Below are 56,028 nucleotides of genomic sequence, written 5' to 3'. Positions count from 1 at the left end.
GTAGACGCCGTTATCGTCTTCTTCACGCAGCAGCGTATGACCGGCCAGCCGGGCGAAGGTGCGAAAATCCCGCTGCGAGCCCGCGTCCGTTGCGGTCACCTTGAGCACAGCGCCGCTGGCCAGGCGATTGAGCTCCAACTTGGCCTTGAGCAACGGCAACGGACAATTCAAACCGCTGGCGTCCAATTCGGCGTCGTGGGCTTCAGCATCGGTCATCGGTTCACTCCACAGCAGGTCGTTGAGCGGCTTAGAATATCTGGTCCCAGGCCTTGTGTCCGGCTACAGTAAGCTCTTTGTCGACTAAGGCTTAGTGCATGACATTTCTGCGCCCCACTCTGCTGACGCTCGCTTGCCTGCTCGCCTCACCGGGCTTCGCCGACGACCTGCCGTCACTTGGCGATGCCAGTTCTGCCATCGTCTCGCCGGAACAGGAACATCAGCTGGGCCGAGCCTGGCTAGCCCTGCTGCGCAGCCAGGTTGAGCAGCTCAACGATCCGCAACTCAAAGACTACGTCGAATCCAGCGTCTACAAGCTGGTGGAAACCAGCCAGGTCAACGACCGTCGCCTGGAGTTCATCCTGATCAACAGTCCACAGCTCAACGCTTTCGCCGCACCAGGCGGGATCGTCGGGGTCAACGGCGGCCTGTTTCTCAATGCCCAGACCGAAGGCGAATATGCCTCGGTCATGGCCCACGAACTGGCGCACTTGTCGCAACGCCACTTTGCCCGCGGCGTCGAAGCCCAACAACGCATGCAGGTACCGATGATGGCGGCGCTGCTGGCCGGCATCGTGATTGCCGCCGCCGGTGGCGGTGACGCCGGGATCGCGGCCATTGCCGGGACCCAGGCGGCAGCCATCCAGGAACAACGGCGCTTCTCCCGCCAGAACGAACAGGAAGCCGACCGCATCGGCATCCAGAACCTGGAAAAGGCCGGCTACGATCCGCGGTCCATGCCGACCATGTTCGAACGCCTGATGCGCCAGTACCGTTTCGACGCCAAGCCACCAGAATTCCTGTTGACTCACCCGGTGACGGAATCCCGGATCGCCGACACCCGTAACCGCGCCGAACAGGCCAAGCCGGGCGGCATTGAAGACAGCATGCGCTATCAACTGATTCGCGCACGGGTCCAGTTGATCTATGAAGAAACCCCGGGCCTGGGCGCCAAGCGCTTTCGCGCGCAACTGGACGAGAACCCGAAGAACGACGTGGCCCGCTATGGCCTGGCAATCGCGCAGATCAAGGGCGGCCAGTTGAATGAAGCCCGAGAAAACCTCAAGCCGCTGCTGGCCAAATCGCCCAACGAGATCATCTACAACCTGGCCCAGGTGGATCTGGACATCACCAGCAATAAGCTGCCGGACGCTCAGTCGCGCGTCGACCGAATGCTGACCCAATACCCGGGCAACTATCCGCTCAATCAGGTGCGCGTCGACCTGCTACTCAAGCAGAACCGCCCCGCCGACGCCGAGAAGTCCCTGGAGAACCTCCTCAAGACCCGCCCGGACGATCCGGACGTCTGGTACATGGTGGCCGAGACTCGCGGGCTGTCGGGCAATATCATCGGCTTGCACCAGGCGCGTGCCGAATACTTCGCATTGGTAGGCGACTATCGCCAGGCTATCCAGCAGCTGGACTTCGCCAAACGGCGCGCCGGTAGCAACTTCCCGCTGTCTTCACGCATTGATGCCCGGCAACGGGAACTCATGGAGCAGGAGCGCATGACCAAAGACATGATGGGTTGAGTATTCTCCAGCCACAAAAAAACCGCCTCTTTCGAGGCGGTTTTTTATTTGCCGCTAACCGGTCATTCGGCCAGCTTGAAGGTAATGAAGCTCGCACGCCCCTGACGCAGAACCCGCATCGAGACCGAACGATTCTTCGGCAGTGCCTTGGCGATATCGGTGAACTCCTTGGCGGAACCGATAGCCTGGTTGTTCAAGTGCGTGATGATGTCGCCTGGCTGCAGGCCGATCAGGGCAGCAGGACCATCCTGCACCTCCTTGATCACTACACCGCCCTGCAGTTCCAGGGTCCGCTTCTGCTCTTCAGTCAGCTCGGCCACAGCTACACCCAGGCGGTTGCTACTGCGCTCGACGCCCGACTTGGTTGAATCCAGCTCCTTGCCTTCTTCAGGGATGGCGCCGACGGTCAACTCGACATTTTTGCGCTTGCCTTCGCGAATCACTTCCAGATCAGCCTTGGCACCGGCCTTGAGGGCCCCCACAAGGTGCGGCAGGTCTGCGGACATGACGATCGGTTGACCGTTCATGCTCAGAATCACATCACCCACTTGCAGGCCACCCTTGGCAGCCGGACCACCTTCCTGAATCTGCGCCACCAACGCACCGGCCGGTTTCTCCAGCCCGAACGACTCAGCCAGGTCCTTGTTCACTTCCTGGATGACCACGCCCAACCAGCCACGGCTGACTTTGCCTTCGCTTTTCAGCTGGTTGGACACGTCCATGGCAACGTCGATCGGAATCGCGAAGGACACGCCCATGAAGCCACCCGAACGGGTGTAGATCTGGGAGTTGATGCCCACCACCTCACCGGCGAGGTTGAACAGCGGACCACCAGAGTTACCCGGGTTGATCGGCACGTCGGTCTGGATGAACGGCACGTAGTTTTCGTTCGGCAGACTGCGACCGATGGCACTGACGATGCCCTGGGTCACGGTATGGTCAAAGCCGAACGGCGAACCGATCGCCACCACCCATTGACCCGCTTTCAGGTCCTGGGATTTGCCCAGCTTGAGCACTGGCAAATCCTTGCCTTCGATTTTCAGCAGCGCCACGTCGGAACGCGGGTCAGTACCCACCAATTTGGCCTTGAGCTCACTGCGATCGGCCAGGCGCACCAGGATTTCATCGGCATCGGCGATCACATGGTTATTGGTCAGGATGTAACCGTCGGGAGAAATAATGAAGCCCGAGCCCAGGGACTGTGCTTCACGCTGGCGGCCACCGCCGGGCGAACGCGGCTGCTGCTGCGGCATCCCGCGCTCGAAGAACTCGCGCAACATCGGTGGCAAACCTTCCAGGTCCGGCATCTGCTGCTCCGATACGCGGCGTTCCGGCAGCTTCTGGGTCGTACTGATGTTCACCACCGCCGGCGAAGCCTGCTCGACCAGTTGAGTAAAGTCAGGCAACTCGACCGCCACCGCGGGAACGGCCTGACCGAGCACAAGCACGGTGGCAAAAATGGAGAGATAGGTTTTCAAGCGTGGTATCGACATACGGCTCCCGTTACGACGAGCATGGTTAAGCGATATGGAGCAAGAAATACCAGGGAAAGATACGCCGGTATTTTTGTTCCGGGAACAAACAAGGCCAGGGCCGAGCGGCTCTGACCTATAGAAAAAAACCTAAAATTTTGCAAATGAAAATGCTGACAGAAAGTTTCGGCATGTCGATCAAGCCCCGGCGTTATCAGCCTCTTGCGCAATCGAACCCTAGTGTCCTGTCTCACAAATACGCTCCTCTTCTGATGAGTGGCCGTTGTCGTCAGGCAAGGTGCCGCGACGAGTCATAGCCCCCACAGCATGACGGCAACAGACGCCGTCAAAAAGGAGCAGTATTTGTGAGCCCGGACACTAGCATCTTATTGAGTCGCCGCGACGTCGGAGCGCATGGAGAGCGCGATCCGTTCGGCTGTGCCGATAGGAATTTCGCCGACCACCGTGACCATCATTTCGCCCTGAGGGGTTGTGAGTCGACGAGAGACGGCAGCTGTCGGGCCAAGCTGCGTGCGAGTATCGGTGGCGTCAGCGCCGTTCAACGGCTCCAGGAACACCGAAAAGCGAGCCAGGCCGTCGTCGTACATCAAGCTGTTGACTTGGACGTTGGTGTCCGGATCCTTGCGCGCAGCGCTGCTGGTGAGCTCGAAGCCGGGCGGAAGCCAGTCCGAGTGCCAGGCGGTTTTCACTGCGACGGCTTTGGGCTCCTGTACTACCGCCTTGCATTCGGCACTGGCTTGCAGATCGCCCTCTGACGGTTCGGCAATGTTCAAGCGAGTGAACTGAAAGCGTTCGAGGAGTTGGCCCTTGTCATTGAGCAACAAGGACTTGAGCGGCAGGCCGGTCTCTTTGTCCAGATGCAGCTCGAAACCATAACGATGCTGGTCCTTGGGCGTCAAAGCAATAATGACCGCTTGGCGCCCAGCCACGCGCGAATTGCCAATGACGGCAAGGTCATACCAATTCTTGAGTTTTTGCGGATCGAACGCGCGTGCGGTGCCGTCGGGAGTATTCCCCAGCCCTGCGATCAGGGAGCCACTGACGCATTGAGTATACCCATCAATGCGTAGGACTTCCTGGGCCGAGCCGTCGAGCTGGAGTAACCGCTCGCGGACTTTACCACCCTGGACACGATGCCAGATGTTATGGGTAGAAAAACTACCGTTGCGCTCGTAAACGAAAGTGCCCTGAAAGCTTTGCTGTTGCTCGGCTTGGCTCAGACGATTCAACCAGTCTTGAGCCTCATCGGCGTAGGCTGGAACAACACACCAGCCACTAAGCAGAAGCGTGAATAGAGGTATGGCGCGCAATGGTCCTTCCTTAACGGTTTTCCAGACTGGCTGCACGGGCGTAAGGCAGCGCGCTCTCGGTTCCCTTCAAGGCAGCCTGCTGAGCATGCTGACGCAGGTAGTTGGGCAGACGCTGGTCATGCCAACCTGGCTGGCCTTGCAGAACACCGTTGACCATCGGGCCGGCGGCTTCCGAACTTTCGCTGTAGCCAGCGAGTACGGCTGGGCCCTTGACCTGTGGAGCGGCCAGACCTGGCTGATTGGACTGCTGCGCCATTTGCACGCCAGCAATTTCATCCTGGTTGTACAGACGCACGCCAGCCAGAACGGCGACGGTGACCGATGCGGCAACTGCCAGACGACCCAGGCTGCGCCATGGTCCGCGGGAAGCTTTTGCCGGGACGGCTTCGTCAGCCAAGGCAGCAGAAACGGCCGCAGCGATGTCCAGACGCGGAAGCAGCAAGTCCTTGTGCATGACAGCCCGGGCGATCTGGTAACGAGCCCAGGTCTCACGGGTTTCAACATCGTCAAAGGCATTCAATACCCGACGCAATTCCAGTTCGTCCGCTTCGTTATCCATCACTGCGGACAGCGATTCCTGCAGGGCTTCACGACTCATGGCGTTCCTCTCTTGGCTGTCGCCGCTGTCTCAGTTTTCCTGCAACAACGGTTGCAGGGCTTTATCGATGGCCTCCCGAGCGCGGAAAATCCGGGAGCGCACGGTACCCACCGGACATTGCATGACACTGGCAATGTCCTCGTAACTCAGACCGTCGAATTCACGTAAAGTTAAAGCCGTACGCAAATCTTCGGGCAATTGCTGGATGGTTCGATGGACGGTGCCTTCGATCTCATCCCGCAGCAACGCTCGTTCCGGTGACTCGAGATCCTTGAGGCCATGATCGCCATCATAGAACTCTGCATCTTCAGAACTTACATCGCTATCCGGCGGCCGGCGGCCGCGTGAAACCAGATAGTTTTTCGCCGTGTTAATGGCGATGCGGTAAAGCCACGTATAAAACGCGCTATCCCCGCGGAAATTACCAAGTGCACGGTAAGCCTTGATGAAGGCTTCCTGAGCGACATCCTGGGCTTCATGGGTGTCGTGCACGAAACGCACGATCAACCCGAGAATTTTGTGCTGGTATTTCAGCACTAGCAGATCGAAAGCCCGCTTGTCGCCGCGTTGGACGCGCTCGACCAGCTGCTGATCCTCTTCCTGGGTTAGCATGAACACTCCTCGATAAGCTCGAAGGAGGCTTGCATTACTAATTGACCGGGCTTGCAAACATAGACTCGGGCTTTTCGCAAAAGTTCTCCCCCTTCCAAGCAAGTTTCCGGCGTGCTCTGATCCGGCACGCACGAAAAACGCAGCACGAGATTCCCCGGCTGCGCGAATAATCTGTCGCCGGGTCTGTCGGCAGAGACTCGAATCGAAGTCTTGCACCAACCCGACGCTGTTCCCTTTTGCAGACAACCGTCTATTGAACGTAGAGGCCTGGCAAAAGTTCCCGCTGTTATAGCCCTTTGAACCGAACATTCAGCAACCATGACGAGATAAACAGCGTTCTATCCTCGAAACGGCTGCCTTGTCGCCGATCCACGAAAACCTTGATCCGACGAAGCGCCTAGCTTTTGTGTCACCTTGGTTCCACATTGCCATGAATGCCCGGCTATTGTGCCGATCCCCCCCTCTATATACTAGTGGGCTGCGTGGCTGCCTGACCCGTTAAAGCGGATGTCTTGCGCCAACCCCGACCCGGGTCGCCTTGAGCGGAAACCTTTCAAATGAGCCAACAGTTCCAACACGATGTTCTGGTAATCGGCAGCGGTGCCGCTGGATTGAGCCTCGCACTGACGTTGCCTGCGAATCTGCGCATTGCAGTCCTGAGCAAAGGCGATCTGGCCAATGGCTCGACATTCTGGGCCCAGGGCGGCGTCGCGGCCGTACTGGATGACACCGACACGATTGAATCCCACGTCGAAGACACCCTCAACGCCGGCGGCGGCCTGTGCAATCCGGCAGCGGTGCGTTTCACCGTCGCGCACAGCAGGGAAGCCATTCAGTGGCTGATCGACCAGGGCGTCCCTTTCACCCGTGACGAGCAGTCCGGCACCGAAGACGGTGGTTTCGAGTTTCATTTGACTCGCGAAGGCGGTCACAGTCATCGGCGCATCATTCATGCGGCCGATGCCACCGGCGCGGCGATTTTCAAGACGCTGCTGGCCCAGGCACGGCAGCGACCGAACATCGAATTGCTGGAACAGCGCGTCGCAGTCGACCTGATTACCGAAAAACGCCTGGGCCTGGAAGGTGATCGCTGCCTGGGTGCCTACGTGCTCAATCGCAGTACCGGCGAAGTCGACACCTATGGCGCACGCTTCGTGATCCTGGCTTCCGGTGGCGCAGCGAAGGTCTATCTTTATACCAGCAACCCCGACGGCGCCTGCGGTGACGGCATCGCCATGGCCTGGCGTTCGGGTTGCCGGGTGGCGAACCTGGAATTCAATCAGTTCCACCCCACCTGCCTTTATCACCCATTGGCCAAGAGTTTCCTGGTCACCGAAGCCCTGCGTGGCGAAGGTGCCCACCTGAAGCTTCCCAATGGCGAGCGCTTCATGCAGCGCTTCGATCCCCGCGCCGAACTGGCGCCACGGGACATCGTCGCCCGGGCCATCGACCATGAAATGAAGCGCCTGGGCATCGACTGCGTTTACCTGGACATCAGTCACAAGCCCGAAGCGTTCATCAAGAGCCATTTCCCGACGGTGTACGAGCGCTGCCTGGAGTTTTCCATCGACATCACCAAGCAACCCATTCCGGTGGTGCCGGCGGCGCATTACACCTGCGGTGGCGTGATGGTCGACCAGCAGGGCCGCACCGACGTACCCGGCCTGTACGCCATTGGCGAAACCAGCTTCACCGGCCTGCACGGCGCCAATCGCATGGCCAGCAACTCACTGCTGGAATGTTTCGTCTACGCCCGCTCGGCAGCGGCGGACATTCTGGAGCAGTTGCCGCAGATCGCCATTCCAGCCGCCCTGCCCTCGTGGGACGCCAGTCAGGTCACCGACTCGGACGAGGACGTGATCATTGCTCACAACTGGGACGAATTGCGGCGCTTCATGTGGGACTACGTTGGCATCGTTCGCACCAACAAACGCCTGCAAAGGGCGCAGCATCGGGTGCGCTTGTTGCTGGATGAAATCGATGAGTTCTACAGCAACTATAAAGTCAGCCGCGACCTGATCGAGTTGCGCAACCTGGCCCAGGTGGCCGAACTGATGATTCGCTCGGCCATGGAGCGCAAGGAAAGCCGAGGACTGCATTACACCCTCGACTACCCGAACCTGTTGCCCGAGGCGCTGGACACTATTCTGGTGCCGCCCACCTACGCCGGCTGAACCTGAGCTGCACCCGCAGGCGCCGATGTACATCCGGCGCCAGCGCGTCGCGGGGCACGCACAGCGATCGGACCCGCCGCTCACCCTGCAAACGAAAACGCAGCACGACGATCATCGGCAGTGCCAGGCTGTCGGGGCGCAACTGCGCCGGCTGCCAGCCACCGCCCCTGCTCCAGAGCTGCCAACCATCGACATCACGACGCAACCCGCAAAAAGCCTGACGATGGGTCAGCAATAGATGTCGCGGTATCACCCAGGCGCCATGGGCCAGGCACAGCGCGACGCCAAATGCTGCGAACCCGAATGGGACAGACAACACAAACACCGAACCCAGGGCGAACACCTGGGCCAGGAGATAGGCCGCCAGCAGTTGCCTGGAGGCCTGCCAGCGGCATTCGAAGCGGTTACTTGGGCTGGACACGGTCCAGAATCATCCGAACCATGCGTTGCAGTTCCGGGTCTTCGGATTCGTTGCGCTCCATGAACCAACCGAACATGTCCTGATCCTCGCACTCGAGCAGACGGACGTAGCACGCACGATCCACTTCATTAAGATGGGGGTAGACCTCTTTCACGAACGGTACCAGCAACACGTCCAGCTCAAGCATGCCGCGGCGGCTGTGCCAGTAGAGGCGATTCAGTTCAACATCTTCGACCATGGAGCGCTCCTCAAATAGAGCGCAAGTATACAGGCCCCGCCGCGGTGGAACAGACAGCTTTGGTCGGCCACTACCGTTCCTTTGTGAACTACCCATTTCAAGGGCGCCCCCTTATGATGTCCACCAGACTTTTTACCCTGCGATGACCCATGGCTGATTCCGCTTTTTTCTGCACCCTGTCCCACGAAGGCGTTCTCGCGGTCCGCGGCGTGGATGCCGGCAAATTCCTGCAAGGCCAATTGACCTGCAACCTCAATTACCTAAGCGACAGCCGGGCCAGCCTCGGCGCCCGGTGCACCCAGAAAGGCCGGATGCAATCGAGTTTTCGCATCCTGCTCGAAGGCGACGGTGTATTGATGGCAATGGCCACTCAATTGCTCGAGCCGCAACTGGCAGACCTGAAAAAATATGCCGTGTTCTCCAAATCCAAGCTCACCGATGAAAGCGCAGCCTGGGTTCGCTTCGGCCTGGAACACGCCGAGACGGCCCTCGCCGGCCTGGGCCTCGAGCTACCCGCCGATACCGATAGCGTGGTTCGCCATGAAGCCTTGATCGCCATCCGCGTCTCACCTGGCCGCGCCGAGCTGTGGGCCCCCGCCGCACAGGTGGACACACTGAAATCCCGACTGCGCGCAGAAGTGACCGAAGTGGACCTGAATCAGTGGCTGCTGGGCCAGATCCGAGCTGGGATCGGCCAGGTCATGCCGGCCACCCGCGAGCTGTTCATCCCGCAGATGCTCAACCTGCAAGCCGTCGGCGGTGTAAGCTTCAAGAAAGGTTGCTACACCGGCCAGGAAATCGTCGCTCGCATGCAGTACCTGGGCAAACTCAAGCGGCGCCTGTATCGCTTGAAACTGGACGCCAGTGAATTGCCGCAGCCCGGCACTGCACTGTTCTCCCCCACCCACGGCAGTTCCATCGGCGAAGTGGTGATGGCCGCTCGTGCCGAGCGAAACATTGAACTGCTGGCGGTATTGCAGGCCGAAGCAGCAGAGGATGGCAATCTGCACCTCGGCGCGCTGGAAGGCCCGGATCTGCAATTGCTCGACCTGCCTTACGAACTGGACCGCGACCGCGAAATCCAGCGTTGATCGCAGCATTTGTCGCAACACCCTAGAGAGTCGAAATGAGCGATTTGGCGGATAAGGTCCAACGGGATTTGGTGAAGGCCATCGATAACGATGACCTGGTTCTGCCAACATTACCGGAAGTGGCCCTGCAGATTCGCAAGGCCGCCGAAGACCCGGAAATCAGTGTCAGCAACCTGAGCAAAGTGATCGGCCGCGATACTGCGCTCTCGGCGCGCCTGATAAAAGTGGTCAACAGCCCACTGCTGCGCGCCACCCAGGAGGTCACTGACCTGCACACAGCCATCACGCGGCTAGGAGTCAACTACAGCAGCAACTTGGCCATCGGCCTGGTCATGGAACAGATTTTCCATGCCCGCTCCGAGGTGGTGGAACACAAGATGCGCGAGGTCTGGCTCAAAAGCCTGGAGATCGCCGGCGTCAGCTATGCACTGTGTCGTGGTTATACCCAACTCAAACCCGACCAGGCCGCGTTGGGGGGGCTGGTGCACCAGATCGGCGTGCTGCCGATCCTGACTTATGCGCAAGACAACAACGAACTGCTGTCGGATCCGGTCAGCCTCAACCATGTCATCGAAACGATTCACCCGATGCTGGGAGACAAATTGCTCAGCGTCTGGGAGTTTCCGGAGAGGCTGGTGAAGCTGCCGGGGTTGTATCTGGATTTCACCCGGGATTCGAAGCACATCGATTACGTCGACCTGGTGCAGATCGCTGCGTTGTATTGCTACAAGGACACCGACCACCCCCTCAGCGAAATTGATGTGTTCGGGGTTCCGGCCTTCAAAAAGCTGGGCATCGACCCGGACAACAAGGCCCGGTGCGCGGATATCGAAAACGCGCGGTCGATGTTTTATTAGAAAGACTTGAAGTCACAAAGCGCTTCTGTGGCGAGGGAGCTTGCTCCCTCGCCACAGGGGTCACCATATCCCCGGAGCAAACAGGGTTCTGCATTGCCCACTTTTTATCCTGCGATAAAACTCACCCGCACCTTCAACCCGCCTTCTTGCCCATCATGCAGAGTGATCTGCGCCAGGTGGGCGCGGCAGATTTCACCGACGATCGCCAACCCCAGGCCCGAACCGGCCACTTGCTGGTTGCGTCGATAGAAGCGCTCGAACACTCGTTCCCGTTCATGTAGCGGAATGCCTGGCCCGTCGTCCTCGACCTCCAGCACCGCCGGTGCGGTGACCCGCAGGATGACATTACCGCCCGGCGGCGTATGGGCCAGGGCATTATCCACCAGATTGCTCAACAGCTCGTTCAACAAGGTCGGCTCGCCCCGCAGCCATACCGGCTCGTCGGCTTCCAGGGCCAATGCCACGCCTCGGGCATGGGCCAGCGGGGCCATGGCCATGCCCAATTCACGGGCCAACTGGCTGAGATCAAGCAATTGCGCGCCGCCCTCGGCGATCGCCCGGGCGCCGTTTTCGACACGTGCCAGGGACAGCAACTGGTTGGCCAGGTGGGTCAGCCGGTCGGTCCCCTGGGCCGCGGTTTCCAGGGTTTCACGCCAGGTTGCCGGCTCACTGGCGCGCAAGCCCAATTCAAGGCGCGCCTTGAGTGCCGCCAGGGGCGTGCGCAGTTCATGGGCGGCGTCAGCGATGAATTGCGCCTGGCGCTCGAACTGCCCGCGCAGCCGCTCGGTGAAGTGGTTGAGGGCCCGAACCAGCGGCCATAATTCGTGCTGCACTTCCACCAACGGCAACGGCCGCAGATCGTCCGACTGGCGCTCCTCGACCGCTGTGCGCAAGCGCTCCAGCGGACGCAACGCGGCACTGACCGCGAACCACACCAACAACAGCGCGCCCACCGCCAGCATGCCCAGGCGCAACAATGTGTCGGCCATCAAGCTACGGGCCATGCGGACCCGCGCCTCTTGGGTTTCGGCCACGCGGATTTCCGCCATGCCATTCATGTTCGGCTCACTCACCGCCTTGAGCAGACTCACCACCCGCACGTTCTGGCCCTGATAACTGGCGTTGTAAAAGCGTGCCAGGGCCGGGTAATCGTCCGTGCGCGGCGTGCCGGGCGGCGGGCCGGGAAGGTTTTCGTAGCCGGAAATCAGCTTCTGATTGATGTCATTGACCTGGTAATAAATACGCCCGGCGCTGTCGTAGGCGAAAGTGTCCAGGGCCACGTAAGGCACATCCGCGCTGAGGCTGCCGTCGCGCTGCGAAAGGCCGGCGGCGATGGTCCGGGCCGAGGCCAGCAGCGTCCTGTCGTAAGCAGTATCCGCCGCCTCGCGCCCGTTCCAGTAGGCGCTCAGGCCACTGGCAAGCATCAGCACCACCAGCAACAGTGCCAGGTTCCAGAGCAGCCGCCAGCGCAGGCTGTCGGGCTTATGCATCGCGGGTTTCCAGCAGGTAGCCCAGGCCCCGGAACGTTACGATCACCACGGCATGGCCGTCGAGTTTCTTACGCAGGCGGTGGACGTAGATTTCGATCGCATCGGGGCTGGCCTCTTCGTCGAGGCCGAACACCTGGGCCGCCAGTTGTTCCTTGCTCATCACCCGCCCCGGCCGGGCGATCAGGGCTTCCAGCACGGCTTGCTCACGTGACGTCAGGGTCAGCAATTCGTCGTCGAGCGTGAAGCGGCGGGTGTCCAGGTCATAGATCAGCCCACCACAGCGCTGCTGACGCTCGCCGCCCAGCACGCTACGGCGCAACAGCGCCTTGACCCGGGCTTCAAGCTCAGTGAGTTCGAACGGCTTGGCCAGGTAATCGTCGGCGCCCAGGTTCAAGCCATGAACACGGTCCTTGACGTCGCTGCGGGCGGTCAGCATCAGCACCGGCAGGGTCTTGCCCCGGGCCCGCAGACGCGCCAGCACCTCGAAGCCGTCCATGCGTGGCAGCCCCACATCAAGGATCGCCACGGCGTATTCCTCGCTGCTCAACGCCAGGTCGGCCGCCACCCCATCGTGCAGCACATCCACGGTCAAACCGGTGCTCTTGAGCGCCTGGGCGACACTTTCGGCGAGCTGCAGATGGTCTTCGACGAGCAGAACACGCATGGAATTTTCCTCGATTCAGGGATGGTCGGCGCCATTCTTTGGCGCGGAGTTTACAGCCGCATCCGCCGCTGTGAAGCCAAAAAACATCCTGAAAGCTTTTGAAAGGTTAGCGAAAGGTTCGACCGTTAGAGTCCTCCCACGGACAGTTTCGACTGCCCGGCGCGACGCACATCGCGAACGAAAAACGCCTCGAAGCGTTTTCGCCAAATAAGAACAATAAAGCGGAGTACCCCCATGCTGTCCATGCAGCCCCAGGCCACAGCGCCTGCTCGCCTTTCCCGCTTCAACCAGACCGCCCTGGCCAGTGCCGCCGCCCTCGCCGGCTTTTCGCCGATGAGCCAGGCTGCTTTCTTCGAAGACAGTACGGCAACCTTTGAAACCCGCAACATGTATTTCAATCGCGACTTTCGCGACGGCACCAGCGCGCAGCAATCCAAGCGTGACGAATGGGCCCAGGGGTTCCTGCTCAACCTGCAATCGGGTTACACCGAAGGCACCGTAGGTTTTGGCATCGATGCATTGGGAATGCTCGGGGTCAAGCTCGACTCCAGCCCGGACCGCACCGGCACCGGCCTGTTGCCGACCCACGATGACGGCCGCGCCGCCGACGAATATTCCAAGCTCGGCCTGACGGGCAAGGTGAAGATCTCCGCCACCGAACTTAAAATCGGCAGCCTGATCCCGGAGCTGCCGACCCTCAAGCCCAACGACGGACGCATCCTGCCGCAGACCTTCGAAGGCGGCCTGCTGACCTCCAACGAGATCAAGAACCTGACCTTTACCGGCGGCCGCCTGGACAAAGCCAAGGACCGCGACGACACCAATTACGAGGACATCGCCCTCAATAACAAGAACAGCCGTTTCGCCGGCAGCGTGGCCGGTGAGCATTTCAGTTTCGGCGGCGCGGACTACAAGTTCACCGACAAGATCACCGCTCGTTATCACTTCGCCCAACTCAGCGAGGTCTACAACCAGCACTTCCTCGGCCTGGTCTCTTCCCACGCCTTCGGTCCCGGTACGCTCGGCACCGACCTGCGCCTGGCCATCAGTGACGACCAGGGCGCGGCCCGTGGCGGCAAGATCGACAACAAGGCCCTCAATGGCCTGGTGAGCTACGCGTTGAGCGGCCACAAGCTCAGCGCCGGTTATCAACGCATGTCCGGCGACAGCGCTTTCCCCTATGTCGATGGCAGCGACCCATACCTGGTGAACTTCGTCCAGATCAATGACTTTGCCGAGGCCGACGAACGCTCCTGGCAGGCCCGCTACGACTACGACTTCGGCAAGCTGGGAGTCCCGGGGCTGAGCTTCATGAGCCGCTACGTAAGCGGCGACAACATTTCGTTGCGCAACGGCGACACCGGCAAGGAATGGGAACGCAACAGCGAGATCAAGTACGTGGTGCAGAGCGGCACACTCAAAGACGTCACCGTACGCCTGCGCAACGCAACCTACCGTTCCAACTACTCGGCTCGCGACGCGGATGAAATGCGCCTGCTGGTCAGCTATAGCGTCAAGCTCTGGTAATCGATTCGTTGCCGGACCCGGAAGGTTGCGGCAACGCCCAATTTGCACCACACACAACAACAACTCCTGTGGAGACAATAATGAACCTAACACTGCGTAAAGTAGCCCTGGCCGCCGGATGCCTGATGTTCGCCGGGCAGTTGCTCGCCGAACCGAAGCGCCCCGAATGCATCGCCCCGGCCTCTCCTGGTGGCGGCTTCGACCTGACGTGCAAACTGGCGCAAAGCGCGCTGGTCAACCAAAAGCTGCTGACCAAACCGATGCGCGTCACCTATATGCCGGGCGGGGTTGGCGCGGTGGCCTACAACGCCGTGGTCGCTCAGCGCCCGGCCGACGGCGGCACGCTGGTGGCCTGGTCCAGCGGTTCGCTGTTGAACCTGGCCCAGGGCAAGTTCGGGCGTTTCGATGAAAGCGCCGTGCGCTGGCTGGCCGCCGTTGGCACCAGTTATGGCGCCATCGCCGTGAAAAGCGATTCGCCCTACAAGACCCTCGACGATCTGGTACAAGCCCTGAAGAAAGATCCAGGTTCGGTGGTGATCGGTTCCGGCGGCACCGTCGGCAGCCAGGACTGGATGCAAACCGCGCTCATCGCCAAGGCCGCCGGGATCAACCCTCGCGACCTGCGCTACGTGGCCCTGGAAGGCGGCGGCGAAATCGCCACCGCGCTACTCGGCGGCCACATTCAGGTCGGCAGTACCGACATCTCCGACTCCATGCCGCACATCCAGAGTGGCGACATGCGCCTGCTGGCCGTGTTTGCCGAGAAGCGTCTCGACGAGCCGGAAATGAAAGACATTCCGACCGCCAAGGAACAAGGCTACGACATCGTCTGGCCGGTGGTTCGCGGCTTCTACCTCGGGCCAAAGGTCAGCGACGAAGACTATGCCTGGTGGAAAGACGCCTTCGACAAGCTGCTGGCTTCCGAAGAGTTCGCCAAGCTGCGTGACCAGCGCGAGCTGTTCCCGTTCGCCATGACGGGCCCGGAACTGGACACCTATGTGAAGAAGCAAGTGGCCGATTACAAGGTGCTGGCCAAAGAGTTCGGCCTGATCCAGTAACCGTCTCTGTTCTCGCGGCGGCGCTGGCATCACCCCAGCGCCGCCCAGGAGTTAGTCATGCTCATCCAACGTATTTTTGCTTCGGTGCTGCTGCTGGCCTGCGTCGGCCTCGCGCTGATGGCCTGGCCGTATCAGGCAGCCTTTTCCTACGAACCGGTCGGTCCGCGCGCCTTTCCCTTGCTGATGCTCGGGCTGATGGGCCTGGCGCTGCTGTACATGGTGTTTCGCCCCACCCCCATCGTGCACAGCGACGAGGATCCGCAACTGGACCGTGAAACCCTGCAGAAAATCGGCATCTGCGTCGTGCTGCTGCTGATATTCGCCGGGACCTTCGAACCCCTGGGCTTCATCCTCTCCAGCATTCTGATCGGCGTGCCGATGGCGCGCCTGTATGGCGGCCGCTGGGTGCCGAGCGCGGTGATCATCAGCCTGATGGCCATCGGTCTTTATCTGTTGTTCGACAAGGTCATGGACGTGCCGCTGCCCCTGGGCCTGCTCAACGTTCTGGAGAATTGATATGGATACCCTGAATTATCTCGGCCAGGGTTTTGGCGTTGCACTGACGCCTTACAACCTCGTCACCGCACTGAGCGGCACCTTGATCGGCACCGTGGTCGGCCTGTTGCCGGGCCTGGGGCCGATCAACGGCGTGGCGCTGCTGATCCCGATTGCCTTTGCCTTGGGCCTGCCGCCGGAATCAGCACTGATCCTGCTGGCGGCGGTGTACCTGGGTTGCGAATACGGCGGACGGATCAGCTCGATCCTGCTCAACATCCCGGGTGAAGCCTCCACCGTAATGACCACCCTCGATGGTTACCCGATGGCCCGTCAGGGCCTGGCCGGCGTAGCGTTGTCGCTGTCGGCGTGGAGTTCGTTCATCGGCGCGTTCATCGCCACGTGTGGCATGGTGCTGTTTGCCCCGTTGCTGGCCAAATGGGCGATTGCCTTCGGCCCGGCGGAATATTTCGTACTGATGGTATTCGCCATCGTCTGCCTCGGCGGCATGGCCGGCGACCGACCGCTCAAGACGTTCATTGCGGCGCTGATCGGGCTGTTCTTGTCCAGCGTCGGGATCGATGCCAACAGCGGCGTGTACCGTTTTACCGGTGACAACATCCACTTGACCGACGGCATCCAGTTCGTCGTTTTGGTGCTGGGCCTGTTTTCCATCAGCGAAATTCTGTTGCTGCTGGAAAAAACCCATCGCGGCCAGGAGGCGGTGAAAGCCACCGGGCGGATGATGTTCAACTTCAAGGAAGCGGCGTCGGTCTTCACCGTGAACCTGCGTTGCGGCGTGCTCGGTTTCATCATGGGCGTATTGCCGGGTGCCGGTGCGACCCTGGCCAGTGCCGTGGCCTACATGACTGAAAAGCGTATCGCCGGTGCCAGTGGCACGTTCGGCCAGGGTGACAAGCGCGGCCTAGCCGCCCCGGAAACCGCCATCGGCGGTGCAGCCTGCGGTGCGCTGGTGCCGATGCTGACCCTCGGCGTTCCAGGCTCCGGCACCACGGCGGTGATGATCGGCGCGCTGTCGCTGTACAACATCACCCCCGGTCCCCTGCTGTTCCAGCAACAGCCAGACATCGTCTGGGGCCTGATCGCGTCGCTGTTCGTCGCCAATATCATGCTGGTGATCCTCAACATCCCGATGATCCGCATCTTCACTCGCATCCTGGCCGTACCGAACTGGGCACTGGTACCGGTCATCGCGATCATCACCGGGATCGGTGTCTACGCGGTGCACGCCACCACGTTCGACCTGTTCCTGATGATCGGCATCGGCATCTTCGGTTACATCCTGCGCAAACTGGACTTCCCACTGTCGCCGGTCCTGCTGGGCTTCATCCTCGGTGGCCTGATGGAGCAGAACCTGCGTCGTGCGCTGTCGATCTCCAACGGTGCGCTGGAAATCCTCTGGTCGAGCCCGATCACTTTCGGTTGCTGGGTGCTGACGGCGATCATGCTGTTCATGCCACTGCTGCGGATCTGGCGTCGCCGCTCGGCTCAACGTCGTGCCGTGGCCAATGTCTGAGGCAACATTCAGACATTGGTGGGGAACACCGCTGGTCGGTCTGGCCGGCGGTTATCTGGCCAGCCTGATCGGCTGGCCTTTGCCCTGGATGGTTGGCTCGCTGCTGGCGATCATCCTGGTGCGCTGCCTGACGCCGTGGCAACTGATGGAAATCCCCGGAGGCCGTAAATGCGGCCAATGGGTGGTGGGCATCGGCATCGGCCTGCACTTCACCCCGGTGGTGATGGAGCAGGTCTTGAGCCATTTCGGCCTGATCTTTTTCGGCGCGCTGATCACCAGCGCGTCCAGCGTGGTGAGTGTGTGGCTGATGCGCCGCACCGGCGAAGACCGCGCCACCGCTTTCTTCTCCAGCATGCCGGGCGGCTCCGGTGAAATGGTCAACCTCGGTGCCCGCAACGGCGCGGACCTCAGCCGCGTCGCTGCGGGCCAGAGCCTGCGGGTACTGGTGGTGGTGCTGTGCGTGCCGGCCGCTTTCAAATACCTGCTGGGCGAAGGTGCACTGGTGCAACACGCCACCACGGTGGACTGGCGGTGGCTGGCGATCCTGTTCCCGGCGGGCGCCCTGCTCGCCTGGGCCTGGGAACGCTTGCGCCAACCCAACCCGTGGTTGTTCGGGCCGTTGCTGGTGAGCGCGGCGGTGAGCATTGGTTGGGACCTGCACATCGGCCTGCCCAATGGCGGCAGTCAGATCGGCCAGTGGTTGATCGGCAGCGGATTGGGCTGCCATTTCAATCGGCAATTCTTCCGTCGGGCGCCGTCATTCATGGGGCGTACCCTGATCGGCACCTTGTTGACCATGCTGATCGCCACCCTCGCGGCCCTGGGCCTGAGCACCCTGACCCATCTGGATTTGCGCTCGCTGACCCTGGGCATGATGCCCGGTGGCATTGCGGAGATGAGCCTGACGGCCGAGACCTTGCAATTGTCGGTGCCACTGGTGACGGCGCTGCAAGTGATGCGGCTGTTGTTTGTGCTGTTTCTGGCGGAGCCGTTGTTCAGGTATTGGATTCGCAAGCCGGAGTCGGGTTTATAGACCGAGTTGCCTTCATCGCGAGCAGGCTCGCTCCCACAGGAGTTTCGGCGTACATGAGTCCCGCCGCCACCCTAAGGCCAATGTGGGAGCGAGCCTGCTCGCGATGAGGCCAGCCCGGTGAGCGCATTAAACCGGCGGCAACCGCCAATCGATCGGCGCCTCGCCCTGTTGTTCGAGAAACTTGTTGGTGCGACTGAAATGCCCGCAACCCAAAAAACCACGATAGGCCGACAGCGGCGACGGGTGGACCGAGGTCAGCACCAGATGCTTGGTGGCGTCGATCAGCTTCTGCTTGCCTTGGGCATGGGCGCCCCACAGCAGGAATACCAGGTGCGGCTGATGTTCACTGACCACTTCGATGATTCGGTCGGTGAAGTGCTGCCAGCCCTTGCCCGCATGGGCGTTAGCGTTGGCGCGTTCAACGGTCATGGTGGTGTTGAGCAGCAACACGCCCTGGTCGGCCCAGCTTTGCAGATAGCCGTGGTTGGGGATGTCGATGTTCAAATCACGCTTCAATTCCTTGAAAATATTCACCAAGGACGGCGGCGCCGGCACGCCCGGCTGTACCGAGAAACACAAACCGTGGGCCTGGCCCGGGCCGTGATACGGGTCCTGGCCGAGGATCACCACCTTGACCTTGTCCAGCGGCGTGGAATTGAGGGCATTGAAAATTAACGATGCCGGTGGATAAATCTCCTTGCCGGCTGCGTATTCCTGACGCAGGAATTCACGCAACTCTGCCATGTAAGGCTGGTCGAACTCGGCACGCAGTGCCTGCTTCCAGCTCGGTTCGAGTTTGATACGGTCGTCAGCAGTCATGGTTGCACCCGGTAAAAACAATGGGCGCACCCTAGGAAAGCCTACATGGCTTGTCAATTGATCTGACGCAGAACCGGCACTTTCCTACGCAGCGGTCATACTGAACATTCAAATTTCTGATCGAGGTCACGATGAATCTGCACTTCGAAGAACTCACAGGCACCACAGGCGCGCGCATTGGCGTCGCCACCCTGGATGCCGAAAAATCCCTGAACGCCCTTTCCTTGCCGATGATCAACGCTCTGCGTGATCGTCTCGATGCCTGGGCCAGAGAGCCGCAAATCGTTTGTGTGTTGTTGCGCGGCAATGGCGCCAAGGCATTCTGCGCCGGCGGTGAAGTGCGCAGCCTGGTGGAGGCTTGCCGTGCCCAACCCGGTGAGGTGCCGACCCTGGCTGCGCAATTCTTCGCGGCGGAATACCGGTTGGACTTCAACCTGCACACGTACCCCAAACCCTTGGTGTGCTGGGGCCACGGCTATGTCCTGGGCGGCGGCATGGGGCTGCTGCAAGGCGCAAGTACTCGGATCGTCACGCCGAGCAGCCGCTTGGCGATGCCGGAAATCAGCATCGGCCTGTACCCGGATGTCGGCGCCAGTTGGTTTCTGTCGCGCCTGCCGGGCAAGCTTGGCCTGTTTCTCGGCCTGACCGGCGCCCAAATGAACGCCCGGGACGCCATCGACCTGGGCCTGGCCGACCGCTTCCTGCTGGACGAACAACAGGACGACCTGATCGAAGGCCTGCTGCAACTCAACTGGCAGGAACAAACCGAGATGCAGCTCAACAGCTTGCTCAAGGCTTTGCAGCAGGAAGCGGTCGCCCAGTTACCCGAAGCCCAGTGGCTACCCCGTCGGCAGAAAATCGATGAATGGCTGGATGTCAGCGATGTGCGCTGCGCCTGGAAAGCCCTCAGTCTGCTGGTGGACCACCCAGACCCGCTGATCGCCCGAGCGGCCAAGACCATGACCGAAGGCTCGCCACTGACCGCTCACCTGGTCTGGGAGCAGATCGCCCGTGCCCGGCACTTGTCATTGGCCGGCGTGTTCCGGATGGAGTACACCTTGAGCCTCAACTGCTGCCGCCATCCTGAATTCAGCGAAGGCGTGCGGGCGCGGCTGATCGACAAAGACCACAAGCCCCGCTGGCACTGGCCGGACATCAACAATGTGCCCGAAGCGGCGGTCGAGGCGCATTTTCACAAGGCGTGGGAAGGTCGGCATCCGTTGGCGGACTTGTCCAATGAGTAAGAAGCACTTGGCGATCTGAATGGTGGGAGCAAGCTCGCTCCCAGAGGGTTTTATGACAGGCACAAAAAAAGCGGCGCTCAATGCGCCGCTTTTTGTTTGCCGATGGATCAGCGGTGGTTGCCCCGTCCATCACGATCGCCGCGTCCCCGATCATCACGATCCCCACGTCCCCGATGATCACGTCCGCCACGGCCACCACGGTCGTCATCCCAACCGCCCCGGTTTGGATAAGGCCGGTACGCTGCTCGCGGTGGCGCGTAATAGCGTGGGCCCGGTTGGTAATAGCGCGGCGGCGAATAATAGCGCGGCGCCGGTTGATAATACCGCGGGGCCGAGTAGTAACTCCCGCCGCCGTAATAGACCGGCGCCGGTGAGGTGTAGACCTCGGAACGGTAGTAGCTTGGGCCTCCGTCGTAATAAGGCACGCATGCCGAAAGAGTCAAACCGAGAAACGCAATGAGGAGCAGTCGTCGATACATGGCGGCCTCCTGGACCGCGAATGAGCCACATCAGCGACGCTGACAGGCGGCAGTCATCTATTGGGTGACTGACAATTAATCTGACAGCGAAATCGGAATCTGGTGCGACCTGGCAACAACTGGAAACATGTAACTCTTGCTCTATACCGGTGCGCGATGGCACCACAACTACGCACAAACCAGCGCTCGCAGAGCACTTTCCAACAGCCGTCCTCTCTGGCCCGGGCCTTTGGCGCACTTGGCACGGCTCTCGCTTTAACAAACCTTGTGCAGGAGTCATCACAGGTTCGCGGCACCACAATTTGCAATGGCTGACTAGGGTTCCGGCTCGCCTCTGGCGAGTGACTGGTCCGAGAGTTGGCGACCTCCAGTTGAGGTTACACGGCGGGACAAAAGCCCGGGAGACAAGCCACCGTTCGCGGTGCCGCGTTGCTCCTGTCCGCCCTTGATCAACTGGAGAACCACCCATGCTCAAGCTTCGTCTGTCCACCCTGCTCGTCGCTGCCTTTTCGGCCTTCGTCAGCCTCTCGTCCCCCGCCGCGCAAAAAGACCATTTCAGTGTCTGCTGGACCATTTACGCCGGCTGGATGCCCTGGGAATACGCCGGCAGCCAAGGCATCGTCGATAAATGGGCGAAAAAGTACGGCATCCAGATCGATGTCGTGCAGCTCAACGATTACGTCGAATCCATCAACCAGTACACCGCCGGTCAGTTCGATGGCTGCACCATGACTAACATGGACGCCCTGACCATTCCCGCCGCCGGTGGCGTGGACAGCACCGCGCTGATCGTCAGCGACTTTTCCAATGGCAACGACGGCATCGTCCTCAAGGGCCAAGGCAAGAAAGTTGCCGACCTCAAGGGCATGGACGTCAACCTGGTGGAGCTGTCGGTCTCCCATTACCTGCTGGCCCGCGCCCTGGACTCGGTTGGCCTCAGCGAGAAAGACCTGAAAGTCGTCAACACCTCCGACGCCGATATCTCCGCGGCCTTCAACACCGATCAGGTCAAGGCCGTCACCACCTGGAACCCGATGCTCTCGGACATCAAGGCCCAGCCCGGCGTGAGCGAAGTGTTCAACTCCAGCCAGATCCCCGGCGAGATCATGGACATGATGGTGGTCAACACCCAAACCCTTCAGGACAACCCGGCCCTGGGCAAAGCGCTGACCGGCGCCTGGTTTGAAGTGGTAGCGCTGATGAATGCGAAAAACGCAGCCAGCAAGGCAGCACTGGAGCACATGGCCAAAGCCTCGGGCACTGACCTCGCGGGCTTCCAGTCACAACTGGACACCACCAAGCTGTTCGCCACGCCCAAGCAAGCCCTCGACTTCGCCACCAGCGAGCAACTGCCCGCCACCATGCGCAAGGTAGCCGAGTTCTCGTTCCGCCATGGTTTGCTGGGCGAAGGCGCCAAGGACACCGACGCGGTCGGCATGGCGTTCGCCAATGGCGTGACCAGCGGCAACAAAGCCAACCTCAAGCTGCGCTTTGACCCGACCTACGTACAGCAGGCCGCCGACGCCAAGCTGTAAACCGGAGGAGCTGGCATGCGCCTGATCAACCGCTACCCGGATCGTCCCAGTCGCCTGTTGCTGGTGATCCTGCCCTTCGCGCTGGTGTTGTTCGCCTACTTCATGGGCTCGGCCGAACGGTTGACGGACAACCCCAACGACAAGCTACTGCCCAGCGCCGTGCAAATGGCCGATGCGGTCAAACGCCTGGCCTTCACCGCTGACGCGCGCAGCGGCGATTACCTGCTCTGGCAAGACACCGCGTCGAGCCTGCGGCGGCTGGCAATCGGCTTGGGCATCAGCGCCCTGGCCGGGCTGTGCCTGGGTATTGCCGCCGGCACGTTGCCGCTGTTCGGTGCGCCGTTATCGCCCTTGCTCACCGTGGTGTCGATGGTGCCGCCGCTGGCCATCCTGCCGATCCTGTTCATTGTCTTCGGCCTGGGGGAATTGTCGAAAGTGATGCTGATCGTCATTGGCATCACACCGTGCCTGGCCCGCGACCTGGAACACCGCGCCCGGGAAATTCCGCTCGAATTGCTGATCAAGGCCCAGACCCTCGGCGCTTCGACCTGGACCCTGATGCTGCGGGTGGTGCTGCCACAATTGCTGCCGCGGCTGCTGATTTCCCTGCGGCTGATGCTGGGTTCGGCCTGGCTGTTTCTGATCGCCGCCGAAGCCATCGCGTCCACCGATGGGCTGGGCTATCGGATTTTCCTGGTGCGTCGTTACTTGGCGATGGACGTGATTTTGCCCTACGTGGTGTGGATCACCCTGCTCGCCTGGCTGATGGACTGGGGCCTCAAGCGCCTGACCCAGCAAGCGTTCCCTTGGTATGAAGGGGCGAAGGCATGAGTTTCATTACCGTGAACAACGTCTGGCAACAGTATGGCGATCAGGTGGTGCTCGAACGTTTGAACCTGAGCGTCGCCGAGGGTGAATTCTGCACGTTGGTAGGGGCGTCGGGTTGCGGCAAGTCGACCTTCCTTCGGCTGCTGCTGGGCCAGGAGCGCGCCAGTCGCGGACAGATTCTCCTGGACGGCCAGCCGTTGGCCGGCGAGCCGGATGCCAGTCGGGGCGTGGTGTTCCAGCGTTATTCGGTGTTCCCACACCTGACCGTGCTAGACAACGTTGCCCTGGGCCTGGAACTGCCGCGATCGCCGCTGCTGGGACGGCTGTTCGGCAGCGCCAAACGCCAGGCCCGTGAACAGGCGACGCAACTGCTGGTCAAGGTCGGCCTCGGCCATGCACTGGACAAATACCCGGCGCAATTGTCCGGCGGCATGCAGCAGCGGCTGGCCATCGCCCAGGCGTTGATCATGACGCCCCGCGTCCTGCTGCTGGACGAACCCTTCGGCGCACTCGACCCGGGCATCCGCAAAGACATGCACACCCTGTTGCTGGAGCTGTGGCGCGAAACCCGGCTGACGGTGTTCATGGTCACCCATGACCTGTCCGAAGGTTTCAGCCTCGGCACGCGCCTGCTGGTGTTCGACAAGGTCCGTGTCGACCCCCACGCCCCTGGCGCCTATGGCGCGCGCATCACCTACGACATTCCACTGAACAGCGACCGCCGCACCGCCCGTGCCGCTGTCGACGCCCTGCCCGCCGCACTGGCCGGCACGTTGCGTATTGCTTGAAAGGAGTTTCCCGATGACCGATTCGACCCCATTGTTTCCCCCCTTTGCCGAAGAACTGCTTCCCGGTGGTGGTCACCGTTCCTTCGTGCTCAAGCGCGGCCAACTGCTGCGCCTGACCGACCTGCGCGGCGGAGCCAACGTCAGCCTCACGCTGCTCAATGCCAACGAGAAAACCGAACGCCTGAACCTGCCCGACAGCCTCAAATGCCAACACACCGCCAAACTCACCGCCGGGCATTGCCTGTACTCGGACATGGGTCGGGTACTGGCGGCGATCACCGCCGACACCTGCGGCTGGAGCGACAGCCTTGGCGGCGTGCTCTGCGCCGATGAGGTCGCCGAAAAATACGGTCAGGGCCGCTACCAGGAGCTGCGCAACGGCTTCTTTCGCAACGGCACCGACAACCTGTTGGTGGAGCTGGGCAAATGGGGGTTGGGCCTGTCCGATCTGCTGATGACCCTCAACCTGTTCAGCCGAGTCAATGTCGATGAGGCTGGAGGCTTTCACTTCGTCGAAGGCCATTCCAAGGCCGGCGATTACATCGAGCTGTACGCGCCGATGGACACCTTGGTGGTGCTGACCGCGCTGCAACATCCGATGGACCCGAACCCACAGTACGCCCCGCAACCGCTCAAGCTCAGTTGGATGAACGCCGACCCCAGCGTCGCCGAGCACTGCCGCCATTCGCGCCCGGAAAACCAGCGCGGTTTCATCAACACCGACCGCCTGTTCGCCTGAGGATCGCTGCCATGTCACTCGCCATCGCCACTGCACAAAAGCAGCCTGACACCGCCATCTACCGCGCCACCATTCCCGCCGGGGAACCGTGGCTGATGGAGGTCAAGGCTGGCCAGACCCTGCGCATCCTCGACTTGGAAGGCAACCAGGCGGTCGATACGCTGTTCTACAGCCTGGCCAATCCCAAGGAACGCTATGACGTGCAGCGCACCCTGCGCCGGCAGAACAGCGTCTATCTGAGCACCGGCAGCGTGCTGTATTCCAACCTCGGCCACCCGATGTTGACCATCGTTGAAGACACTTGCGGACGGCACGACACCCTCGGCGGCGCCTGCGCCCAGGAAAGCAACACCGTGCGCTACGCCCTGGAAAAACGCTACATGCACAGCTGCCGCGACAACTACTTGCGGGCCTGCGCCCACGACGGGCGACTGGGCAAAGGCGACATCGGGCCGAACATCAATTTCTTCATGAACGTGCCGGTCACCGCCGACGGTGGCCTGACCTTCGAAGACGGCATCTCGGCGCCGGGCAAATACGTCGATCTGCGGGCCGAGATGGACGTGATCGTCTTGATCTCCAACTGCCCGCAACTGAACAACCCGTGCAACGCCTACAACCCCACGCCCGCGGAGCTGCTGATATGGAACTGAAACTCACCCGCCTGCGGCGCTGGCTATTTGCGTTGTGCCAGAGCCGGTCGGGGCAGTGCATTAAATAAGCACAGTTTTTTATGAACACCCACAGGGAGAATGAGGTGTTTGGAGGTTTCGCCACCGGGGACGACCCCGGTAGCCATCGAAAACTGCGGGACGGCCCGCATCCCAGTTCAGGCTGACATTCATGCCTGAGGGGGTTATGCCATGTTCGAAAAAATCCTGATCGCTAACCGTGGCGCCATCGCCTGCCGCATCCTGCGGACCCTGCGCGAGCTGAAGGTCGAAGGCGTGGCGGTCTACTCCCAAGCCGATGCCGCCAGCCTGCATATTCTGCAGGCCGATGAAGCCCACTGCCTGGGCGAAGGCGCGGCGGCCGGTACTTATCTGGCGGTGGACAAGCTCCTGGCTATCGCCAAAAGCAGCGGCGCGACGGCGATCCATCCCGGCTACGGTTTTCTCTCGGAAAACGCTGCCTTTGCCGAAGCCTGCGAGGCCGCTGATATCGCCTTCATCGGCCCGACACCACAGCAACTGCGCGTGTTCGGCCTCAAGCACACGGCTCGCGATCTGGCTCGCCGGCACGGCGTGCCACTGCTCGAGGGCACCGAACTGCTCGACAGCCTCGACGCCGCGCTGCTGGCCGGGACACAGGTCGGTTATCCGGTGATGCTCAAAAGTACCGCCGGCGGCGGCGGCATCGGCATGCGCGTGTGTCGCAGTGCCGCCGAGTTGAGTGAGTCCTTCGAAGCGGTCAAGCGCCTGGGCCAGAACAACTTCAGCGACGCCGGGGTGTTCATCGAGAAGTACATCGAACGCGCGCGGCATCTTGAAGTTCAGGTATTTGGCGACGGCCAGGGCCAGGTGATCGCGCTGGGCGTGCGCGACTGCTCGGTGCAGCGGCGCAACCAGAAAGTCCTCGAAGAAACCCCGGCGCCAAACCTGCCCGAAGGCATGGCCGACGCGCTCTGCGCGGCGGCGATCCAACTGGCCCAGGCGGTGAACTACCGCAGTGCCGGCACCGTGGAATTCGTCTTCGACAGCGACGCCGGGCGCTTTTACTTTCTGGAAGTGAACACTCGCCTGCAAGTGGAGCACGGCGTCACCGAGCAAGTGTGGGGCGTGGACCTGGTGCGCTGGATGGTGCAATTGGCCGCCGGGGATCTGCCGCCATTGAGCGAGTTGAGCCAGGGTTTAAAAGCCTGGGGGCACGCAATCCAGGCGCGGTTGTATGCCGAAGATCCGGGCCGGGATTTCCAGCCAAGCCCGGGGCTGCTGACCGCTGTGCAATTCCCGCAGGCCGACGGCAAACAACTGCGCATCGACACCTGGGTCGAGGCCGGTTGCCAGATCCCGCCGTACTTCGACCCGATGATCGCCAAAGTCATTCGTTGGGCGCCGACCCGTGAGCAGGCACGCCTCGGCTTGCATCAAGCGTTGAATGAAAGCCTGCTGTACGGCGTGGAAACCAACCGCGAGTACCTGCAACAGATTCTCCTCGACGCACCCTTTGCCAACGGCCAACCCTGGACCCGTTGCCTGGAGGCGCTGGTCTATCGCGCCAACACCTTTGAAGTGCTCAGCCCCGGCACCCAGACCAGCATCCAGGACTATCCCGGCCGTCTCGGTTATTGGGCGGTGGGTGTGCCGCCGTCGGGGCCGATGGACAGTCGTTCACTACGCCTGGGCAATCGGCTGCTGGGTAATGAAGAAGGTGCGGCGGCGCTGGAAATCACCATGAGCGGGCCACTGCTGCGGTTCAACTGCGCTGCCCGAGTGGTCGTGACCGGCGCGGTGATTGCGCTGACCCTCGATGGCGAAGCCGTACCGATGAACACACCGCTGTCGATTTTTGCCGGCTCCACCCTCGCGATCGGCACCATCGCGGGCGCCGGGGCACGCAGTTACTTGTGCCTGCAGGGCGGCGTGCAAGTGCCGGATTACCTGGGCAGTAAAAGCACTTTCACCCTCGGCCAGTTTGGCGGTCATGGCGGGAGGGCGTTGTGCACCGGCGATGTGCTGCACCTGGCTGCGCTGGATGAACGCACCGCGCTGCCGCACACGAGCGAGGCGGTTCTGGAACTGCCGCCCGTGCGACAGATCCGCGTGATTTACGGCCCTCATGGCGCGCCGGAGTATTTCACCGAGCGCTACATCCAGACCTTCTTCGACACGTCATGGGAAGTGCATTTCAATTCCAGCCGCACCGGCGTTCGGCTGATCGGGCCGAAACCCGAGTGGGTGCGCGCCGACGGCGGCGAGGCCGGGCTGCATCCTTCCAACATCCATGACAACCCCTACGCCATCGGCGCCGTGGACTTCACCGGCGACATGCCCGTCATCCTCGGCCCCGACGGCCCAAGCCTGGGCGGGTTCGTCTGCCCGGTGACGGTGATCGAGGCGGATCTTTGGCAATTGGGGCAGCTCAAGGCCGGGGACAAGGTACGGTTTGTGCCGGTGGATGTATCGACCGCTCGATCTCTCGCCTTGAAATGGAATCCATGTGGGAGCGAGCCTGCTCGCGATGGGGCCAGGTCAGACACCGCGTCAACTTCATCGCGAGCAGGCTCGCTCCCACAGGGGGTCGGGTCGCCTGTGGTGTTGGATATCGGTCAGGACGATACCCGCCTGGTGGCAAGACTATCCGGCGACACCCATCTGCTGCTGGAAATCGGCGCCCCCGAACTGGACCTGGTGCTGCGCTTTCGCGCCCATGCCTTGATGCAGGCGCTGGAACACAAACAACTGCACGGCGTGATCGACCTCACCCCGGGCATTCGCTCGCTGCAAGTGCATTACCAACCCGAGCAAATGCCGCTGGCCGAGCTACTGGCCATCGTCGCCGGTGAATGGGACGCGGTGTGTGCCGCGCAAGATCTGCAAGTGCCGTCACGCATCGTGCACTTGCCGCTGTCCTGGGACGACCCGGCCTGCCAGCTCGCCATCGAAAAATACATGACCACGGTGCGTAAGGACGCTCCCTGGTGCCCGAGCAATCTGGAGTTCATCCGGCGCATCAACGACCTGCCCAACCTCGACGAAGTGCAACGCACGGTGTTCGACGCCAGCTACCTGGTGATGGGCCTTGGGGACGTCTACCTCGGCGCGCCGGTCGCCACGCCATTGGACCCACGGCATCGGCTGGTGACCACCAAATACAACCCAGCCCGTACCTGGACCGCGGAAAACTCAGTGGGCATCGGCGGCGCCTATATGTGCGTGTACGGCATGGAAGGCCCGGGTGGTTATCAGTTCGTCGGGCGCACGTTGCAGATGTGGAATCGCTATCGAGATGTCGCTGCATTCGACGGCAAGCCCTGGCTGCTGCGGTTCTTCGACCAGATCCGCTTCTACCCGGTCAGTGCCGATGAGCTACTGCGCATCCGGCGAGACTTCCCGTTGGGCCGCTTCGAGCTGAATATCGAACACAGCCAGCTCAACCTCGCGGATTACCAGCACTTCCTGGCGCAGGAGGCGCCGAGCATCGCCGCGTTCCGGCAGCAGCAACAAGGCGCCTTCAACGCCGAGCGCGAGCGCTGGATCACCAGTGGCCAGGCCCACTTCGACAGCGAAGAACCGGCACCCGCGCCAAGCGAAGATTCGATGCTGAGCGAGAATCAGCTGAGCGTCGACAGCCACATTGCCGGCAACCTCTGGCAGGTTCAGGTAGAGGTTGGCGCACGGGTCGCCGCCGGTGAGGTGTTGGTGATTCTGGAGTCGATGAAGATGGAAATCCCGGTGCTCGCGCCCATGGCCGGGGTGGTCCGGCAGATTCGCGTCCAACCCGGTTCGGCGGTGCGCGCCGGACAGCGCGTCGTGGTGCTGGAACGTGACTGAACTCAATCAAAGGATTAACGCCATGAACTTCTCTTTACGCTTGGACGACCTGCGCAACGCCTACCGCAGCGGCGAACTGACGCCTCGCACTTTGCTGTTGAACCTTCGGGAAAAAGCCGCATCGCTGAACCCGGACTATCACCTGTTCATCCACCTCTTGACCCTTGATGAGCTGGAACCCTACCTGGCTGCACTGGAAGGCCGCAACCTGGAAAGCCTGCCGCTGTACGGCGTGCCTTTCGCCATCAAGGACAACATCGACCTGGCAGGCATTCCCACCACTGCGGCCTGCCCGGCATTTGCCTACGTGCCGCAACGTTCGGCCACCATTGTCGAGCAGCTATTGGCCTTGGGAGCGATTCCCCTCGGCAAGACCAACCTCGACCAGTTCGCCACCGGGCTCAATGGCACCCGCTCGCCCTACGGTGCCTGCCGCAACAGCGTACTGCCCGACTATCCGGCGGGCGGTTCGAGTGCCGGCTCACCGCTGGCGGTGGCCTTGGGCGTGGCGAGTTTTGCCTTGGGCAGCGACACCGCGGGGTCGGGTCGGGTACCTGCCGCGCTGAATAATCTGGTGGGGTTGAAAGCCACCAAAGGCTTGATCTCCACGGCAGGCGTGGTCCCAGCCTGTCGCACGCTGGACTGCGTCACAACCTTCACCGCAACCGCGCACGAAGCCAGCCTGTTGTTGGCCCTGACGGCCCGTCTCGACCCACGCGATGAGTACAGCCGCAACAACCCGCAGTGGAACGACGGCTCCGCGTTCGGCGCGCCACGCCGCTTTCGCTTCGGCGTGCCTCGCCAGCAAGACCTGGAGTTTTTCGGCTGCAACGAAGGCCCGCGCTTGTTTCAAGACGCCATCGAGCGACTCGAACGCCTAGGCGGCGAAGCCGTGGAACTGGACCTGTCGCCGTTTCTGGAAGCCGCACACCTGCTTTATGAAGGACCTTGGGTAGCCGAGCGCTACAGCGTTGCCGGGGAACTGATGGAACGCGAGCCCGACGCCGTACTGCCGGTCATCCGCGCCGTATTGGCGAAAGCGCCTACCGTGAATGGCGTACAAACCTTCCGTGCCCAATACCGCTTGCAAGCGCTCAAAGCCCAATGCGACCGCGCCATGGAAGCGCTCGATTGCGTCCTCACGCCAACCATCGGCCGCCCGGTGACCCTCGCCGAGCTCGCCGCCGAACCGGTGTTGCGCAATTCGGAACTGGGTTACTACACCAACTTCATGAACCTGCTGGATTACGCTGCCGTCGCCGTTCCCTGCGCGTTCATGGCCAACGGCTTGCCGTGGGGCGTGACGCTGTTCGGCCGGGCCTTCACCGATCAATACCTGTTAAGCCTGGCCGACGCCTTGCAGCGTCAGCAGGACCCGGCCCGGCCAACGCCAGCCAACCCGGCGCGCCACGACCGGGCGCGGCTGGTGGTGTGCGGCGCGCACCTGGACGGGTTGGCGCTGAATGGGCAACTCCAGCAACGCGGTGCCCGTTTGATCGAGGCCACCCACAGTTCACCCGACTACCGCCTCTACGCCTTGGCCGGCGGCCCACCCTTACGCCCCGGCATGCTCCGGGTCAGCGAAGGCGGCGTGGCGGTTGAGGTCGAGGTCTGGGAACTGCCGAGCAGAGAGCTGGGCTCATTCCTGACCGGCATCCCCGCACCGCTCGGGCTGGGTAAGGTGCAACTGGCCGATGGTCGTTGGGAAAGCGGATTCATCTGCGAGTCGTATGGTTTGGAAGGGGCGCGGGACATCAGTCATTTGGGCGGATGGCGGGCTTATCTGCAGAGCTTGAAATAGCTGAGCGTTGCGTGGCGAGGGGAGCTTGCTCCCTCGCCACGGGTCATACAAACCTGCAAATCCGAGCACCTTTTCCTACAAGGCCACTAAACTGATTCCATTGGGTCACTGCCAAGGGAATCGCCATGTCGCTTCGCTCACCGTTGTATCCCCAACGTTCACCGGTATTAGTGCTGGCGATTTTGCTGGGTACCGGGTTCCTGCTGACCTCGTTGCTGGGTTATTACGCCGCGGGCACTTCGATGCGCGAGAACGTCGTCAAGGCGTTGTACCTGAACCTGCTGATCGGCCTGCTCGTGACGCTCGCCGTGCTGGCGCTCCTGTACCAAATGATCAGCAGCTACCAACGCCGCATCGACGCCCAGACCACTCTAGACAGCCTGACCGAACTGCCCAACCGCCGTGGTTTTGATCTGCTGGCGGTGCAAGCCCTGCACGAGGCCCAGCGAGAACCCAAACCCATGACCGCGCTGTTGCTGGAGCTCGACGATTTCAAACGGCTGGAGGCTACCCATGGTCACATCGCCAGCGATCAACTGCTGACCGGGTTCGCTCGCGATCTGACTGACAGCCTGCGGCAGTCGGACATTGTGTGTCGCTGGAGTGCCGAAGCCTTTGTCGTACTGCTCAAGGACACCGATGGACACGCCGGTCTGAAAATCGCTGAGAAAATTCGTCAGCGCATCGAAAAGCAACGCTATTACTGCAGTGGAAAACAATTGCTGGTGACCGTCAGCATCGGCCTCACCACCTTGCAGAACGAAGACCTCTTGCACAACCTACTGTCGCGGACCGATCATGCCCTGCAACGCGCCCGGCAGACCGGACGCAACCGAATCTGTGTGGAATTGCCTCACTCCAGCTATGAATAAACCTGACCTTTGCCCAGCCTGCGGCCACGCCAACGACTGCACCCTGGCCGATCCGAAGACCGTCGACCGAGCGTGCTGGTGTTTCAGCGTAAGTATCGACCCGGCCGTGCTTGAGGCATTGCCGGCCGAGCTGCGCGACACATCCTGCCTGTGCCCGCGCTGCGCCCAGGTCCAAGCCCAGATGCGGGCCAACCCCCAGCCAATCGCGTAAGATGCGCGCCCTGCGCTTTCTTTCCTGAACTGCCCATGCGTGTCGACCGCTTCCTCAGCAATCTGCCGCGTTTCAATCGCCAACAGGTCCGGCTGTTGCTGGTGGAGCGACGTGTGCGAATCGACGGCCAGGTTGTCAGCGACCCTCATGCGCAGGTCCGCGAATTCAGCCGGGTCGAAGTCGACGACGACGTGCTGCAAGCGGGCCGACCGGCGCGGTACTTCATGCTGCACAAACCACCCGGCTGCGTCAGCGCCACCCGCGATCCGCAGCACCCCACCGTGCTCGACTGGCTGGACGAACCGGACAAGAACGACCTGCACATCGCCGGACGCCTGGACTTCAATACCACCGGGCTGATGCTGATCACCAACGATGGCACTTGGTCGCGACGCCTGACCCAACCGCAGACCAAACTGCCCAAGGTCTATTACGTCGAAACCGAGCAAACCATCACTGCCGAATACGCCACCACCTTCGCTCGGGGCCTGTACTTCGCTTTCGAAGACCTGACCACTCAGCCGGCGGAGCTGACGTTGCTGGGGCCAACATCGGCGCGACTGAGCATCGTTGAAGGGCGTTATCACCAGGTCAAACGCATGTTCGGCCACTTCGATAACAAGGTGCTGCGCCTGCACCGCGAACGCATGGGGCCGTTGCTGCTCGATGCCAATCTGGCGCCAGGCCAATACCGCGCCTTGACTGCCGAAGAGATTCGCCTGATCTGAGCCGATGACCGCTGGGCAGAAGTGTCGAACAAAAATATAAAGAGCACTTGCGCTACGGCCCGTGCCCTGCTTGAATCAAACCGTCGGCCGAAATGTGACCGATGAGTCACAACATACTTCCAAGAAACTTTTTGCCGGCCAGAACCCTCAGGTTCCGCCTTACCCTCCGGCAAACTGCCCGCCTATAACAACACCCGTCGACCACCGTTTTTGGATCGACATGGGCCTTATCTTCCAGGCGTATGCCTACCTGTCACATTGCTCGTGCAATCTCATTGCGCGCATACCCGCTTGCCCAGGAGTCTTATGACATGAGGCCAGAAATCGCTGTGCTGGATATACAGGGTCAGTATCGGGTTTACACGGAGTTCTATCGCGCAGACGCCGCACAAAAGACCATTATTCTGGTCAACGGCTCGATGGCCACCACTGCGTCGTTTGCACAGACCGCCAAAAACCTCTACCCGCAATTCAACGTCGTGCTGTACGACCAGCCCTACGCAGGCAAGTCCAAACCCCACAATCGGCACGAGAAAATGCTGACGAAGGAAATCGAAGGCATGATCCTCCTGGAACTAATCGACCACTTCGCCGCCGAGCATGTGCTGTCGTTTTCCTGGGGCGGCGCCGCCACACTGAGCGCCTTGGCCCATCGCCCACGGCGCATCGAAAAAGCCGTGATCAGCTCGTTCTCGCCAGTGCTCAACGGGCCGATGCGCGACTACCTTGAACGCGGTGTGGATTACCTGGGCAGCTTGGACGGCGACCGTGTCGGGCACTTGGTCAACAGCACCATCGGCAAACACCTGCCGCCGCTGTTCAAGCGCTTCAACTATCGCCACGTCAGCAATCTGGCCGAGCATGAATACGGGCAGATGCATTTCCACATCAATGACGTGCTCCACAGCGACCGGATGTGCTACGTCAACGCGGCGAAAAAAATCAACGTGCCAGTGCTGTTCCTGAACGGTGAATGGGACGAATACACCGCGGCCGACGACGCCAGGCTCTTCGCTAACCACGTGCAGCAAAGTTCCTTCAGCACGCTGCAAGCCACTGGGCACTTCCTGGACATGGAACACAAAGCCGCCTGCAGGGACAGCCGCGACGCCTTGCTGGGCTTTCTCACACCGGCCCACCACGAAAGCCGCCCGCGCTACCGCTACGTGCAGGACCACCATGCACTGGCTATCTGAAACCGAGTCCTCGCGAGCAAGCCCCGCCCTGCGCCTTCAACAACGGGGCTTGCCCGCGAACGACCGCTCTGGTTCGAGGCTTGCGTAGCCAGGTAACCTCGCCGCAGGTAAAGAAAAACTTCAAATCCGCGCCCACATCTGGTACAAAGTCAGCCGCTCTGAGCGGGTGTCGTATAATGGCATTACTCCAGCTTCCCAAGCTGATAACGAGGGTTCGATTCCCTTCACCCGCTCCAATCGAATTCTGGTCTCACGTCGTGTGGTTTTGGCGGGGGATGTAAAAAAACCGGCTCTTGGTGGCCGGTTTTTTTTGGTCTGGCGTTTGTGGGGGGCTGGGATGTACTTTGGCAGATTGGATATGCCGGATCGTCCGGTCGCCGCCCGAATCCAGGAATTGCGCCTAGCACCTTGTGGTGCCTGCAAGGTCCCCAAGCGCGCTTTGATCCACCAATGGCTTTCGCATGGGTACGCACGCCAATTGAAGCCCGGAAGGAGAGTGATAAACACTCTGGATCGTTCCGGTGAAGCCACAACAACGATAGAAAGCTGCAGCGTTAAGAGTGGCTTCAAGATGGATCTCAGCAAGTCCTGCCTCACGGGCCAGATGCTCAAGATAGCGGACCATACTTTTACCGATACCCTGCCCCATGAACGCCGGCAGTACGAAGACTGCACCCAGTTCACCGCTTTGAAAATTGATCAGACCTGTCGCGGCAGGAACGCCATCGACCAGCGCCAAGTGATAGTCCTTCTCCACCCAGGCCCTGTAACTGTCTGTGAGCGGCACAGAAGTCCAGGCCATTACTTGTTCATTCGTGTAGGCAGCACCGCACTGGTGTCGTATTGCCTGAAGGCGGATATCGAAGGCAACCTGCGCCTCACCACGTTTGGCTGGACGAATTTGCAGCATCTTCATTCTCCCTGCACTGGTGTTTGGCAATGACGGCCGGCGTGGGGGGGTGGCAATGACAGCGAAAACACGGCCACTTTGACAGAAAATTCATGTTAAGGTCGGCGCTCTACATAGGCTTCAATTTGCATGGAAACTGGAAGGGAATGCGCGTGCTCCAAGGAGGTGAGTAAAAAATGAAAGAACAAACCAGCGTCTATCATTTGGAGGCATTTGGCGGGTTGGACCTGCTCCAGGCTCGGTATTACAAACAGAATTTTTCTCGACATGCCCATGAGACTTTTTGTATCGGTGTTATTGAGGAAGGGGCCCAGCGTTTCTATCGAACGGGGGGAAATCACGTTGCCCCTAAAGGCGATATCATTCTAGTCAATGCAGATGATGTTCATACCGGCTCGTCCGGAATGGACAGCGGTTGGTCATACAGAGCTATTTATCCTCACCCCCACCTGCTGTGTTCACTGTCACGTGACTTTAACAAGCCAGAAGGGAGCATTCCATGGTTTCCCGATGCGGTCATTCATGACCCTGGCTTAGCCACGCAGCTCCTGATGGTTTTCAACTTACTGACGCAAGAAGGCAATGGCCTGCTGAAGGAGACACTTCTGCTCTCTTCGCTTGCTTGGCTAACCATGCGACATGGAAAAACCAAAACGACAGGGAATGATCTTCAACGTACCGAAACCAATATAGCCACGCTAAAAGATTTTATCGACAGCTACCCGGAGCGTGATATTTCCTTGATGCAACTGGCGGACATGGCTCAATTGAGCCCGTGGCACTTTTTGAGGCAATTCAAAAAGACTGTTGGGATACCGCCGCATGCCTATTTGGTTCAGGCGCGCCTGAGAAAATCGAAAAAATTGTTGCTGCAAGGGCTGTCTATTTCAAACGTGGCAACGCTTTGCGGCTTTTCCGATCAAAGCCATTTCCATCGTCACTTCAAGAGCGCGATGGGCTTTACGCCTGGGGAATATGCGCACTCCACACGCAAACATAGGAAGTGATCCGGCCAACTTTTTTGAATACTGACAGTAAAGAACAGTGATGTACCGCCCAAATGGTACCCACCGAGGCAGATACCATTTTTGGCATTGAATGTCATCACTGAGAGCCCGTACTCCCCTAGTTTAGACGGTACTCCAAGTTCTCTGTGTCGACCTCTGCTGACGCACTGATCATCTCAAATACATAATCCAGGCAATTGTGCAGACCCCAAATATCGACATAGTCGTACTTTCCTTCGCGGAGTAATTTCTGTGCACTGGCCTCCCTCAATGCAGCATAGTCAAACCACTGGCGTACACTGCCGTGTCGGTGATGCCAGTCATGGCACACTAAGGAGCCTTGAACCACCAGCATTCGGACGGGCAAATGATAAAACAGATGAGCCACCGTCCATGTCAACCACTGGGGCGCTTTAGCGATCGTAAAACTCGATGGGCAGGGCGCTCCACAAAAACGGCCGTGGCAGTTTTTGATGTGGCTATCACGTACGGTTTCGCCTTCTTTCCTCAGTAACCATACATGTTCAGTCAGTAGGTGAAGCAAAGAGGCTGCTTGATAGACAAGCACCAGGGGCACGATAACCAGCAGGAAAAAAACACCCGCTCCATAACGCCACGCCATACCCGCCAAAAAGCCCATCCATAATACCGACATTGCAAAGCGATACAGGGGTACGCCCATCAGGTTTGATTTGATACGCCCGTACAGAAAAGACAGATGAAAAACGGGGCTAAACAATTTAACAAATAAGTTTAAGTACAGGGTTGATTTAGATTTTCCCGGCACAAAACCCAGCTTGTAAATTGCCGCCAGATCTTTGTCGTCGACGGTGGAAAATTTCTTTCCGTGATGCTCATACACATGGAACTGCCGGTAGGATGTGTAGGGTTGCACAATGAACAGCGTCGATAATATCTCACACACTGCCTTATTCAGCCGCGGCGACTTATACAGGTGCCCATGCACACCATGATGAATAATAGTCGCCACTACATATCTCGCGCCGGAGGCGCAAAACACCACACCCACGATGTAGCTCAACAGGCTCCAATAATTATTGGACAAGCCTGGCAATGCCAACATCATCATTGCCAAACCGCCAAAGACCCAACCCAGTGACCAGCAGATCATTTCTGTCGAATTTGAGCGCCACAGCGTTTTCCTTCCGGCTATTTCTTTCCCTGTCAACCAAGTCCATACACCTTGAAAAGGTAATGCGTTGTAGGTGTTACGTATACTCGTTGACTTTTCCCAATCCCTGATGACGCCTTTCATTACCACTCCTGTTAAAGAATATAGCACAGCAAATAGAACACAATCAGACTGCAGATAACCGAGAGCACCATGTTGCGCACATAAATAGCCATGATGACGCTTATGATGCTTCCCAATAAATAGGGGTTTCCAGAGACTGAACGCAGTACGCCATGCTCTAAAAAAATAATCGGGCCGCAAATGGCCGTCAGCAAACACGGCGCTGAATATTCGAGCGCCTCACTCAGAATCTTGGGAATTTTTAACGGAACGCTTGGTTCAAGGAAAACATACCGGTTAAAAAAAACCACCGCGGCCAAGGTCAGCAGTAACAACCAAGTCATGCAACGCTCCTATTCATTCTGGCGACCATCACTGAAACAAACATTCCAGAGACGCCAGCCATGACAATGGCGCCCTCTATGTTGAGCCAGGACAACAGCATGGACATAAACAGCGAATAAGCCACGCCCACCAGTACACTGGGCTTTTTTATCATCGGAACAACGATCGTAATGAAGGTGGCCACAATGGAAAAATCCAAATGATATTTGTCCAGGTCAGGCACTGCCGAGGCCATCAAAATACCCAGAAGGCTGAATATGTTCCAGGACAAGTAAAACGTCAGCCCGGCGCCGATTAAATAACCGGGCGTCAGCGGTTTTTTCTCTTTGTTTGCGCTGCTCAGTGCAAACAACTCGTCGGTCAGGAGAAAACCAATAGGGATGCGGTAGCGCGCCCGCATTTTAGCCACAGGCTCGCGCAGCGTTAGCCCATAGAGAAAGTGTTGTGCGGTTATAAAAAAAACCGACACAGCCACTGTAAAAAAACTTGCGCCCGACATCACCAGACTCAGACTAACCAACTGTGCTGCACCCGCAAAAACGATGGCGGACATGCCGATACTCTGCCCTATCGTTAAACCAGCCTGCACGGCCATGGACCCCGCTAAAATCCCCCATGGAAGAACAGAAAGACACAGCGGCAACATATTCAATACGCCCGTAAAAAAACCCTGCCAATGGGCAGGGTGACGCGGGCTGGATGTATTTAACTCATCGGCGGCGAGCTGTTCCATAATAAATATTCATCACAGGCTTTATCGATAGTGATGAATGCTAGTGATTTACTATCCGCCAGGTATTGCACGAAATTGCTGATAAAACAGGACGTTTTATCGCCGCCTATTGCGTTGGTATTGATGGCTGACGTGTGCCGGCGCCTGGTGCTCCGGCGCGATGTCGAAGAACCTGCGGTCCTCCAGGGAAAATATCGCCAGGCATTATTGGATAAAATTGCTGTTTAGTCGGTTGGGTAGGAATGGGACGGCCATTCAAGCCCCTGGCAAATGCCCCAACGGCAATGCCCCCGGCGTCTTCACGGTATGAATCGCAAAGTTACTCCGGATATCACTCACCCCCGGCAGTTTCAGCAGCCGCCCGGTTAGGAAGCGGTCGTAAGCCCGCAGGTCCGGCACAACCACCTGCAATAGAAAATCCGATTCGCCTGACACCAAAAACGCCGAAATCACCTCCGGCAACGCCGTGACCGCCAGGCGAAACGCCTCGGCTTGTTCATCGTTGTGCCGTTCAACCTTGACCCCGACAAATACCGTCAGCCCGAGCCCCACCTCGTCGCGATCGAGGTTGGCCTGGTAACCGCGAATCACACCGGCTTCTTCCAGCATCCGCACCCGGCGTAGGCACGGTGAGGCGGATAAGCCGATTTCTTCGGCCAGTTGCACATTGCTCAGGCGGCCGTCGCGTTGCAGCGCGGCGAGGATTTTGCGATCGAAGGCGTCCAGTTTCATGGATTGGTAGATTCCAATGTATTCACGCGAATATAAAGCAGGTTATGCCAATTTCCATGGCTTTAGAAGCTGACTTCGCAACCACCTGCCTCCCCTCTCAGCCCTAGACTGGCATGACCGAATAGTGGATGAAGGGGTATGGCATGGCGCAGCTCTGGTTGTTCTTGATGGCCTTGATGGTGGTGTATGTGTTGCCCGGGCCAGACATGATTTTGCTGCTGCAAACCGGTGCCCGTCAGGGCAAGGGCGCGGCGCTGGCGACGGCGGTGGGCCTGGGTGTCGCTCGGGGATGCCATGTCGCGTTGGCTGCGTTGGGGCTCTCGGCACTGTTCAAGACAGCACCCTGGACCTTTGATGTGGTACGCCTGGCTGGCGCGGCTTACTTGTTATGGATCGGTTTTCAATGCCTGCGGACCACGTTGTTGCCAAGCTTTGAGGGGGCCGGTGTCGAGGATGGAAAGCCGCGTTGGCGCCAGGCGATTCGGCGCGGGCTGCTGACGAACCTGCTCAACCCGAAGGCGCTGCTGTTTTGCTCGGTGTTGTTACCGCAGTTCATCGATCCACAGGGCGGGCCGGTGCTTGGACAGTTCGCCACGCTGGGGATCGTGTTGGTTGGCGTCGGCTTATTGTTTGATAGCACCTACGCGCTGGTGGGCGTGGCACTCGGGCGTTGGCTTCAACGTTCCCCCTCGGCTCAGCGCGTGCAGCAATGGTTGTTTGGGAGTCTTTTGATTGGGTTTGCGGTGCGGCTGACTTTTGTGCAGCAGTCGTAGTGCCTGCCGATTCACAAAGCGGGTCGCAAACCTGAGCAGTAAATCTGGGGCGGCTTCGCAGCCCAGCGCAAGCGAGCTCCCTCGCCACGGTCGCACTCTCACCTTCACATCCCGAAATAATCCCACCCGCCTCACCGCCGCCCTTGTGCAGTGCGGCTTCTAGACTTCGTTGCAACGACCCCAACCACCCGACAACGTCGCATGGGTGGTTATAGTGTTGATCATTCAATATCAGTAGGTATAGTAACCATCAAACACACCACATGGAGGTGATGTGAATAGCCGATTTTTGATAAGCCAAATCGTTGCAGACGGTTGGTATCTGGTGCGGGTTCGGGGCAGTCACCATCATTTCAAGCCCCCGACCAAACCGGGATTGGTCACAGTTCCTCACCCGAAGAAGGACCTGCTCAAAAAAACGGCCATCAGTATTTTGCAACAGGCTCTGCTTCAACCGGCCCGTTGCGCTACGTCTGCGGAGGACGATGAATATGCTTTACCCGATTGCGATTTCCATGGGTGATGAACACCATGCCTGGGGTGTTGAAGTGCCGGATATTCCCGGTTGTTTTTCCGCTGGCGATGACTTGGACGACGCCATGGCGATGGCGCGTGAGGCCATTGAGGGGCACTTTGAAATTCTGGCCGAAGACGGCTCGCCGATTCCGCCAGCCAATACAGTGACCTTGCATGCGGCCAATCCAAAATACGCCGGTTGCGCCTGGGCGCTGGTGGACATTGATGTGACCAAGTACCTGGGCAAGGCGCAGAAGCTCAACATCACGTTGCCCGGCTACCTGCTCAATCGCATTGATGAGTATGTGTTGCACCACCCTGAGGAAAAAAGCCGCTCAGGGTTCCTCGCTTCGGCGGCGCTGAAGGTGTTGCAGCAAGGGCGCTGAGAAAACAACGGCTGGGTGCAAACCCAGTGGGAGATTCTATGTTGCAGGGCAACCCTGCAACATGGGCGATAAAGCGTTCGCGTTAGTAGCGCCGTAAATGTAAGCAGAATTTTCACCGTTTCGTTGCTGTCACACCAGACAGGTGCATCCCAATAAGGACACAGCAATGAGCTTCGCAAAAATCGCACAAAAATTGGCCCTCTGGGCGGGGAGCCCCAAGACGTTCCTGGGGGCCCTCGTGTTGTTGGTGCTCTGGGCCGTCAGCGGGCCTTTTTTCCAGTTCAATGACACCTGGCAACTGATCATCAACACTTCAACGACGATCATCACTTTCCTGATGGTGTTCCTGATTCAGAACACGCAGAACCGCGATACAGACATCTTGCATCTGAAGATCGATGAGTTATTGCGAGCGACCAAAAATGCGCAAAATGCGATGCTCGGGCTTGAGGCACTGGACCTCAAGCAACTGGAGGCGCTGAGGAAGCACTACCAGGCCATGGGCGAAGACGAGGTCAAGGGCCTTGAAGGCCTGGAGGAAAAGAACAAAATCGACCTGAACCAGTGTTGAGGCAGGGGGGCGAGTGGTGGGGTGCCACTCGCACGACCCGGCTAAGCGTCAAGGCAGCGGATTGCCACCCGTCACGCCGAACACTTCCCCGGTGATATAACTCGATTCCTGGGACGCCAGCAGCACATAGAGCGGCGCGCATTCGGCCGGTTGGCCTGGGCGCTTCATCGGCACCTGGGAGCCAAATGTGGGAATTTTCTCCTGCGGTTGTCCGCCGCTGGGTTGCAGCACGGTCCAGATCGGCCCCGGTGCCACGGCGTTGACCCGAATACCCTTGCTGATCACCTGCCCGGCGAGCGCCTTGGTGAATGCCACGATGGCGGCCTTGGTGGTGGCGTAATCCAACAGCGTTGCGGACGGGTCATAGGATTGGATCGACGCCGTGTTGATCACCGTCGCCCCGGCTGGCATCAGCGGCACCGCGGCCTTGCAGAGCCAGAACATCGCATAGAGGTTGGTTTTCATGGTGTCGTCGAATTGTGCGGTGGTGATGTCGGCGATGTCTTTTTGCGCTTGCTGCTTGCCGGCGACGTTCGCCAGAATGTCCAGGCCACCCAGTTGCTCGTGGGCGGTTTTCACCAGTTGGAGGCAAAAGGCTTCGTCTTTGAGGTCACCGGGAATCGCAATGGCCCTGCGGCCTTCGGCTTCGATCAGTTCGATGACTTGTCGCGCATCACGCTCTTCGCTGGGCAAATAGTTGATCGCTACATCGGCCCCTTCCCGGGCGTAGGCGATGGCAGCGGCACGCCCGATACCCGAGTCGCCCCCCGTGACCAGAGCCTTGCGCCCTTCCAGGCGGCCGAAGCCTTGGTAACTTTTTTCACCGTGATCGGGCTTGGGCACCATGTCCTGGTCGAAGCCCGGTGGCGATTGCGGCTGATCGGGAAATGGCGGGCGAGGATATTGCGTCAGCGGGTTCTGCATCGCGTATTGGTTGGGTTCTCGGTGTGTAGACATCGAGTTTTCTCCTTGCGGCGGGCAAGATGAGCCGGGGCGCAAACGCCCCGGACCTGAATGTAAAAAGTGCTGCGAATCAGCGACTGGCTTGCAGCGCCTTGGCCATCTCGAGATGGGTCTGCAATTTAGGCAGGGTTTCATCGGCGAACGCTTTGATTTCCGGCACTTCGGTGGTCTGGGCCTCCTGCTGGATCTGCTCGATGGCTTCCTCGGTGGCCTTGACCTGGCTGGCGGCATAGGCAGCCTCGAACGACTCACCTTGCGCCACTTGCGGCATCAGCGCCTTGGCCTTGTCGGCCACTTCCTCCCTTGGCGCGACGGGCAGGTCGAGCTTTTTCGCGATCTTGGCCAAGTGTTGATTGGCGGTGGTGCGGTCGTTGATCACCATGATGGTGTAATCCTTGACCTCCCTGGATTCGGCTTTTGCGTGGGCCAGGCGACTGGCCTCGATGTCGGCCATGCCTTTGGCGGAAGCATCGTTGATGAATTCGGCAGGCGATTGGGCCCAGGCACTATTGGCACCCAGGCCCATCAGCACGACGAGACTGGTGGTGCGAAAAAAGGTGGCCATCCGACTCATGGTCGCGCCCTCCTCTGATAAAAGTTCTGGCAGATTTCTCTGCCTCTGAATCAGAACCACCTACGACGATTTAGCAAAACGTCTGACCCGGTTTGCGACCGATATCGGCTTTCAACGGGGACCTATCGACGGTCGTGATGGTGGTTCTCCCACTTTTGCGACCCACTTCAAACGCCTTCGTTCGATCGTGGGTGATGTTTCCGGCGAGCGGGATCCACCTTACATACGAAAGGGACAAGGCTTGAAAGGTTTGAATGAATGTCCTGCGCCGCGACGAACGGTGGTGCCCGGTCAGATGCCAGAGGCCTTGGGATTCTGGCGTTTAGCGGCATACATCGCTTCGTCAGCGTGGCGAAACAGCGCCAAGTCTTCGGTGCCATGGTCGAGGAAACAGGCGACGCCAATGCTCGGTTCGATGTTCAGGCACTGCCCCTCCAGGCGCAGTGGCTGCGCCAACATTTCGAGTACTCATGGAGCGCGAAGCCATCCGGATAGTGCAGCGGTGAGCGAACCGAAGGATCAGGGAACCGTAAAAAACGCCATTCCAGCATAAGGTGCCTGCCGGCAAGCCTTCAGCCGGGACGCCAGATCTCCCACATGAACTTCGAGTTTGTGCCCGTCCGGGTCGAGAAAGTAAAACGAGGCGCCTTCGCTGCGATTGTCTCGCCACGGCGTTACCCGAGCTGCGTTCAGCCGCGCCACCAGCACCGGGAAATCTTCGGCACGGGCGCTGAAGGCGTAATGGGTGTAGTCCAGCGCCGGCTCGGTTTTGCGCGACGGGTCGAGAGACAGGCATAGCCACAATCCTGGCAGCGACAAATAGGCGCCGCTGTCCCACTTGGCCTCCAGACGAAGCTGCAATAACGCGTGATAAAACCCCACGCTTCGGTCCAGGTCGGTGACGGCAAGGGTCAGATGATTGAGGCCTGAGAGCATGAACAAGCAACCTTTAGAAAGTATCGACATTAGGCCCGCCAACCGGGTGTCGGAAGGGTGCCGCAGGCAACACGAAACGCAGCGCGCCTGAGCGTAAAAGCCTAATTCCGCCGAGCTCCGACGCCGCAAACGGATTTCCCGCCCAAGCCCTTAGGCAAGATCCTACACAGAAGTCTCCAGTAACACTCAAACACGCCGGAAACAGCCGATTCAAAGCCCTGCACAACGATCTGTAAAGTCTGGAAACACACAGACATTGAAACAACCCACGGACCGCACCACTCACCAAGGAATGTAATCGCACTATGAACCAGACTGCACAGCCGACCCATCGCTTCACCAATTACCGTAAGGTCATTTCCCTGGCGGACCAGGACTGGCAGAGCGCCGAAGTCGGAAAAATTTCGGGGCTAAATGTCGACGTCAAGACACCCAATATCCTGGTCGACCAATACGGCCGGACCTTTTACCACTTCTGTACGACGTCCTACCTGGGGCTGGATTACCACCCCGCGTTGCTGGACGGTGCCATGACCGCCCTGTGGGAAACCGGAACCTTGCGTATCGCCAACTCAAAAAATCGCTGCAAGCTGGCGATCCTGGACCAGTACGAAACCCAATTATCGGAGTTGTTTGGCGCCAGTTGCCTCAGTGCCTTGTCTTGCAGCGCAGCAAGCGCCGGGATCCTGCCGCTGCTGGCCAGTGGTGTGCTGACGGGAAATCGGCCGCCGGTGATGGTGTTTGACAAACACGCCCATTACTCGATGAATCACATCAAGGCCGCCTGCGCCGATGAAACCCGGGTCATCACGTGTGCGCACAACGATATGAATTTCATCGAAGACTTGTGCAAACAACAGCGCAACGTGGCGTATGTGGCCGACGGCGCCTACAGCATGGGTGGGGTGGCGGATCTCGATAGCCTGCTGTATCTCAAGCAGCGTTATGGCCTGTTTCTCTATCTGGATGACTCCCACGCGCTGTCCACCGTGGGGGAATGCGGGGCTGGCCTGGTCCGTTCGCGTCTCCACACCGTGGATGAACGTACCCTGATTGTCGCCTCACTGGCCAAATCATTCGGGGCCAGTGGCGGGCTGGTTATGTTCGGCAGTGAACGGCACAAAGCGCTGGTGCAGCGTTACGGTGGACCGAGCAATTGGTCCCAGAGCCTGAACGCAGCGGCTATTGGCGCCGGCATGGCCTCGATCCGCCTGCACCGCAGCCGAGAATTCAGCGCCTTGCAAGAGCGTTTGCAGGCTAATATCCGCCTCTTCGACAGCCTCGTTCGTACCGAACAGCGCGCTAACCCCATGGCAATCCGCCTTGTGCCCTGCGGTAAAGCAGCCCTGGCCAACAGCCTGGCGGTCGAACTGGCCGAGCTGGGGTACTTCACTTCAGCGGTCTTTTTCCCCGTGGTGCCGCAAGACAAGGCCGCAATCCGCATCACCCTGCGCGCCGACATGGAGCCGAATGTGATTCGCTCGTTCTGCGAACGGATCACCGAGCTGCTGCTGGCCCATGGGCGTGACATCCGCCCTTGAAACGAGCCGTTTGATGAAGAACCGCACAACCCTGATCGTCACCTGCACCACCGTCTTCCTGGCACAACTGGGCATGAGCATCTACTTGCCGGCCCTGCCTGATATGGCTCGGGATCTTGGGGCCGATGCGTCCCAGATTTCCTGGGGTTTGTCGATGTACCTGATCGGTATGGCGCTGCCGATGTTGTCGTGGGGCAGCCTGGGCCAACGGCTGGGGCGCAAACCGGTTTTGCTGGCGGCATTGGCGCTGTACGGCCTGGCTAATCTGGCCCTGCCACTGGGTACTACAGCGCAGGCGTTCCTGGCGCTCAGGTTGATCCAGGGCATCGGCGCCAGCGGTATCTCAGTGATGACGCGGGTATTGATTCGCGACAGTTTCAGTGGCGACCTGCTGGCCAAGGCCCTGTCATGGATCTCGATCGCCTTCGTGATTGCCCTCGGCATCGGCCAATACCTGGGCTCGCTGATCCAGGCCACTTTCGGTTGGGAGGCGATCTTCTACGGGTTGGGCGCGGTCAGCCTGGCCATGGCAGCCGCAGTGTCCCGGGCCGCGTTCCCGGTACTGGCGCAGGGTCACAAGGGGCAATCGGCATGGCGCGTTTACGGGCAGATACTCGGTCACCGCAGTTTTCTACTGCCTGCATTGGTCGGGGGCCTGGGCTACGGGGTGATCGTTGCCTTCAACACCGCAGCGCCACTGATCTTGCAGGAAAGTTTTCACTGGTCGGCGATTGAGTACGGCCTGCTGGGCTGGCCGATCAGTGCGGCCTATCTGCTCGGCGCGCTGGCGGTGAACGCCTTTGTGCTGCGCACCGGCCAACGACGGATGATGGGCTGGGGCATCGCACTGGTGCTGGGCGGTTGCGCGACCATGCTGGCAGGCAGCCTCACCCTGGGCAACATCGCGTTGCTGTTCTGGCTGCCGTATTGCTTCGCGGTATTCGGTCAGTCGTTGAACTACCCCATCAGCCTGTCCCTGGCCAACGCGGGCTCACCGGTAGCCGGCGCTTATGCCATGGCGTTGAGCGGCTTTGTGCATCAACTGATGGCATCGGTAATCGGCGCCATGGCCAGCCTGTTGTTGAGCCAACAGGCCTGGCCGCTGGCCGCGTTGTGCACGCTGTTGGCGGTGGCGGCAATGTTGTGCGTAAGGTTCATGCCACCCCAGGCCGATTAAAACGCGCTGCGGAAAATTTCCTCGATCTGGCGTTGATCCGCCGCCCGTGGGTTGGTCAGGCCGCAAGCGTCTTTCAAAGCGTTGGTGGCCAGCACCGGCACGTCGTTGAGACGTACGCCCAACTCACGCAAACCAGCCGGAATGTCCACGTCATGGGCCAGCGTGCGGATGGCCGCAATGGCGGCCTGGGCCCCCTCCTCCGGGCTGACCCCGCGCGTCTCGGCACCCATGGCATGGGCCACGTCGGTCAGTCGAGCAGCGCACACCGAGGCGTTGAAGCTCTGCACATGCGGCAACAGCACCGCGTTGCATACGCCGTGAGGCAAGTCGTAGAAACCGCCCAACTGATGCGCCATGGCATGCACGAAGCCCAGCGAAGCATTGTTGAACGCCATCCCTGCGAGAAACTGTGCGTAGGCCATGTTCTCCCGCGCCGTCAGATCGGTGCCGTCGAGCACGGCCAGGCGCAGGTTATTGCTGATCAAAGTGATGGCTTTCAAGGCGCAGGCATCGGTAATCGGGCTGGCGGCGGTGGACACATAAGCCTCGATCGCGTGGGTCAGCGCATCCATGCCGGTGGCGGCAGTCAGGCTTTTGGGCATCGCCACCATCAGCGCCGGGTCGTTGACCGACAAGAGCGGGGTCACGTTGCGATCGACAATCGCCATTTTCACGTGGCGGGCCTCGTCGGTGATGATGCAAAACCGGGTCATCTCGCTGGCGGTACCTGCCGTGGTATTGATGGCGATCAGCGGCAATTGTGGCTTGCTCGAGCGGTCAACGCCCTCGTAGTCACGGATGTGCCCGCCGTTGGTCGCGCACAGGGCGATGCCCTTGGCGCAATCGTGGGGCGAACCGCCGCCCAACGAGACAACGAAGTCGCACCGACTCTCCTTCAGCAAGCCCAGCCCGAGCTCGACATTGGCAATGCTCGGGTTAGGCTTGGCGCCGTCGAAAATCACCGAGTCGATATCCTGTATCGCCAGCAGTTCGGCCACCTTGCTTGCAACGCCGGCCTTGGCCAGCCCCGCGTCGGTGACGATCAATGCCTTGCGAAAGCCGTAGTTGCGAATGGCGGTCATGGCCTCGTCGAGGCAACCCAGACCCATGATGTTCACGGCGGGAATGAAAAAAGTACTGCTCATGAGACACGCTCCTGGAAGAGGCCGGGATTGGCGAGGGCTTATAGGATGACCAAGTAGTCACGACGCATCTTGATCTGGCGCAAGACTAGGTCGTGATAAAGTCGCGCCCTGCCTTTTGCCACGTTTTGAGATGACCTTCGCAATGACCGATTTCCAGGAATATGACGCCCGGCTCGAAGATTGGGAGGCCTTGCGCGCCAACACCGACTTCAGCGGCCTGCTGGTGGGCAATGGCGCCAGCCGTGCCGTGTGGGACGATTTCGGCTATGACTCGCTGTTCGAAAACGCCCGCACCGTTGAGGAAAAACCTCTGAGCCCGTCGGAACTGAGCGTGTTCGACGCAATGCAGACCCGCAGTTTCGAACAGGTGCTCGGTGCGCTGAAAACCACCAGCCGGGTCAACAAGGCCCTGGCCGTCAGCTCCGCCGCCCCGCGCAATCGCTACTACGCGATCAAGGAAGCGCTGATCAACACGGTGCATGCCGTGCACATCCCCTGGCGGCTGGTGCAGCCGTCGACCCTGGCGGCGCTGAACCAGGAACTGAGCCGTTACCGCACGGTGTTCACCACCAACTACGATTTGCTCAACTACTGGGCGATCCAGCAGGCGCCCGAGAGCGTCACCGACCTGTTCTTCGGCACCGAGCACAGTTTTGATCTGCGCCAGGTAACCACGGACAAACCGCGCCTGCTGTACCTGCACGGCGGCCTGCACCTGGTGCGCAACCAGGACGGCACGGCGCGCAAGCTCACCTCCACCGAGGGCACGCTGTTGGGCAGTTTCGCCATCAACAACACCATCAAGACCCTCGACAACGTGCCGTTGTTCGTCAATGAAGGCCCGAGCCAGGACAAACTCAAGACCATCCGCAGTTCCGATTACCTGTCGTTCTGTTACGACCAGTTGCTGCACCACAGCGATAGCCTGTGCCTGTTCGGCCATGCCCTGGGCGACCAGGACAGCCACATTGTCCAGGCCCTGCGCCAGGCAAAGCCCAACACGGTGGCGATCTCGATCCTCCCCCGCAGCCAGGCGTTCATCCAGCATCAGAAACGGCATTACGCCAAGGTATTTCAGGGGTTGGATGTTCAATTGCGCTTCTTCGACGCCAAGAGCCATCCGCTAGGCGATCCGAAGCTGTCGGTGCCGGTGGAGGTTTAAAGGCAGGGTAAAAACTTGTGGCAAGGGCATTTATCTGTGGGAGCAAAGCTTGCTCCCACAGTTCCCCTCGCCGCGGGGCCATTTTGCGGCTCTGTTAAAGCGCCGCCAGGGTCTTGTCCTTGATCACCGTCGTCGGCCCGTTGGCCTTGACGCTGGCGATGCCCTTGTCTCGGGCGGCGTCCGATGAGTAGGCCTCGCTGCTGCCAATCACTTCGTGGTTGCCAGCCTTGAGGTTGAAATACGGATGGCCGTCCTTGGTGCTCTTGAGTTCGTAGCGTTCGGCCAACGGACTGTTTTTCTGTACCGAAGCGATGCCGCCGTCGGCACCGCTGCGGGTGGTGTAAAGCTCACTGGTCAAAATCGTCTCGGCGTTGGCCGCCTTGAGCACAAACCGAAACTGGCCGTTGCTGCTTTTGCTGATTTCGTACCATCCGGACATGATCGTTCTCCTGGGCGGTTAACATGCCCCGACAGTAAAGACCCGCTGCGCTTGTTCTGCCAGTCGGGCCCGCGGCGCCCTACAGGGTGATGGCCGTGCCCAGCAGCGTCAGGAACCCCGCCAACCAGTTCGGGTGCGCCGGCCAGGCCGGTGCGGTCGCCAGGTTGCCCTGGACGTGACCTTCGGTCACCGCAATGTCCATAAAAGTCCCGCCCGCCAGCCGCACTTCCGGGGCACACGCCGGGTAGGCGCTGCACTCGCGTCCATCCAGAATGCCCGCCGCCGCCAGCAATTGTGCGCCGTGGCACACCGCGGCAATCGGCTTACCCTCCAAATCGAAATCGCGCACCAATTGCAGGACTTTTTCATTCAGGCGCAGGTATTCCGGCGCACGACCGCCCGGCACCAGCAGCGCGTCGTAGTCGGCGGCCTCGACACTGGCGAAGTCTTGATTGAGGGCAAACAGATGCCCGGGTTTTTCGCTGTAGGTCTGGTCGCCCTCGAAGTCGTGGATCGCCGTGCGTACAGTCTGCCCGGCGGTCTTGTCCGGGCACACGGCGTGCACGGTGTGGCCGATCATCTGCAACGCCTGGAACGGCACCATCACTTCATAATCTTCGACGTAATCGCCGACCAGCATCAGAATTTTCTTTGCGGCCATGGGGTGGACTCCTTTGGGGATGCGTAAGTGGTCAACGCATTAAAGGTAGTCCGCAGTGTCGGCAGGCGAGCGATAACCCGCCATTACCTGACGGGCTGCATTAAATATAAGGTTGCGCAATATTCTGTGGGAGCGAGCCTGCTCGCGATTCAGGCGGCGCGGTGGTTCAGATACACCGTGTCATCGTTCAATCGCGAGCAGGCTCGCTCCCACAGGGGTTCGGTGCAGACAGTGCCACTGGCGCAGGTCAGGCGAGGTAACCGTCGGCCCGCAGCAGGGTTTCAAGGCAGTGCTCGGTGATATGGTAGAACGCCTTGAGCTCTTTGATCTTGGCCAGCAGCTCAGTCGGGTCGATCGGTTCGGCGCGTTTGACCGCCAGGATCATTTTGTTCTTGTTGGTGTGGTCCAGGGAGATGAACTCGAACACCTTGGTTTCGTAACCACACGCCTCCAGAAACAGCGCCCGCAGGCTGTCGGTGACCATTTCCGCCTGCTGGCCCAAGTGCAGACCGTATTGCAGCATCGGCTTGAGCAACGCCGGGCTCTGGATCTGCAGGCGGATCTGCTTGTGGCAGCACGGCGAGCACATGATGATCGAGGCGCCCGAGCGGATGCCCATATGAATCGCGTAATCGGTGGCGATGTCGCAGGCGTGCAAGGCGATCATCACATCCACCGCGCTCGGCGCCACGCTGCGTACGTCGCCGTGCTGGAAGCTCAAACCCGGATGCTCCAGCCGCGCAGCCGCTTCGTTGCACAGCTTGACCATGTCCTCGCGCAGCTCGACACCGGTTACCACACCTTCGGCCTGCAAGGTGTTGCGCAGGTAATCGTGGATGGCGAACGTCAAGTAGCCCTTGCCCGAACCGAAATCCGAGACCCGCACCGGTTTGTCCAGCGCCAGCGGCGAGGACGTCAGCGCATGGCTGAAGACTTCGATGAATTTGTTGATCTGCTTCCATTTGCGCGACATCGCCGCAATCAGCTCGTGCTTGTGGTTGGTCACACCCAGGTCGACCAGGAACGGCCGGCTCAGGTCAAGGAAACGGTTTTTTTCGCGGTTATGCTCGGCCGATGGCACTTCGCGCAATTGCTGGGGTTTGCTCTTGAACAGCGAACTCTTGCCCTTTTTGCTGTATTCGAGCTGTGCCTCGTCGGTGACCGCGAGCAAATGCGCATTCTTGAACGACGCCGGCAACAACGCGGCAATGGTTTGCACCCCTTCGGTCAACGGAAAATTCTTGGTGATGTCGCGGGTTTTGTAGCGATAAACGAAGGACAGGCATGGCTGGTCCTTGACCGTGAGCTGCTTGATGATCAGCCGCTGGAGGTCCGCTTCATCACCCGCGTACTTGGCCAGTACCAGTTTGATAAAAGCGTTCTGCTCGAGACTGGTTTGCAGCAGCTCAATGAACTGGGCGTGGTGATCCGGCACGGGACGGGCGGGAGTTGCGATTGCAGACATGGAAAAGCGGCCTCGGACGGGGCGGATCGGAAAAAAGGTATTTTAAGCTGCAAGCTGCAAGCTGCAAGCGGGACCTGTTGCCTGGCTTGTAGCTTGTAGCTTTCTCTACCCCAACACCACCAACCGATTTGGCAGCTCGTTGCGTTCGTGGGTCACCGGCACATGCACCTTGAGCAATTCGCCGCAGGCTTCGATGCAGCTCACAAAGCCCTGCAACGTCTGCCCCTGGCGAACCTGCTGGGTGAATGCCGCAACAATGGCATCCCAGCTCTTGTTGTCGAGTCGCTTGGAAATGCCTTCATCCACCAGGATTTCCACATACCGCTCGGCCTCGCAAACAAAGATCAACATCCCCGTGCTGCCGACGGTGTGGTGCAGGTTCTGTTCAAGAAACTGCCGGCGCGCCAGGTTGGAGGCCCGCCAGTGGCGCACGGAACGAGGGATCAGGCGGGTGGTGATTTGGGGAATGCGAAACACCAGGCACAGCACGATGAAGCTGGCCCATTGCACCAGCAGCAGGCTGTGCATGGTCAGCCAACCCGTGAGGTAATGCAGCACACCGGGCACCACCAGGGCCAGCAGGCTGGCCCACAGCAGCGGAATGTAGGCGTAGTCGTCAGCGCGGGCAGCAAGCACCGTGACCAGTTCGGCGTCGGTGTCCCGCTCGACCCGGGCGATGGCCTCGGCGACTTTGCGTTGTTCGTGTTCAGTCAGTAACGCCATGGTTAAAAGTACCTGCTCATTATTATTGTCACCAGCCGCCCGACGAACCGCCGCCCCCGAAACTGCCACCACCACCGCTGAAGCCGCCGCCGCTGGAACCACCGCCACCGCCGCCGCGAAAGCCTCCGCCGCCCGAGCCACTGGAACCGCCACTTCCCGACGGTAGGATACCGAGCATCTGACAAACGAATATCGTCAAAATAAACAGCATCACCAGGAATATGAACAGCCCTGGGTGGCGCTCGACGAAATCGCCCTGCTCCTGCCCGTCCGCACTGTACACCGGGGCCGGTTCGTCCAGCGGACTGCCGCCCAACACCACCAACATCGCCGCCACACCGTCGCTGATGCCTTTGTTGAAGTTGCCAGTCTTGAAGGCCGGGGTGATCACCTGATTGATGATCACCGAACTCTGGGCGTCGGTCAGGCGATCTTCCAGGCCATAACCCACTTCGATCCGCAGTTTGCGGTCATCCCGGGCCACGATCAGCAGCGCACCGTTGTTCTTATCCTTTTGCCCGATGCCCCAGTGGCGCCCCAGTTGATAGCCGAAGTCCTCGATGCTGGTGCCCTGCAGGTCCGCCAGCGTGACGACGACCACCTGTTCGCCGGTGGCCTGTTCGTGGGCCTTGAGCTGCGCATCCAGTTGCGCGCGCACCGAAGGTTCAAGCATCTGGGCGGTGTCCACCACCCGCCCGGTCAGTGCCGGGAAACTCAACTCGGCCTGGGCCGTGACTGCAAACACCCAGAGCAACAGCACCAGGCCAATTTTCAACACGCGCATTGGAACCTCATCCGTGGCAACCCCTTAGCTTGTGGAGCATTGATCAAAACTTCACTTCAGGCGCTTTTTCGGCGTTGGGGCTGGTGGCCTCGAAGGTTTCACGGACCGGCAGATCGCTGTACATCACGCTGTGCCACAGACGACCCGGGAAGGTGCGGATTTCGGTGTTGTACTTCTGCACCGCCAGGATGAAGTCGCGGCGGGCCACGGCGATGCGGTTCTCGGTACCTTCGAGTTGCGATTGCAACGCCAGGAAATTCTGGTTGGCCTTGAGGTCCGGGTAACGCTCGGACACCACCATCAGCCGGCTCAGCGCGCCGGTCAACTGGTCCTGGGCCTGTTGGAACTGCTTGAGTTTTTCCGGGTTATCCAGGGTCTTGGCATCGACCTGGATCGACGTGGCCTTGGCCCGCGCTTCAATCACTGCAGTCAGGGTTTCCTGCTCGTGCTGGGCATAGCCTTTGACGGTTTCCACCAGGTTGGGAATCAGGTCCGCGCGACGCTGGTATTGGTTCTGTACCTGGCCCCAAGCCGCCTTGGCCTGTTCGTCCAGGGTGGGAATGTTGTTGATACCGCAACCGGCCAGCAACGTGGTGAAAAGCATCAGGGCCAGCATTTTCAGGCGGGTGCGGTGATTCAGTCGTAGAGTCATCGGGTAAAGATCTCCTTTTGTATGACATTGGAAACATGGCCACCTATCTCACCGGCGTCTGGGGCATAATCTGCCGCGGCGTTGGATTGAATCGGATCGATGGGCTAAAAGATGCGCGGTGCGAAACTAAGTTCAGCCCCATGGGTTCGAAAGTGTGATGCATTTACCCAAACAACACCCGAACAACAATAGCTGCTCCACACATTTTGGCTGACCGGCGTGTACTGATCACCGCCCTTTAGGCTTGCGAGAAAACTATTCATGAAGAAGCTGTGTTTGCTGGGCCTGTTTGTCAGTCTGGCCAGTCAATGTGTATTAGCCGAAAACCTGCCAGCCCCCATAGAGAACAAGGACGCGTTCATCAGCAATCTGATGAAACAGATGACCCTCGAGGAAAAGATCGGCCAATTGCGCCTGATCAGCATCGGCCCGGAAATGCCCCGGGAGATGATCCGCAAGGAAATCGCCGCCGGTAACATCGGCGGCACGTTCAACTCCATCACCCGCGATGAAAACCGTCCGATGCAGGACGCGGCCATGCGCAGTCGGTTGAAGATCCCGATGTTCTTCGCCTATGACGTGATCCACGGCCACCGCACCATTTTCCCGATCCCCCTGGCCCTGGCTTCGAGCTGGGACATGGATGCGATCTACCATTCCGGCCGCATCGCCGCCCAGGAAGCCGCAGCCGACAGCCTGGACATCACCTTCGCGCCGATGGTCGATATTTCCCGTGACCCACGCTGGGGCCGGACTTCCGAAGGCTTTGGCGAGGACACCTACCTGGTGTCACGCATCGCCGGCGTGATGGTCAAGGCGTTCCAGGGCAACGGCGCCAACGCGGCCGACAGCATCATGGCCAGCGTCAAGCACTTCGCCCTGTACGGCGCGGTGGAAGGCGGCCGGGACTACAACACCGTGGACATGAGCCCGCTGAAAATGTACCAGGACTACCTGCCACCCTACCGCGCCGCCATCGACGCCGGCGCTGGCGGGGTGATGGTCGCGCTGAACTCCATCAACGGCGTGCCGGCCACCGCCAACACCTGGCTGATGAACGACCTGCTGCGCAAGGAATGGGGGTTCAAGGGCCTGGCGGTCAGTGACCACGGCGCCATCTTCGAACTGATCAAGCACGGCGTCGCCCGGGACGGTCGCGAAGCGGCGAAGCTGGCGATCAAGGCCGGTATCGACATGAGCATGAACGACTCGCTCTACGGCAAGGAGCTGCCTGGGCTGCTCAAATCCGGCGAGATCGAGCAGAGCGACATCGACAACGCCGTGCGGGAAGTGCTTGCGGCCAAATACGACATGGGCCTGTTCAAAGACCCGTACCTGCGCATCGGCAAGGCCCAGGACGACCCGGCCGACACCTACGCCGAAAGTCGCCTGCACCGCGCCGATGCCCGTGACGTGGCACGCCGAAGCCTGGTCTTGCTGGAAAACCACAACCAGACCCTGCCCCTGAAGAAGAGCGCAAAAATCGTCCTGGTCGGTCCGTTGGCCAAGGCACCGATTGACATGATGGGCAGTTGGGCCGCCGCCGGGCGTCCTGCGCAGTCGGTCACCTTGTTCGATGGCATGGCCCGCGCCCTGGGCGGCGAGTCGAAGCTGATCTACGCCCGTGGCGCCAACATCACCAGCGACAAGAAGGTACTTGATTACCTGAACTTCCTCAACTTCGACGCCCCGGAAGTAGTGGACGATCCACGCCCGGCCCAGGTGTTGATCGACGAAGCCGTGAAAGCCGCCAAGGAAGCCGATGTGGTGGTGGCCGCCGTGGGCGAATCCCGTGGCATGTCCCATGAATCATCGAGCCGTACCGAGCTGAACATCCCCTCCAGCCAGCGCGAGCTGATCAAGGCCTTGAAGGCCACCGGCAAACCGTTGGTGCTGGTGCTGATGAACGGCCGCCCACTGTCGCTGCTGGACGAAAAGCAGCAGGCCGACGCGATCCTGGAAACCTGGTTCAGCGGCACCGAAGGCGGCAACGCCATCGCCGACGTGCTGTTCGGCGACTACAACCCGTCGGGCAAACTGCCGATCACTTTCCCACGCTCGGTGGGGCAGATTCCGACCTACTACAACCACCTGAGCATCGGCCGGCCGTTCACGCCGGGCAAGCCGGGCAACTACACCTCGCAATACTTCGATGACACCACAGGCCCGCTCTACCCGTTCGGCTATGGCCTGAGCTATACCGAGTTCAGCCTGTCGGACATGGCCCTGTCGTCCACCACGCTGAACAAGACCGGCAAGCTCGACGCCAGCGTGACCGTGGAAAACACCGGCAAGCGTGACGGCGAAACCGTGGTGCAGTTGTACATCCAGGACGTGACTGGCTCGATCATTCGCCCGGTGAAAGAACTGAAAAATTTCAGCAAGGTGATGCTCAAGGCCGGCGAGAAGAAAGTCGTCCACTTCACCATCACCGAGGACGACCTGAAGTTCTTCAACGCCCAGCTCAAATACGCCGCTGAACCGGGCAAGTTCAACGTG

General features: G+C 60.0%; 54 protein-coding genes, 1 tRNA gene, 3 pseudogenes and 1 riboswitch (2 of these 59 running past the window's edge). Of the genes and pseudogenes, 31 read left to right on the top strand and 27 right to left on the bottom strand.

The genetic code is table 11. The annotated features are described in order from the left end of the window. Positions 1 to 216, bottom strand: the 5' portion of a protein-coding gene (locus ACA047_RS07845) for a sulfurtransferase TusA family protein (protein WP_497358144.1). Its footprint begins 24 nt before the window's first position; the window shows 216 of its 240 coding nt (coding positions 1–216); it begins with the start codon at positions 214 to 216; its stop codon lies beyond the left edge, outside the window. 98 nt (positions 217 to 314) lie between these two features. On the opposite strand from ACA047_RS07845, the gene ACA047_RS07840 reads away from it, so the two are divergent. Then, positions 315 to 1,748, top strand: a complete 1,434-nt coding sequence (locus ACA047_RS07840; RefSeq protein ID WP_497358142.1) for a M48 family metalloprotease — start codon at positions 315 to 317, stop codon at positions 1,746 to 1,748. A gap of 62 nt (positions 1,749 to 1,810) precedes the next feature. On the opposite strand, the gene ACA047_RS07835 is transcribed toward ACA047_RS07840, so the two are convergent. The 4 genes from ACA047_RS07835 to rpoE form a co-directional block, all read right to left on the bottom strand. Next, entirely contained in the window at positions 1,811 to 3,241 is a 1,431-nt protein-coding gene (locus ACA047_RS07835) for a DegQ family serine endoprotease (RefSeq protein WP_497358139.1), read from the bottom strand. 365 nt (positions 3,242 to 3,606) lie between these two features. After that, positions 3,607 to 4,551, bottom strand: coding sequence for a MucB/RseB C-terminal domain-containing protein (locus tag ACA047_RS07830; protein WP_497358137.1), 945 nt, complete (start codon positions 4,549 to 4,551; stop codon positions 3,607 to 3,609). Between the two features lie 10 nt (positions 4,552 to 4,561). Then, entirely contained in the window at positions 4,562 to 5,149 is a 588-nt protein-coding gene (locus ACA047_RS07825; RefSeq protein WP_497358135.1) for a sigma-E factor negative regulatory protein, read from the bottom strand. 30 nt (positions 5,150 to 5,179) lie between these two features. Further along, entirely contained in the window at positions 5,180 to 5,761 is a 582-nt protein-coding gene (gene rpoE / locus ACA047_RS07820; protein WP_003172477.1) for an RNA polymerase sigma factor RpoE/AlgU, read from the bottom strand. 557 nt (positions 5,762 to 6,318) lie between these two features. Here rpoE and nadB point away from each other — a divergent pair. Continuing rightward, positions 6,319 to 7,935 carry an L-aspartate oxidase gene (nadB, locus tag ACA047_RS07815; protein WP_497358133.1) on the top strand — a complete coding sequence of 539 codons (1,617 nt, stop codon included), beginning with the start codon at positions 6,319 to 6,321 and terminating at the stop codon, positions 7,933 to 7,935. Here the strand turns inward: nadB and ACA047_RS07810 are convergent. Beyond that, complete coding sequence (locus ACA047_RS07810; protein WP_497358131.1) at positions 7,904 to 8,356, bottom strand: protein YgfX; 453 nt, start codon at positions 8,354 to 8,356, stop codon at positions 7,904 to 7,906. The genes nadB and ACA047_RS07810 overlap by 32 nt on opposite strands. Continuing rightward, entirely contained in the window at positions 8,340 to 8,594 is a 255-nt protein-coding gene (locus ACA047_RS07805) for an FAD assembly factor SdhE (RefSeq protein WP_060541233.1), read from the bottom strand. The genes ACA047_RS07810 and ACA047_RS07805 overlap by 17 nt, the downstream gene beginning before the upstream one ends. Before the next feature lie 149 nt (positions 8,595 to 8,743). Here ACA047_RS07805 and ygfZ point away from each other — a divergent pair, with 149 nt between their 5' ends. Continuing rightward, on the top strand, positions 8,744 to 9,685 hold the full coding sequence (gene ygfZ / locus ACA047_RS07800; RefSeq protein ID WP_497358129.1) for a CAF17-like 4Fe-4S cluster assembly/insertion protein YgfZ: 942 nt from the start codon (positions 8,744 to 8,746) through the stop codon (positions 9,683 to 9,685). Positions 9,686 to 9,720: 35 nt separating this feature from the next. After that, positions 9,721 to 10,542 carry an HDOD domain-containing protein gene (locus tag ACA047_RS07795; protein ID WP_497358128.1) on the top strand — a complete coding sequence of 274 codons (822 nt, stop codon included), beginning with the start codon at positions 9,721 to 9,723 and terminating at the stop codon, positions 10,540 to 10,542. 104 nt (positions 10,543 to 10,646) lie between these two features. On the opposite strand, the gene ACA047_RS07790 is transcribed toward ACA047_RS07795, so the two are convergent. Beyond that, the gene (locus ACA047_RS07790) at positions 10,647 to 12,032 is read right to left on the bottom strand and encodes a sensor histidine kinase (protein ID WP_497358127.1); all 1,386 of its coding nucleotides are present in this window, start codon (positions 12,030 to 12,032) and stop codon (positions 10,647 to 10,649) included. Continuing rightward, a complete protein-coding gene (locus ACA047_RS07785; RefSeq protein ID WP_497358125.1) occupies positions 12,025 to 12,696 on the bottom strand; it encodes a response regulator in 672 nt (223 codons plus the stop codon). Before ACA047_RS07785 ends, ACA047_RS07790 begins: the two co-directional genes overlap by 8 nt. Before the next feature lie 234 nt (positions 12,697 to 12,930). Here ACA047_RS07785 and ACA047_RS07780 point away from each other — a divergent pair, with 234 nt between their 5' ends. From ACA047_RS07780 to ACA047_RS07760, 5 genes are all read left to right on the top strand, one after another. Beyond that, a complete protein-coding gene (locus tag ACA047_RS07780; RefSeq protein WP_497358124.1) occupies positions 12,931 to 14,223 on the top strand; it encodes an OprD family porin in 1,293 nt (430 codons plus the stop codon). An 80-nt stretch (positions 14,224 to 14,303) separates the two neighbouring features. After that, entirely contained in the window at positions 14,304 to 15,281 is a 978-nt protein-coding gene (locus ACA047_RS07775) for a Bug family tripartite tricarboxylate transporter substrate binding protein (RefSeq protein WP_497358123.1), read from the top strand. Between the two features lie 57 nt (positions 15,282 to 15,338). Further along, entirely contained in the window at positions 15,339 to 15,797 is a 459-nt protein-coding gene (locus tag ACA047_RS07770) for a tripartite tricarboxylate transporter TctB family protein (RefSeq protein WP_497358122.1), read from the top strand. Between the two features lies 1 nt (position 15,798). Continuing rightward, positions 15,799 to 17,313: a tripartite tricarboxylate transporter permease gene (locus ACA047_RS07765; protein ID WP_497358121.1), complete on the top strand. Its 1,515-nt coding sequence runs from the start codon at positions 15,799 to 15,801 to the stop codon at positions 17,311 to 17,313. Continuing rightward, positions 17,306 to 18,346: an AbrB family transcriptional regulator gene (locus ACA047_RS07760; protein ID WP_497358119.1), complete on the top strand. Its 1,041-nt coding sequence runs from the start codon at positions 17,306 to 17,308 to the stop codon at positions 18,344 to 18,346. Before ACA047_RS07765 ends, ACA047_RS07760 begins: the two co-directional genes overlap by 8 nt. A gap of 126 nt (positions 18,347 to 18,472) precedes the next feature. Here the strand turns inward: ACA047_RS07760 and ung are convergent, their stop codons facing one another. After that, entirely contained in the window at positions 18,473 to 19,165 is a 693-nt protein-coding gene (gene ung, locus ACA047_RS07755) for a uracil-DNA glycosylase (RefSeq protein ID WP_497358118.1), read from the bottom strand. Between the two features lie 131 nt (positions 19,166 to 19,296). On the opposite strand from ung, the gene dspII reads away from it, so the two are divergent. Further along, positions 19,297 to 20,409, top strand: a complete 1,113-nt coding sequence (dspII, locus tag ACA047_RS07750; RefSeq protein ID WP_497358117.1) for an enoyl-CoA hydratase/isomerase DspII — start codon at positions 19,297 to 19,299, stop codon at positions 20,407 to 20,409. Positions 20,410 to 20,516: 107 nt separating this feature from the next. Here the strand turns inward: dspII and ACA047_RS07745 are convergent, their stop codons facing one another. Further along, positions 20,517 to 20,888, bottom strand: a complete 372-nt coding sequence (locus ACA047_RS07745) for a hypothetical protein (RefSeq protein WP_497358115.1) — start codon at positions 20,886 to 20,888, stop codon at positions 20,517 to 20,519. Between the two features lie 304 nt (positions 20,889 to 21,192). Continuing rightward, positions 21,193 to 21,294, top strand: a riboswitch (guanidine-I (ykkC/yxkD leader). A gap of 61 nt (positions 21,295 to 21,355) precedes the next feature. On the opposite strand from ACA047_RS07745, the gene ACA047_RS07740 reads away from it, so the two are divergent. From ACA047_RS07740 to ACA047_RS07685, 12 genes and pseudogenes are all read left to right on the top strand, one after another. Beyond that, the gene (locus tag ACA047_RS07740; protein WP_497358114.1) at positions 21,356 to 22,423 is read left to right on the top strand and encodes a putative urea ABC transporter substrate-binding protein; all 1,068 of its coding nucleotides are present in this window, start codon (positions 21,356 to 21,358) and stop codon (positions 22,421 to 22,423) included. 15 nt (positions 22,424 to 22,438) lie between these two features. Then, positions 22,439 to 23,254: an ABC transporter permease gene (locus tag ACA047_RS07735; protein ID WP_497358113.1), complete on the top strand. Its 816-nt coding sequence runs from the start codon at positions 22,439 to 22,441 to the stop codon at positions 23,252 to 23,254. Beyond that, positions 23,251 to 24,039: an ABC transporter ATP-binding protein gene (locus tag ACA047_RS07730; protein ID WP_497358111.1), complete on the top strand. Its 789-nt coding sequence runs from the start codon at positions 23,251 to 23,253 to the stop codon at positions 24,037 to 24,039. Before ACA047_RS07735 ends, ACA047_RS07730 begins: the two co-directional genes overlap by 4 nt. A 13-nt stretch (positions 24,040 to 24,052) precedes the next feature. After that, the gene (locus tag ACA047_RS07725) at positions 24,053 to 24,778 is read left to right on the top strand and encodes an urea amidolyase associated protein UAAP1 (RefSeq protein ID WP_497358109.1); all 726 of its coding nucleotides are present in this window, start codon (positions 24,053 to 24,055) and stop codon (positions 24,776 to 24,778) included. Positions 24,779 to 24,789: 11 nt separating this feature from the next. After that, entirely contained in the window at positions 24,790 to 25,431 is a 642-nt protein-coding gene (locus ACA047_RS07720; RefSeq protein WP_497358107.1) for an urea amidolyase associated protein UAAP2, read from the top strand. A gap of 210 nt (positions 25,432 to 25,641) precedes the next feature. After that, a complete protein-coding gene (gene uca / locus ACA047_RS07715) occupies positions 25,642 to 29,271 on the top strand; it encodes an urea carboxylase (protein WP_497358105.1) in 3,630 nt (1,209 codons plus the stop codon). Between the two features lie 22 nt (positions 29,272 to 29,293). Beyond that, positions 29,294 to 31,072, top strand: coding sequence for an allophanate hydrolase (atzF, locus tag ACA047_RS07710; RefSeq protein ID WP_497358103.1), 1,779 nt, complete (start codon positions 29,294 to 29,296; stop codon positions 31,070 to 31,072). A 260-nt stretch (positions 31,073 to 31,332) separates the two neighbouring features. Then, a pseudogene (locus ACA047_RS07705) lies at positions 31,333 to 31,944 on the top strand (GGDEF domain-containing protein); the annotation flags it as partial. Then, positions 31,937 to 32,155: a cysteine-rich CWC family protein gene (locus ACA047_RS07700; RefSeq protein WP_497358101.1), complete on the top strand. Its 219-nt coding sequence runs from the start codon at positions 31,937 to 31,939 to the stop codon at positions 32,153 to 32,155. The pseudogene ACA047_RS07705 and the gene ACA047_RS07700, both read left to right, overlap by 8 nt. A 35-nt stretch (positions 32,156 to 32,190) precedes the next feature. Continuing rightward, positions 32,191 to 32,883, top strand: a complete 693-nt coding sequence (locus ACA047_RS07695) for a pseudouridine synthase (RefSeq protein ID WP_497358099.1) — start codon at positions 32,191 to 32,193, stop codon at positions 32,881 to 32,883. Between the two features lie 311 nt (positions 32,884 to 33,194). After that, positions 33,195 to 34,079 (top strand): alpha/beta fold hydrolase, encoded by an 885-nt coding sequence (locus ACA047_RS07690; RefSeq protein ID WP_497358097.1) that lies wholly within the window; start codon positions 33,195 to 33,197, stop codon positions 34,077 to 34,079. A 162-nt stretch (positions 34,080 to 34,241) separates the two neighbouring features. Further along, a tRNA-Gly gene (locus ACA047_RS07685) sits at positions 34,242 to 34,315 on the top strand. A 164-nt stretch (positions 34,316 to 34,479) separates the two neighbouring features. On the opposite strand, the gene ACA047_RS07680 is transcribed toward ACA047_RS07685, so the two are convergent. Beyond that, entirely contained in the window at positions 34,480 to 34,989 is a 510-nt protein-coding gene (locus ACA047_RS07680) for a GNAT family N-acetyltransferase (protein ID WP_497358095.1), read from the bottom strand. Positions 34,990 to 35,165: 176 nt separating this feature from the next. Here ACA047_RS07680 and ACA047_RS07675 point away from each other — a divergent pair, with 176 nt between their 5' ends. Then, a complete protein-coding gene (locus tag ACA047_RS07675) occupies positions 35,166 to 35,996 on the top strand; it encodes an AraC family transcriptional regulator (protein ID WP_497358094.1) in 831 nt (276 codons plus the stop codon). 118 nt (positions 35,997 to 36,114) lie between these two features. Here the strand turns inward: ACA047_RS07675 and ACA047_RS07670 are convergent, their stop codons facing one another. The 4 genes from ACA047_RS07670 to ACA047_RS07655 form a co-directional block, all read right to left on the bottom strand. Next, positions 36,115 to 37,272: a fatty acid desaturase gene (locus tag ACA047_RS07670; RefSeq protein WP_497358093.1), complete on the bottom strand. Its 1,158-nt coding sequence runs from the start codon at positions 37,270 to 37,272 to the stop codon at positions 36,115 to 36,117. A gap of 11 nt (positions 37,273 to 37,283) precedes the next feature. Next, positions 37,284 to 37,595 carry an AzlD domain-containing protein gene (locus ACA047_RS07665; RefSeq protein ID WP_497358092.1) on the bottom strand — a complete coding sequence of 104 codons (312 nt, stop codon included), beginning with the start codon at positions 37,593 to 37,595 and terminating at the stop codon, positions 37,284 to 37,286. Further along, on the bottom strand, positions 37,592 to 38,329 hold the full coding sequence (locus tag ACA047_RS07660) for an AzlC family ABC transporter permease (RefSeq protein WP_497358090.1): 738 nt from the start codon (positions 38,327 to 38,329) through the stop codon (positions 37,592 to 37,594). The genes ACA047_RS07665 and ACA047_RS07660 overlap by 4 nt, the downstream gene beginning before the upstream one ends. Before the next feature lie 255 nt (positions 38,330 to 38,584). After that, complete coding sequence (locus tag ACA047_RS07655; protein ID WP_497358089.1) at positions 38,585 to 39,061, bottom strand: Lrp/AsnC family transcriptional regulator; 477 nt, start codon at positions 39,059 to 39,061, stop codon at positions 38,585 to 38,587. A 143-nt stretch (positions 39,062 to 39,204) separates the two neighbouring features. On the opposite strand from ACA047_RS07655, the gene ACA047_RS07650 reads away from it, so the two are divergent. From ACA047_RS07650 to ACA047_RS07635, 4 genes and pseudogenes are all read left to right on the top strand, one after another. Further along, positions 39,205 to 39,834 (top strand): LysE family translocator, encoded by a 630-nt coding sequence (locus tag ACA047_RS07650; RefSeq protein WP_497358088.1) that lies wholly within the window; start codon positions 39,205 to 39,207, stop codon positions 39,832 to 39,834. Between the two features lie 274 nt (positions 39,835 to 40,108). Then, positions 40,109 to 40,285: pseudogene (locus tag ACA047_RS07645) on the top strand (type II toxin-antitoxin system HicA family toxin); the annotation flags it as partial. Positions 40,286 to 40,325: 40 nt separating this feature from the next. Continuing rightward, positions 40,326 to 40,736 (top strand): type II toxin-antitoxin system HicB family antitoxin, encoded by a 411-nt coding sequence (locus ACA047_RS07640; RefSeq protein WP_497358087.1) that lies wholly within the window; start codon positions 40,326 to 40,328, stop codon positions 40,734 to 40,736. 166 nt (positions 40,737 to 40,902) lie between these two features. Beyond that, positions 40,903 to 41,307 (top strand): low affinity iron permease family protein, encoded by a 405-nt coding sequence (locus ACA047_RS07635; protein ID WP_497358086.1) that lies wholly within the window; start codon positions 40,903 to 40,905, stop codon positions 41,305 to 41,307. A 48-nt stretch (positions 41,308 to 41,355) separates the two neighbouring features. Here ACA047_RS07635 and ACA047_RS07630 read toward each other — a convergent pair whose 3' ends face one another. The 4 genes and pseudogenes from ACA047_RS07630 to fos all read right to left on the bottom strand — a co-directional run bounded on the left by ACA047_RS07630 (position 41,356) and on the right by fos (position 43,780). Continuing rightward, positions 41,356 to 42,264: an SDR family oxidoreductase gene (locus ACA047_RS07630; RefSeq protein WP_497358084.1), complete on the bottom strand. Its 909-nt coding sequence runs from the start codon at positions 42,262 to 42,264 to the stop codon at positions 41,356 to 41,358. 76 nt (positions 42,265 to 42,340) lie between these two features. Beyond that, positions 42,341 to 42,844 (bottom strand): DUF4142 domain-containing protein, encoded by a 504-nt coding sequence (locus ACA047_RS07625; protein ID WP_497358083.1) that lies wholly within the window; start codon positions 42,842 to 42,844, stop codon positions 42,341 to 42,343. Positions 42,845 to 43,135: 291 nt separating this feature from the next. Continuing rightward, positions 43,136 to 43,300, bottom strand: a pseudogene (locus ACA047_RS07620) (diguanylate cyclase domain-containing protein); the annotation flags it as partial. Between the two features lie 63 nt (positions 43,301 to 43,363). Next, a complete protein-coding gene (fos, locus tag ACA047_RS07615; RefSeq protein ID WP_497358081.1) occupies positions 43,364 to 43,780 on the bottom strand; it encodes a fosfomycin resistance glutathione transferase in 417 nt (138 codons plus the stop codon). 305 nt (positions 43,781 to 44,085) lie between these two features. Between fos and ACA047_RS07610 the strand changes: the two genes are divergently transcribed. Together ACA047_RS07610 and ACA047_RS07605 are read left to right on the top strand one after the other, a co-directional pair. Then, entirely contained in the window at positions 44,086 to 45,321 is a 1,236-nt protein-coding gene (locus ACA047_RS07610) for an aminotransferase class I/II-fold pyridoxal phosphate-dependent enzyme (protein ID WP_497358080.1), read from the top strand. A gap of 13 nt (positions 45,322 to 45,334) precedes the next feature. Further along, positions 45,335 to 46,498 (top strand): MFS transporter, encoded by a 1,164-nt coding sequence (locus ACA047_RS07605; protein ID WP_497358079.1) that lies wholly within the window; start codon positions 45,335 to 45,337, stop codon positions 46,496 to 46,498. On the opposite strand, the gene yiaY is transcribed toward ACA047_RS07605, so the two are convergent. Next, entirely contained in the window at positions 46,495 to 47,643 is a 1,149-nt protein-coding gene (gene yiaY, locus ACA047_RS07600; RefSeq protein ID WP_497358077.1) for an L-threonine dehydrogenase, read from the bottom strand. The genes ACA047_RS07605 and yiaY overlap by 4 nt on opposite strands. Before the next feature lie 142 nt (positions 47,644 to 47,785). Here yiaY and ACA047_RS07595 point away from each other — a divergent pair, with 142 nt between their 5' ends. Next, positions 47,786 to 48,805 (top strand): DUF4917 family protein, encoded by a 1,020-nt coding sequence (locus tag ACA047_RS07595; RefSeq protein ID WP_497358076.1) that lies wholly within the window; start codon positions 47,786 to 47,788, stop codon positions 48,803 to 48,805. 94 nt (positions 48,806 to 48,899) lie between these two features. Here the strand turns inward: ACA047_RS07595 and ACA047_RS07590 are convergent, their stop codons facing one another. From ACA047_RS07590 to ACA047_RS07565, 6 genes are all read right to left on the bottom strand, one after another. Further along, positions 48,900 to 49,244: a YegP family protein gene (locus ACA047_RS07590; RefSeq protein WP_497358075.1), complete on the bottom strand. Its 345-nt coding sequence runs from the start codon at positions 49,242 to 49,244 to the stop codon at positions 48,900 to 48,902. Between the two features lie 79 nt (positions 49,245 to 49,323). Beyond that, positions 49,324 to 49,905: a DJ-1/PfpI family protein gene (locus tag ACA047_RS07585; RefSeq protein WP_497358074.1), complete on the bottom strand. Its 582-nt coding sequence runs from the start codon at positions 49,903 to 49,905 to the stop codon at positions 49,324 to 49,326. A 247-nt stretch (positions 49,906 to 50,152) separates the two neighbouring features. Further along, positions 50,153 to 51,370: a class I SAM-dependent methyltransferase gene (locus tag ACA047_RS07580; protein WP_497358073.1), complete on the bottom strand. Its 1,218-nt coding sequence runs from the start codon at positions 51,368 to 51,370 to the stop codon at positions 50,153 to 50,155. A 105-nt stretch (positions 51,371 to 51,475) separates the two neighbouring features. Continuing rightward, positions 51,476 to 52,093 (bottom strand): TPM domain-containing protein, encoded by a 618-nt coding sequence (locus tag ACA047_RS07575; protein WP_497358072.1) that lies wholly within the window; start codon positions 52,091 to 52,093, stop codon positions 51,476 to 51,478. Between the two features lie 28 nt (positions 52,094 to 52,121). After that, on the bottom strand, positions 52,122 to 52,877 hold the full coding sequence (locus tag ACA047_RS07570) for a TPM domain-containing protein (protein ID WP_497358070.1): 756 nt from the start codon (positions 52,875 to 52,877) through the stop codon (positions 52,122 to 52,124). A gap of 43 nt (positions 52,878 to 52,920) precedes the next feature. Next, positions 52,921 to 53,529, bottom strand: a complete 609-nt coding sequence (locus ACA047_RS07565) for a LemA family protein (RefSeq protein ID WP_497358068.1) — start codon at positions 53,527 to 53,529, stop codon at positions 52,921 to 52,923. A 261-nt stretch (positions 53,530 to 53,790) separates the two neighbouring features. Here ACA047_RS07565 and bglX point away from each other — a divergent pair, with 261 nt between their 5' ends. Continuing rightward, a protein-coding gene (gene bglX / locus ACA047_RS07560) for a beta-glucosidase BglX (RefSeq protein WP_497358066.1) crosses the window boundary here: on the top strand, positions 53,791 to 56,028 show its 5' portion. The gene runs 54 nt beyond the window's last position; the window shows 2,238 of its 2,292 coding nt (coding positions 1–2,238); its start codon is at positions 53,791 to 53,793; its stop codon lies beyond the right edge, outside the window.

This window comes from Pseudomonas sp. LBUM1664, from assembly GCF_059695895.1.
Note: the sequence above shows the minus strand (reverse complement) of the source record. Positions and strands in the feature narration are given on the sequence as shown.

Coding starts and splice junctions, on each gene's coding strand:
- ACA047_RS07720 (WP_497358107.1), top strand. CDS start 24,790: ATGTCACTCGCCATCGCCACTGCACAAAAGCAGCCTGACACCGCCATC.
- ACA047_RS07770 (WP_497358122.1), top strand. CDS start 15,339: ATGCTCATCCAACGTATTTTTGCTTCGGTGCTGCTGCTGGCCTGCGTC.
- nadB (WP_497358133.1), top strand. CDS start 6,319: ATGAGCCAACAGTTCCAACACGATGTTCTGGTAATCGGCAGCGGTGCC.
- ACA047_RS07635 (WP_497358086.1), top strand. CDS start 40,903: ATGAGCTTCGCAAAAATCGCACAAAAATTGGCCCTCTGGGCGGGGAGC.
- ACA047_RS07700 (WP_497358101.1), top strand. CDS start 31,937: ATGAATAAACCTGACCTTTGCCCAGCCTGCGGCCACGCCAACGACTGC.
- ACA047_RS07590 (WP_497358075.1), bottom strand. CDS start 49,244: ATGTCCGGATGGTACGAAATCAGCAAAAGCAGCAACGGCCAGTTTCGG.
- ACA047_RS07650 (WP_497358088.1), top strand. CDS start 39,205: ATGGCGCAGCTCTGGTTGTTCTTGATGGCCTTGATGGTGGTGTATGTG.
- rpoE (WP_003172477.1), bottom strand. CDS start 5,761: ATGCTAACCCAGGAAGAGGATCAGCAGCTGGTCGAGCGCGTCCAACGC.
- ACA047_RS07665 (WP_497358092.1), bottom strand. CDS start 37,595: ATGACTTGGTTGTTACTGCTGACCTTGGCCGCGGTGGTTTTTTTTAAC.
- ACA047_RS07785 (WP_497358125.1), bottom strand. CDS start 12,696: ATGCGTGTTCTGCTCGTCGAAGACCATCTGCAGCTCGCCGAAAGTGTC.
- dspII (WP_497358117.1), top strand. CDS start 19,297: ATGAATCTGCACTTCGAAGAACTCACAGGCACCACAGGCGCGCGCATT.
- ygfZ (WP_497358129.1), top strand. CDS start 8,744: ATGGCTGATTCCGCTTTTTTCTGCACCCTGTCCCACGAAGGCGTTCTC.
- ACA047_RS07660 (WP_497358090.1), bottom strand. CDS start 38,329: ATGGAACAGCTCGCCGCCGATGAGTTAAATACATCCAGCCCGCGTCAC.
- ACA047_RS07670 (WP_497358093.1), bottom strand. CDS start 37,272: ATGAAAGGCGTCATCAGGGATTGGGAAAAGTCAACGAGTATACGTAAC.
- ACA047_RS07595 (WP_497358076.1), top strand. CDS start 47,786: ATGACCGATTTCCAGGAATATGACGCCCGGCTCGAAGATTGGGAGGCC.
- ACA047_RS07675 (WP_497358094.1), top strand. CDS start 35,166: ATGAAAGAACAAACCAGCGTCTATCATTTGGAGGCATTTGGCGGGTTG.
- ACA047_RS07680 (WP_497358095.1), bottom strand. CDS start 34,989: ATGCTGCAAATTCGTCCAGCCAAACGTGGTGAGGCGCAGGTTGCCTTC.
- ACA047_RS07575 (WP_497358072.1), bottom strand. CDS start 52,093: ATGGCGTTACTGACTGAACACGAACAACGCAAAGTCGCCGAGGCCATC.
- ACA047_RS07795 (WP_497358128.1), top strand. CDS start 9,721: ATGAGCGATTTGGCGGATAAGGTCCAACGGGATTTGGTGAAGGCCATC.
- ACA047_RS07605 (WP_497358079.1), top strand. CDS start 45,335: ATGAAGAACCGCACAACCCTGATCGTCACCTGCACCACCGTCTTCCTG.
- ACA047_RS07565 (WP_497358068.1), bottom strand. CDS start 53,529: ATGACTCTACGACTGAATCACCGCACCCGCCTGAAAATGCTGGCCCTG.
- ACA047_RS07735 (WP_497358113.1), top strand. CDS start 22,439: ATGCGCCTGATCAACCGCTACCCGGATCGTCCCAGTCGCCTGTTGCTG.
- ACA047_RS07630 (WP_497358084.1), bottom strand. CDS start 42,264: ATGTCTACACACCGAGAACCCAACCAATACGCGATGCAGAACCCGCTG.
- ung (WP_497358118.1), bottom strand. CDS start 19,165: ATGACTGCTGACGACCGTATCAAACTCGAACCGAGCTGGAAGCAGGCA.
- ACA047_RS07760 (WP_497358119.1), top strand. CDS start 17,306: ATGTCTGAGGCAACATTCAGACATTGGTGGGGAACACCGCTGGTCGGT.
- ACA047_RS07825 (WP_497358135.1), bottom strand. CDS start 5,149: ATGAGTCGTGAAGCCCTGCAGGAATCGCTGTCCGCAGTGATGGATAAC.
- ACA047_RS07585 (WP_497358074.1), bottom strand. CDS start 49,905: ATGGCCGCAAAGAAAATTCTGATGCTGGTCGGCGATTACGTCGAAGAT.
- ACA047_RS07640 (WP_497358087.1), top strand. CDS start 40,326: ATGCTTTACCCGATTGCGATTTCCATGGGTGATGAACACCATGCCTGG.
- ACA047_RS07690 (WP_497358097.1), top strand. CDS start 33,195: ATGAGGCCAGAAATCGCTGTGCTGGATATACAGGGTCAGTATCGGGTT.
- ACA047_RS07740 (WP_497358114.1), top strand. CDS start 21,356: ATGCTCAAGCTTCGTCTGTCCACCCTGCTCGTCGCTGCCTTTTCGGCC.
- fos (WP_497358081.1), bottom strand. CDS start 43,780: ATGCTCTCAGGCCTCAATCATCTGACCCTTGCCGTCACCGACCTGGAC.
- atzF (WP_497358103.1), top strand. CDS start 29,294: ATGAACTTCTCTTTACGCTTGGACGACCTGCGCAACGCCTACCGCAGC.
- ACA047_RS07765 (WP_497358121.1), top strand. CDS start 15,799: ATGGATACCCTGAATTATCTCGGCCAGGGTTTTGGCGTTGCACTGACG.
- ACA047_RS07840 (WP_497358142.1), top strand. CDS start 315: ATGACATTTCTGCGCCCCACTCTGCTGACGCTCGCTTGCCTGCTCGCC.
- ACA047_RS07695 (WP_497358099.1), top strand. CDS start 32,191: ATGCGTGTCGACCGCTTCCTCAGCAATCTGCCGCGTTTCAATCGCCAA.
- ACA047_RS07655 (WP_497358089.1), bottom strand. CDS start 39,061: ATGAAACTGGACGCCTTCGATCGCAAAATCCTCGCCGCGCTGCAACGC.
- ACA047_RS07610 (WP_497358080.1), top strand. CDS start 44,086: ATGAACCAGACTGCACAGCCGACCCATCGCTTCACCAATTACCGTAAG.
- ACA047_RS07780 (WP_497358124.1), top strand. CDS start 12,931: ATGCTGTCCATGCAGCCCCAGGCCACAGCGCCTGCTCGCCTTTCCCGC.
- ACA047_RS07730 (WP_497358111.1), top strand. CDS start 23,251: ATGAGTTTCATTACCGTGAACAACGTCTGGCAACAGTATGGCGATCAG.
- uca (WP_497358105.1), top strand. CDS start 25,642: ATGTTCGAAAAAATCCTGATCGCTAACCGTGGCGCCATCGCCTGCCGC.
- ACA047_RS07745 (WP_497358115.1), bottom strand. CDS start 20,888: ATGTATCGACGACTGCTCCTCATTGCGTTTCTCGGTTTGACTCTTTCG.
- ACA047_RS07790 (WP_497358127.1), bottom strand. CDS start 12,032: ATGCATAAGCCCGACAGCCTGCGCTGGCGGCTGCTCTGGAACCTGGCA.
- ACA047_RS07775 (WP_497358123.1), top strand. CDS start 14,304: ATGAACCTAACACTGCGTAAAGTAGCCCTGGCCGCCGGATGCCTGATG.
- ACA047_RS07580 (WP_497358073.1), bottom strand. CDS start 51,370: ATGTCTGCAATCGCAACTCCCGCCCGTCCCGTGCCGGATCACCACGCC.
- ACA047_RS07570 (WP_497358070.1), bottom strand. CDS start 52,877: ATGCGCGTGTTGAAAATTGGCCTGGTGCTGTTGCTCTGGGTGTTTGCA.
- ACA047_RS07725 (WP_497358109.1), top strand. CDS start 24,053: ATGACCGATTCGACCCCATTGTTTCCCCCCTTTGCCGAAGAACTGCTT.
- ACA047_RS07805 (WP_060541233.1), bottom strand. CDS start 8,594: ATGGTCGAAGATGTTGAACTGAATCGCCTCTACTGGCACAGCCGCCGC.
- yiaY (WP_497358077.1), bottom strand. CDS start 47,643: ATGAGCAGTACTTTTTTCATTCCCGCCGTGAACATCATGGGTCTGGGT.
- ACA047_RS07835 (WP_497358139.1), bottom strand. CDS start 3,241: ATGTCGATACCACGCTTGAAAACCTATCTCTCCATTTTTGCCACCGTG.
- ACA047_RS07625 (WP_497358083.1), bottom strand. CDS start 42,844: ATGAGTCGGATGGCCACCTTTTTTCGCACCACCAGTCTCGTCGTGCTG.